The sequence below is a fragment of the Actinophytocola sp. genome, assembly GCF_035762905.1.
GTDB lineage: Bacteria > Actinomycetota > Actinomycetes > Mycobacteriales > Pseudonocardiaceae > DASYTH01.
Map to the genome: position 1 here is coordinate 1 of NZ_DASUCC010000063.1, position 57671 is coordinate 57671.

Consider the following 57671-nt stretch of genomic DNA (forward strand, 5'->3'; position numbering starts at 1 on the left):
GGGCCCGTCCATGTGCCGAACTGGAAGTTCATGTGCCCGAGATGGCAACTCGCCGACCGTGATGACCGCGATCCTCGGCGAGTCCCCGTGTCCGGTCCGCTGAGCCGCCGACTCCAGCCCGCCAAGCCGCCGACTCCAGCCCAGTGAGATGCGGGTTCGGCGCCACTGCCGGGCTCCAGGCGGGCCGCGCCTGCGGCGCCGGGCCGCGCCGCAGGCGCGGCCCGGCGCGCTGGCCGGGCGGGCCCGAACCGGCAGTTCATGTGCCCACACTGGCAACTCGGTTGGTGGGACTGGGAACTCAGGTCCTTGGGGTGGCAACTCGGGTAAGGGGGCCGTGGCTGAGCAGGTCGAGGCTGGTCACGGCGTTGGCCACCACCTGGGGACGGCGCCGGGGCAGTGGCGTGACCGCGGGGCCGATGCGGAGCCGGGAGGTGGCCTGGGCAACGGCGCCGAGGGTCACCCACGGGTCACCGGACGGCATTCCGAAGGCGAAGCCGAGGTGGTCCCAGACGAACAGGCCGTCCCAGCCGGCCTGCTCGGCGACCTGGGCCAGGTCGGCCACCCGGCCAGGGTCGGCGTAGTCACCCAACGTGCATACGCTCAGTCCGTATCGCATGGGCCGAGCCTGCCACCGGGGTACGACATTGCTCAGCGGCGGAGTATTTCAGAAACGCTTTTTAGCAATTTTACACAAATGCATCGCATGTGTTCCCCGATGCCAATAACACTGGGGATCCGTAGCCGCCGTTGACAAGTTTTCGATGCGCTGTATCGGTTTTGACCCAGCGGCCTTGCCCACCCATACCAGCCTGGATAACTTACTGGTCGGTAGCCATCATGTGGCCCCGATTCACCTGCCGTTCCACGCGGTTTTGTATCACCGTTGATACGTACGGAAGGATGATTGTGAGTCATCGAAAAATATCCAGGAGGCTGGTCGCGGGACTCACCGCGGCGGGCACCGCCGGGGCGGTCGTGGCCGGTCTGCTGGTCAGCGCCGGCAACAGCTCCGCCGAGCCGCGCGAGCTGACCTTGCGGTTCAACTGCTCCTTCCCGCTGATCGGAAACCAGGATGTGACCGTGACCATCTCCGCGGACATCCCGGCCACCATTCCGGTGAACACGCCCAGCGATCCATTCGCCATCAACGCCGTCGCCAATGCCGGGGTGAACGCCACCGCGGGACTGGTGCTGGTCGGCGCGACGACGATCGAGGGGTTCTCCGACGCCGGATCCCGGATCACCGCTCCCGGCATCGACCTGCCGCTGACGGTGCCGGCGCAGATTCCCGTCCAACCCGTTCCGGCCCAGGGTCAGCCGCTGATCCTGAACGCCACCGGCACCTCTCCCTCGGTGACGTTCCCGCAGGCCGGAACCGCCCGGATCAGCGTGGAAACGCTCGCCCTGCGGGCCCTGCACCCACGCAACGCCCAGGGCGGCGACACGGGTCTCGGCGTGTTCGACGCGCCGTGCACCACGGTCGCGGGCCAGAACACCACACTCGCCGAGATCACGGTCACCGACGGCGGAGGCGGCGGTGACACCGAGGCGCCGACCGCGCCCGGCCAACCGGTGGTCGAGGCCACGACGACGGACAGCGTCTCGCTGAGCTGGCCGGCGTCGACGGACAACGTCGGGGTCACCGCCTACGACGTGTTCAACGGCGACACCCTGGCCACCACCGTCACCGGCACCTCGGCGACGGTGACCGGCCTGACCGCGGCCACCAGCTACACGTTCACGGTCAAGGCCCGGGACGAGGCGGGCAACGTCTCGGCGGCCAGCCCATCGGTCACCGCGCAGACCCAGCCCGGCCAGCCCCCGGTGGACACCACGCCGCCGACGGCCCCTGGCAACCTGACCTCGACCGGCGCCACCCAGAACAGCGTCTCGCTGTCCTGGTCGGCGGCCACCGACAACGTCGGGGTCACCGGGTACGACGTGTTCAACGGCAGCACCCTGGCCACCAGCGTCACCGGCACCTCGGCGACGGTCTCCGGCCTGACCGCGGACACCAGCTACACCTTCACCGTCCAGGCCCGCGACGCGGCCGGCAACACCTCGCCGGCCAGCAACGCGGTGACCGTCCGCACCCAGGCCGGCGGCGGTGGCGGCGACCTTCCGGTCAACTTCGCCCTGACCGGCTCGTCGACCATCAGGGCGGCCAACGGCACGATCCAGGTCAGCGGCTCGGTCGCGGCTCTGCTCAACCTGGCGACCGGCAACTTCTCGGCGGACCTGCAACTCAACCCGACCACCGGGCGGTTCACCGTCCTCGGGTTCCTGCCGGCCACCGCGAAGATCCAGTTCGTCCAGGCCGAGCGCACCACCGGCACGTTCGCCGCCGGCGTGCTGTCGGCCACCGCCCGCACCACGATCAAGCTGCCGCAGGTGAAGATCTTCGGCTTCCCGATCGCGGGCGGACCGACCTGCCAGACCCGGACTCCGGCCGAGATCCCGTTGCGCTCCGGGCCGAACTTCGACCCGATCGCCGGCGGCTCGGTGTCCGGTACGTACACGATTCCGGCCCTGCAGGGCTGCGGTGTGCTGAACGATCTGGTCAGCATGCTCACCACCGGCCCGGGGAACACGATTCAGGCGACCCTGGCGCCACCCGCCGCGTCCCGCGCCCGGCGGTAACCGCTCCACACAAAAGAACCCGGCCCCGCCGCTGTTCGCGGCGGGGCCGGTTACGTGCCGGCCAGGCGCTGCCGGCACTTTTCCGGCGGCATCGCGGGGAGGGCGACTCACCCGCGGCATCACCGGTGACCTACCGTCTGCCATCCACGACAGAAGGTTACAAACGGTGGTACCCAAGGGTTTTGCCTAGGTGGCAACCTCACCCGGACGGGTTATTGGACCGGCAACCCGGCCCGGTACGCCATGCCGCGCAGCTCCCGGCCGACGGCATCCCGGCGGGACCGGGCCAGCAGCTCGGCGATCACCGAGCGCATCATCGGGTGCCGGTGGATCCGGGCCGGGGCAATGCGTTCGGCCCGGCGCAGCATCACCACCGCCTCGGTGTGCCGGCGCGGCAACCGGGCCAGCGCCACGCCGTACTCGCGCCAGTAGTGCGACCGCCGGGTGGGCGAGGGGATCGCGTCCGGATCGATGGTGCCGGCGATCCGCGCCGCCTCGGCGTACTCGCCGCTCTCCAGAGCCACCGACATCCGCCAGATGCCGACGTTGCTCGGCCCGAACCCGAACCACATCGCATTGCCGTTGCCGGTCCGCTCGGCCAGGTCGGCGGCCTCGGCCAGCGCCGCGGCCCGCTCGGCCGGGCGCCCACTGGCCGCGGCGACCAGCGACGAGGTGAGCGCCAGCATCCCGGTGACCTGCATGGCCTCGTCGCTGCCGGTGCCGACGACGGGAACGGCCAGGGTCGTCGCCGCGAGGTCGAACGCGCCGGCGGCCAGCAGGGCGAACGCGGTGCCGAACGCGGCCACCGCGTGGGTCATCTGGTCGTCCTCGAGCCGCTCGGCCGCCTGCCGGGCCAGCATCGCGGCCTGCCAGCCGAGATCGCACGACGCACCCACGTCGGTCAGCCAGGCCTCGGTGCCCTGCACGTGCAGCAGCGCGATCAGGCGCAGCACCTCCCGCTCCTCGCGGCCGGCGGCCACGGTGGTGTGCAGGTCTCGGATCAGGGCCGGCAACAGCTCGCCGACCTCGGTGTGCCGGCAGTCGCGCTGCGCGTCGAGCACGTCGGCGACCCGCGCGCCGAGCACGGCGGCCGGTTGGACCGTTCCGTTGGGCTCGTTCATGGCGGCCGACATCAGGGCCATCCGGACCGCGATCAGCGACCGGTCCTCGTCCGCCGGGCCGGGCGTGACCGCGCCGACCCCGGTGATCTCCATCGGGGCGACCTCGAGCGCGTCGGCCAGCGCCACGATCAGCGACCGGCGGTCCAGCGCCCGCTCACCGTTCTCCAGCCGGGACAGGTAGGAGGGGGAGATCCCGGCGAGCCCGGCGATCACGGTCAACGATTTGCCACGCGCGTGTCGGATTTGCCGCAGCTTGCGACCAATCTCGGTGTACGCACCAGTCACGCTGCCCCGCAATCGACCGGATGAGGTACCTCGTAAGGGTACCCAGTATTACCGCGAGTGGGCGCTTCTCCTTCGCTGGAGCCACAGGAACCCGATCCCTAGCCCGATCAGCGCGATCGCCACCGACATCGGCGCCAGCACCGACGCGCCGGTATCGGCCAGCTTCCCGGTGTCGCCGGACGACACGTTGGCGTTGTTCGCCGGGACCACCGCGGTCGTCGTGCTGGTGGTCGTCTCGGCCGGCGTGGTCGTCGTCGTGCTGGTGTCGTCCGAGGTCGTGGTCTCGTCCGAGGTCGTGGTCTCGTCCGACGTGGTCGTCTCGTCGGACGTGGTCGTGGTCGGCGACGTGGTCGTGGTGGTCTCGTCGGACGTGGTCGTGGTCGGCGAGGTCGTGGTGGTGGTCGTGGTCTCGTCGGTCGTGGTCGTCGTTGTCGTCGTGCTCGTGTCGTCGGACGTGGTCGTGGTCTCGTCGGTCGTCGTGGTCGTCTCGTCCGTCGTGGTGGTCGTCGTGGTCTCGTCGGTCGTCGTGGTCGTCGTGGTGGTCTCGTCGGTCGTCGTGGTGGTCGTGGTCTCGTCCGTGGTGGTGGTGGTCGTAGTCGTGGTGGTCGTGGTCGTCTCGGCCGGCGTCACCGTGATCTCGGCCAGCAGCGTGTTCTGGTCCGGAAGCTGCGTGCACGGCGCGTCGAACACGCCGAGACCGGTGTCGCCGCCCTGGGCGTTGCGCGGGTGCAGTGCGCGCAGGGCCAGCGCGCCCACGTTGATCCGCGCCGTGCCTGGTTCCGGGAAGGTCACCGACGGCGCGGTGCCGTTCGCGTTCAGGATCAGCGGGTTGTTGAGCGGCGGCACCGGCTGGGTCGGGATCGTCGTGGGCACGGTGAGCGGCAGGTCGATGCCCGGCGCGGTGATCCGGGTGGACGAGTCGGCGAACCCCTCGATGGTCGTCGCACCCACCAGCACCAGTCCGGCCGTGGCGTTGACCCCCGAGTCGGCCCGGGCGTTGATCACGAACGACTCGCTCGGCGTGTCCTCCTCGATCGTGCTCGGAATGTCCGCGCTGATCGTCGCGGTCACCCGCTGCTGGCCGATCAGCGGGAAGGTGCAGTCGTACTGCAGGGTCAGCTCACGCGGCTCGGCCGAGCCGCTTCCGCCGGCCAGCAGCAGGCCGGCCGCGACCATGCACACGGTCACCGCGGCGGCCAGCCCGGCCGCGAATTGCCTCGCCCTCATCTGACCTCTTCCGCGCCGGAGAAACACGCCAGATGCCGGAAATTACTAGCTATTCTCCGCCAGTCACAACCTGCCGGAGCACAACGCATAATCCCCGTCAATACGTTGTCACCGGCCCACAGGACGGGTCGCGAAAGTTGTCACCCGGCCACGATCAGAATGCGGGTTTTTGACATGCCGATCCGGCCGATTCTAGGGTCGGTCATGCCGATCCAGCCGAACGGCAACGCCGCCGCCGCCGAGCTCGGAGTGGCCCAGCGCATCTGGGCGAAGATCCCCCGGGGCTTCGTCGAGGCGTTGCGCCCGGTGACCGCGCTGATGGTCCGGGACGCCGTGCGGGAGATTCAGCGGGTCGTGCCCGCCTACCGGCAGCCGCTGGAGGGCAAGTTCCGCGAGGTGCTGATCGGCACCGTCGAGATGGCCATCACCAAATGCCTGGACACGGTCGGCAACCCGGAGGTCGACCAGTCGGACTGGAAGCCGGTGTTCCGCTACGCCGGGCGGGTGGAGTTCCTCGAGGGCCGCACGATGGACGCGCTGCAAACCGCGGTGCGGGTCGGGGCCCGGGTGTTCTGGCGGCACGTGTGCGTGATCGGCCGGCGGATCGGCGTGCCCACCGACGTCCTGTTCGCCATCGCCGACGCCAGCTTCGCCTGGGTGGACGAGATCAGCACGGTGGCGATCGAGGGCTACACCGAGGCGCAGGCGCACGCCACCGGCGCGCTCGAGCGGCGCCGCCGTCAACTGCTCAAGCTGCTGCTGTCCGAGCAGCCGGTCCCCCGCCAGAGCATCGTGGACCTGGCCGCGGCCACCGACTGGACGGTGCCGGACCAGGTCGCCGTCGTCGCCCTGGAGTACCGCGACGACCAACACCAGCGGCCGGCCATCTCGCTCGGCCGGCAGGTGCTCGTCGACCTGGAGAGCGGCTCACCCTGCCTGGTCCTGCCCGATCCGGACGAGCAGGTGGGCGTCCTGGCCGGGGAGCTGTGCGGGCAGCGGGCCGCGGTCGGCCCGGTGGTTCCGCTGGCCCAGGCGCGGCGCTCGCTGGACTGCGCCCGGCGCACCGTCGCCCTCGTGCAGCGCGAGGTGCTGCCGTCCGCGCCGGTCACCTGGTGTCGCGACCACCTGGCCACCCTGGCACTGCTGTCCGACGAGTTCCTGATCGCGCAACTGATCGATCGGGCCATGGCCCCGTTCGCCGGGCTCACCGTCAAGCAGCGGGAACGCTCGGCCAGCACGCTGCTCGCCTGGCTGGAGACCCGTGGCGGGGTCAACGAGATCGCCGGTCGGCTCGGCATCCACCCGCAGACCGTGCGGTACCGGATGCACCAGATCGAGGAACTGCTCGGCGACCGGCTGTCCGATCCGGACGAGCTGTTCACCATGGAGATCGCGCTGCGGGCCCGCCGGCTGCTCGACCGGGACGGCGCGGACCCGGTGCCCGGCGCCGAAACCGACCCCGCCGTTGCGCCATCCAGCCCAACGGCTATCCGGCATAACCGAAAAGGTTCGGCCGCGGCGGAACTTTCCGCCCTTCCGTGGTAGTCCAACGTGCCACCTCGACCGAGGGCACCCCGACCATGGAAGGAACGTTCATGCCCGTCCCCAGCCCGGTCCGCAACGCCACCTACGCCGTGTGGGCGATTCTCGCCCTCGCGGTACTGCGGGTGGTGCTCACCATCGCGTTCAAGGACGATCTCGTCGACGCCTACATCGCGGAGCACACTCTGGACTGGCTGCCGCGCGACTCCGCCGCCGAGATGGCGCCGCAGTTCGTCGGCGTCTCGATCGTCTCACTGGCACTCACCGCGCTGCTGGCGTTCGCCGCGATCAACCTTCCGAAGGGGAAGAACTGGGCGCGGATCGTCGCGGTCGTGTTCGCCGCCCTGGTGATCGTCGGTGTCGGCCTCGCCTTCCTGGCCCCGTCGCTGGTGATCCTGCAGATCATCAACGTCGTGATGGCGCTGGCCTCGGCGGCGGTGATCGTGCTGCTGTTCACCGCCGACGCCAACCGGTTCTTCGCCGCCCGGACCGGCAGCACCGCCGGCAACCCGGTGTAGCGCCGCAACCACGCGGGGAGACGGTCATGGCCGGGACGACGGACAGCGGGTTCGCGGTGTACTTCGCGGACCGGGTCGCCGGGTTGCGCCGGGCCGCCTACCTGCTGACCGGAAACTGGCATGACGCCGAGGACGTGGTGCAGGCCGCGTTCGTCCGGCTCTACGGGGTGTGGCACCGGGTGCGGCGGGACACGGCCGACGCCTACCTGCGCAAGGTGATGATCAACGTCTTCCTGTCGAGCAAGCGCGGCCAGCCGGCGCGCGAGCACCCGGTGCCCGACCTCCCCGACCTGCCCGCCGCGCAACCCGTCGCCGACGACCGGCTGGTGCTGCGGCATGCGCTGGCCGCGCTCACCCCGCACCAACGGGCCGTCGTGGTGCTGCGCTACTGGGACGGCCTGAGCGTTGCCGAGACCGCGGCCGCGCTCGGCATCTCCCAAGGCACCGTGAAGAGCCAACTGCACCGCGCCGTGCACGCGCTGCGGCCGTACCTGAGCGAAGACCGTGGAGTGCGCTGACATGCCCGACGACATCGGGAATCTCGACCTGACCATGCGCCGCGCGCTCACGCGCTGCCTGCCGGAGCACGAACCGGCGATCGGGGTCGATCTCGAGGAGGTGCTGCGGCGCGGCCGCCGCCGGTTCCACACCCGGCGGATCGTGCCGGTGGCCGCGGCGGTGATCACCGTGCTGGCCATCGCGGTGCCGTGGAGCCTGCACCGGCCGGCACCGCCGGAACCGCCGCCGGTCCTCGGCACCGGACCGGCGACGGCCACCAGCACCGAACCGACCGGGCCACGGATCCCGGCCGGACACCGGCGGGACACCGACGCCGACACGCTCACCACGTACGCCGTGCAGAACCGGCTGCCGGCCGGGCGAATCGTCGAGCACTTCGGCACCCGCAGCGACGAGTTCGACGGCGGCGGCCGGTACGGCTACGGCTTCCACATGCTGTGGGCGGAAGGCGGCCGCTACGGGTACCTGATCGGGCTGCACCGCACCCGCGGCGCCTATCCGGCCACCGCGTACGGCTTGCCGGCCGAGCCGTGCGCCGAACCCGGAACCCGGTTGCCGCAGTACAACTGCGCGCCATTCGAGGCGCCGGCCGGCGATCTCGCGACCTCGTTCGAACTCGCCGAGCAGGGCTACCGGATGCGCGGGCTGATCTGGGAGAAGCAGGACCCGGCCGGCGGCGCGCCCATCCGGGTCACCGGGATCTTCTACCTGCCGGCCCCCGGCGCACCGACGCCGTTCCCGGCGCTGGATACCGCGCCCCGGCTGGAGTCCTTCCCGCTCACGGTGGCCGACATCGCCCGGGCCTTCGGCATGGAGATCTAGGTAAGCGCCCAGATGCCGGTGACGTCCTGGGTGGTTCCGATGCCGACCCGCACCGCGCGCACCGGTGTGCGCGGCGGCAGGGCGACCAGCGCGCAGAACGCCAGCGTCCCGGTCAGCGCTCCGGCCGGAGCCAGCGGTGTGCACTCGTGCCGTTGCGCCCGGAACGGCGACCGCACCACCGCACCTCGATCGTCCACAACGGACACTTCGACGACCGGCAGCCGGTCGCCGGCCACCGGCTCGGCGAGTCGCGCGGCCACCCGCACCAGCACGGCCCGGGTGCCGGGCAGGCCGACCACCGCCTCGTTGGAGTACTCCACGTCGAAGTAGGCGGAGATGTCCTCCAGCACGTCCACGACCGCCACGTCCGCGACGAAGTTGTTGGCCCGCACCGGGATTGGGGTTCCGGCCGGCAGCGCGCCGGACAGTTCGGCGGGGGCCCGGCCGGCGGTGGCGGCGCCGGTGACCGGGACCCGGGCACCGTTCGGGATGGACTCCTTGACGTAGAGGTTGGTCGGGCTGCGATGGGACAGGGTGGCCGCGGCCACCTCGACGATCGGGGTCGCCGCCGGCACGGCGTAAAGCAGGCAGGCCGGCACCTCGGTGCCGGCTGGCCACCGCGGTCGGGTCGAACGGGCCTGGGCAGCCCTCGGGCAGGTTCGGCGCGCCGGTCACCGGGCTGATCATCAGGCCCCGGTCGTCGACCAGGAACACCGGTGTGCGCACGAAGTTCGGCACCGCCTGGCTGAGCCGCTCGGTGGTCCGCACGAGCACCAGCCGGTATCCGGCCGGCGCCTGGTTGCCGGCCTCGGTGAGCCTGCGGTGGCCGGCATCGGTGTCGTCGAAGGAGTCCAGCCGCCAGTCGGTGTTCGGCCGGTCCGGCAGATGCCGGATCACCGCGTACTGTCCCGTTCGCACCTCGGGCAGCGCCGCGGTGGGCCGGCCGGAATTCTCGATCCGCTTGCCCGGCTGGGGTTCCGGCAGGGTCAGCCGAGGAACCGCACCGGGCTGGGCGACCGGCGCCCCGGTCAGCGAGCGGTCGAACACGCCGGTGCCGAGCAGCGTCGCGAACACCGACAGCAGCACGACGAGCACCGCCGCGGCGAGCACGGTCGCCGTGCGCCGGGATCGGGTCGCGGCCGGCTCGGCCGGCTCGGCCGGCGCGCTGGCCGGGCCGCGCGGTCCCGACGGTTCCCGGGCCTGCGGTGCGGCGCGGGATGTCCCGGCGATGTCCGTCTCGCCCACCGGCTCCACCACGGTGTGCGCGCCGAGCGCGACGACCAGCTCGGGCGTCTCGTCGAGCAGCACCGGAACCGGCAGCCGGGCCCGCAACAGCCGGGCCAGCAACGGAATCCGGCTCGAACCGCCGACCAGATGCACCGCGGTCAGGTCGGTGCCGGACAGCCCGGCGGAGCGGACCGCGCCGGCCAGCAACTCGACCGCCCGGTCCAGCTCCGGCCCGATCGTCGCCTCCAACTCGGCCCTGGTCAGCAACGCCTCCGGCAGCCCGCCGGGCAGCGCGACCTCAACCTGTTGCTGCTGCGACAGTTCCTCCTTGGCCCGCCGCACGTCCTCGCGCAGCCGGGACACCTCGGGCAGCTCGGCCAGCGCCACCGGCCGGGTGCGCTCGGCCTCGTCGAGCAGGTCGCCGAGCACCGGCCGGGCCCGGCGCAGGTGCTCGATCATCCGCTGGTCCAGATCCTCACCACCGAGGTCGGGCAGCCCCGCGCAGTCGACCACGGTCAGTCCGGTCGGCTCCCGGCGTACCACCGCGGCGTCGCAGGTGCCGGCGCCGAAGTCCAGCACGGCCAGCGTTGCGCCGACCGGCATGTCGTGCCGGCCGGCGAAGAAGGCCGCCGCGCCGACCGGCTCCGGCACCGTGGACAGCCGGGGCACCAGACCCTGCGCCGCGCTCATCAGCGCGCCGAGCCGGGTGGAACCCCAGTCCGCCGGGTGGGTCAGCACCAGGTGCTGCACCGGCGCGCCGGCGGTCCGGATCGCCTCGGCCAGCGCGGTGACCAGCACCGCGCGCACCAGCGTCGTCGTCGGCACCACGGAATCGCCGAGCAGCACCTCGGGTTCGCCGATTCGCGCCTTGGGATTGCGCTCCAGCCGGGCCGGTTCCCGGCTGGCCTTGCGCAGCGCGTCCGCACCGACCACCGGGTGGCCGTCGCGCGCCCAGAACACGGCGGAGGGAAACCACGGCGCACCGGCCGGCCGGACCAGCCGGGCCGGGAGGTCCGGACCGGACACCACCACGACCGTATGGGAGGTACCGAAGTCCACCACCGCGGTAACCTGCCGCACCGCACCCTCCGCCGTCAGCCCATTCCGTTGGACATACTGTGCGACGGCACGGCCAGGCCGGGCGTTCCGGGCGGATCGGAGTTGTAGCGGATGGACATGAGCGTGGCGCGGAACGCCGCCTCGGGGCCGGCGACCGCCGAGAGCAGGTTGCGCGCCGCGGGCGAGAGCTCGGTTCCCCGGTAGCTGCGCACGAACAGGCCCATGCCGAGGGCGCGTTCCAGCCGGTGGATGCGCCGGCTCAGCGCCGGTTGGCTGATCAGCAGGATGCGGGCGGCGCGGTTGAGGCTGCCGGTCGCGCACACCACCCGCAGCAGGTGCAGGTCGGCCAGGCCGAGCCGGCGCGGGTCCCCGGAGGCCGTGCAGCCGGCGTCGACCGAGCGCAACCCGGCGAGCAGCTCCGGGTCGAAGTCCGGCGCCCGCGCCGGATCCGGTGCCACGATCGGGAAGTCCGGGCCGTTGCGGTATCCCGGGTTGCGCACCGCCGCCGCGCTGACGTAGCAGGTGCGCAGCCGGTGCACCAGGATGCGGGCCAGCCGCTCGTCGATCAGGGTCGGGTCGGAGCTCAACATCAGGCGCCGGCGCGGCGGGTTGCGCAGCGGCCGCACCACGATCCCGGACCGGTTGTTCGCCGACGGCACGGTCAACGGTGAGACCAGCGCGACGCCGACCGCGTGGCTGATCATGCTCCGCCCGGTGGCGCCGGAGTCCGCGGTGTAGCCCAGGTGCGGGGCGAACCCCTCGGCCGTGCACACCGCGTGGATCAGCTGCCGGGCCTGCTCGGTGGGTCCGCTGATCCACCGGTCCGCGGCCAGGGCGCGCAACGACACGGCGGACCGGCCGGCGCTGGGATGGCTGGCCGGCAGCGCCACCCAGAGCGGCTCGTCAAGGACGGTGAGCGCGGCGGCCGGCCGGGTCGGGACCAGCGGCCGGCCGGGCACCTGCCAGGCGTAGACCGCGTCGGCCTCGTGCCGGTCGTAGAGCTCGACCGCGACCGCCGGCTCGCGGTTGGTCACCTCGAGCAGCATGCCGGGGACGTGCGCGGCCAGTTCGTCGGCGAACTCGTCCCAGTTGCGGCCGAACCCGGCCAGCCGCAGCCGCGGGATGCCGGTCGGCCGGCCGGCCACCATGTCCGACACCCGCGCAGCCGCCGCCGCGACCGCACCGACCAGCGAGGCGCCCGCGGCCAGCACGGTGCGCCCGGCCGCCGTCACCCGGACCCGCTCGGCATCTCCGCGCACCAGCGCCGCGTCCAGCCTGCGCTCCAGCTTGCCCAACCGCCGAACGGCCACCGACGGCGACAACCCGGCCGCCCGCGCCGCACCCGGGATACTCGCGGTTTCGGCCACCCCTTTGAGCACAAGAAGATCCAGTTCATCGAGCGGCAACTGCCCGGGATCCGCCGTGAGTTTTCCTGACACAGCCCGCCCCTCGTGGTTTCGGGGCGACCGTACGAGAGCAGGCTCCGCCGCGCCTACAGCCGCTCTACAGCCGGCCTCCATTGGACAGAACGTGGACAGCGCTCCGATCTTCGTCACGATCGGTCCGGCCGGCGCACCTATGAGTTGGGGACAGGCGCACTTGGGTCCGGGGCGACACGGAATGCCGAAGGGACGGGAAACAGGACGTGAAGCGTGACCCGACCGGCTTGGCCCGGCAACGGCGCGCGGTCGAGCTTCGTGCCAGGCACTACACGGAACTGGCCGCGTACGCCGGGTTGGGGTGCACGCCGGCCGAAGCCCGCCAGGTCGCGAACGACAGCCTGGCTGAGCTGGCGATCTACGAGTCCGGCCCGGCGACCGAGCCGATCGGCAACGATCGCGCCTGGCTGTACCGGACCGCCCAGTACAAGGCATGGGAGCTGTTCCGCGACCGGTTCCACCGGCATGTGCCGCTCGACGACATGGCCGAGGCGCGGCTCATCGACCCCATGTCGGGCCGGCCAGGCAGACCGAACCGACCGAGATCCTCGATGCGATCCGGATGCTGCCCCAACGCCTGCGCGATCCGCTGCTGTTCCGCATGGCCGGCTTCTCGCACAAGGAGATCGCCTGTTTCCGCGCCTGTTCGGTCGATACCGCCAGACAGCGGATCTGCCGGGCCCGCAGGGTTCTGTCCACCTGGCTCGGGACCGAACCGGCCGCGAGCCTGTCCGCAACTACCCGCCGGAGGGCAAGATGACCGCGCCCTGGAACGGTCCGCCGGACGACCACGACCCGCTCGACCGCCTGCTGCGCGATCTGCATGATCACCTCAGGGAACGGTTCGCGCCCGACGTGCACGACGCGGACAGGTTGACCGCCTTTCTCACGCGGGTCGACGAGTTGGCCCGGGCGGCTCCGCCCGGCATGCGGTCGCTGCCGGTTCCCCCCGCTCCCCCGCCGGGCAGATCCACGATCGATGCCGCACGCATCATCGCCAAACCGCCGAGTACCCGGTGATTCCGGTGACCGCACAACACGATCTGGCGGTGCACCGGACCATCGCGGTCATCGACATGGCGGGGTTCGGCGACCGGATCCGTACCAACCGGCACCAGGTCGCGGCCCGCGCGGGCATGTACCGGGCCCTCGGCCACGCCTTCGACCAGGCCCGGATCCCCTGGGCCGGGTGCTATCACGAGGATCGCGGCGACGGGGCGTTCGTGCTCGCCCCGGCCGACATCCCCAAGGCCCTGTTCGTCGAGCGGCTTCCCGGTGCCCTGGCGACGGCCCTGCGCCGGCACAACCACACCCATCCGGTCGAGGAACAGGTCCGGCTCCGGATGGCGATCCACGCCGGCGAGCTCTACCACGACGACTACGGGGTCACCGGCCGGGCGCTCACCCTGGCCTTCCGCCTGGTGAGCTCCCCACACCTCAAGCAGGCCCTGGCCACTTCCCCCGGCTCCCTTGCCCTGATCACCTCCTCCTGGTTCTTCGACGAGGTCGTCCGCAACAGCCACCCGACCACCGCCGCCTACCGCCCGGTACCGATCACGGTCAAGGAATCCACCACCGTCGGGTGGATCTCCCTGCCGGACGAGGCGGAGTACACCCGCACCGCGATATGACGGCGCCGGCTCCGCGATCCGCTCGAGCCGCGCGTCCGGCCGGCGTCCTGGATGATCCGCCTCGTGACCGCGCACACCTGGCTGAACAGCAGCGACCAGCTCATCCCCGGTACCGACCGCTACCGGTCCGACCGGGAATTCGTGTGGTGGGACTACACCCCCAGCCACGGGCAGCTCCTGCTGCGGCGCCGGGGCGCCGCAGGCGCCGGGCATCGCCTGGGAGTCGCTTGCGACGACCGTCAGGTTCCAGGGAACCCAGCTACCGGGGTATGGCACAAATGTGGCGCTGCGCATGCAGCGCCGCATGAATGTGCCATCGCGCGGCCGTAGCACGGTGCCGGACCGGGAGTCGATCACCGTCGCGACAACGCGCCACCCGCGCCCGCTGGGTGCCGCGCTGCGGTGCCCGGCGCCTGCGGCCGCCGGGCATCGCCGGTCACGTCCGAGGAACGTCGTATTCACCGGCCAAGGGGCATGAACATTACGTTCTGCGGTCCCCACGGGGTGCCGCGCAATGTGGCATTGCGCGAGTGGATCCGCATGATGTGACATCTCGCGGAACGCAGCGGAGTCGTGCCCGGCTGCGCCGAACGCAGCGGAGTCGTGCCCGGCTGCGCCGGACGCCTGCGGCGCCCGGCGCCCGGCGCCGCAGGCGTCGAGCGTCTGCGGCCGGTTCATTCCGAGTAAGATCCCGATCACCGCCCAAAAGCGCATGCAGGTGACATCCTGCGGAACCCGGCCCCGAGGTGCCGCGCAACGTGCATCGCGCGGGTGGAACCGCATCAGGTGCCCCATCTCGCCGAACGCAGCGGAGTCCTGCCCCCGCTTCGCCGGGCGCCTGCGGCGCCCGGCGCCGCAGGCGCCGAGCATCACCGGCGGTCATTCCGAACAACGCCACATCACCGACCCGAAGCACATGAACCTGACCTGCACCGAACCCGGCCCGGGAGTGCCACCCAACCTGGCATCGCGCGGGTAGAACCGCATCAGGTGCCCCATCTCGCCGAACGCAGCGGAGTCCTGCCCCGCTTCGCCGGGCGCCTGCGGCGCCCGGCGCCGCAGGCGCCGAGCATCACCGGCGGTTCATTCCGAACAACGCCACATCACCGACCCGAAGCACATGAACCAGACCTGCACCGAACCCGGCCCGGGAGTGCCAGCCACCCAACCTGGCATCGCGCGGGTGGAACCGCATCAGGTGCCCCATCTCGCCGAACGCAGCGGGGTCGTGCCCCCGCTTCGCCGGGCGCCTGCGGCGCCCAGCGCCCGGCGCCGCAGGCGCCGGGCATCGCCGGTGGTTCGTTTCGGCGGCCGGGGCCGCGCGATGTCAACCTTGTGCGGGTGCGTCGGGAGGTGCGGGCGGGGTGGTGGTGAGGATGGCTGGTGAAGGGTGGTGTGGGTGTGGTGGATGGGATGGGGTTGGTGGCTGAGGAGCGGGCGGTTGTGGGGGCGGTGCGGGCCTTCGTGGATCGGGAGGTGCGGCCGGTTGTGCGGGAGCTTGAGCATGGGGACGTGTATCCGGAGCGGCTGATCGAGGTGATGAAGGGGCTGGGGGTGTTCGGGTTGGTGATTCCGGAGAAGTGGGGTGGGACTCCGGTGTCTGCCTCCTGTTTCGTTGCGGTGACCGAGGAACTGGCGCGCGGCTGGATGAGTTTGGCGGGGGCGATGGGGGGCCACTCGGTGGTGGCGCGGCTGATTTTGGAGTTCGGGACGGATGAGCAGCGGCGGCGGTGGCTGCCCCGGATGGCGACCGGGGAAGTTCGGGCGTCCATGGCGTTGACCGAGCCGGGGGGTGGCTCCGACCTGCAGGCGATCCGGACCGTGGCGCGGCGGGACGGCGACGGGTACGTCGTCGACGGCGCGAAGGTGTGGATCACCAACGCGCGGCGGTCGCGGTTGATCGCGTTGCTGTGCAAGACCGATCCGGCGGCGTCGCCACGGCACGCCGGGATCAGCATCCTGCTCGTGGAGCACGGGCCGGGGCTGACGGTGTCCCGGGACCTGCCGAAGCTCGGGTACAAGGGCGTCGAGAGCTGCGAGTTGGTGTTCGACGGGTTTCGGGCGCCGGAGTCGGCACTGCTCGGTGCGGTCGAGGGCCAGGGCTTCGCCCAGATGATGACCGGGCTGGAGACCGGTCGGATCCAGGTTGCGGCGCGGGCTCTCGGCGTCGGTCGGGCGGCCTTCGAGGACGCGCTGCGGTACGCCCAGGAGCGGGAGACCTTCGGCAAGCCGATCTGGCGGCACCAGTCGATCGGCAACTACCTCGCCGACATGGCGACCAAACTGACGGCGGCCAGGCAACTGGTGTTGCACGCGGCGCGGCGGCTGGACAGCGGGGAACGCTGCGACCTGGAGGCGGGGATGGCGAAGCTGTTCGCCTCCGAGGTGGCCATGGAGATCGCCCTGAACGCGGTGCGAATCCATGGCGGCTATGGATACTCCACCGAGTTCGACGTCGAGCGATACTTCCGGGACGCCCCGCTGATGATCGTCGGCGAGGGGACCAACGAAATTCAGCGCAACGTGATTACCGCGCAGCTCATCGCGCGAGGCGGTATCGACTGAACCAGTTCGCACCTCCAATCGATTCGGTCCAGTGCTGGATGGAACGTCCGCCCCCAAGGGGGTCGAACCCCAGGTTACGAACGTGTGTTCGATATTACCTCGCGGGATGGGTGGGGTGGCGGCGCTGGCTATCACACGATCGGGTGATCTCAGGAAGTCGAACTGTCCAGGTCAGAACGGCGCTTCCGGTGGAATGGCGCCCGATCGGTCGATCAGCGCCGAAAGACCCCTGGGGGAAATCGGGTCCGAACGGTTGAACCGAACAGTGTTCTGCCGCGTTATGGGGAGTTGGCATCGTCCATCCCCATTCCGCAAGGAGGCAGCACTGATGAGCAGACGTAACCGTCTGTTGGTGATGGCGGCAGCGGTTGGCGCCACGTTCGCAGTCACCGCCACCGGCAGCGTCGCCGCGCCGGGCGACGTGGACTCGTTCGGCGGCAACATCTTCCGGGAGCAGCTGAGCGGATATAACGAGACGCTGCTCGCCGTATCCACTCCCGCCAACGGCACCTTCCGGGTGCTTATCAACGAGCGGGCCGGGGAGATCCGCTGGGCGCTCACCTACGCCGAAAACCCGACCCCGGTCACCCAGGCGCACGTCCACTTCGGCAGCGCCGCGCAATCCGGCGGCATCAGCTTCTTCCTGTGCGCGAACCCGCCGATCGCCCCGCCGGTGCCGACGCAGGCCTGCCCGGCCGCCCCGGCATCGATCACCGGAACGATCACGGCGGCTGACGTGATCGGACCGGCGGCTCAGGGCATCGGGGTCGGCGAGTTCACGGAGATCGTCAACGCCATGCGCGCCGGCTTCACGTATGTCAACGTGCACACCGCCGAGCGCCCGGCCGGCGAGATCCGGGCCCAGCTCGACCACCACCACTGATGATCCCTCGGCATAGCTCGACTCCCTGATCGGGCCGGGACCGGTCCGGACGCCCGGCAGGGTGGGTGAGCTGGTCGGTCCCGGCCACGCCGCTCCTGGACGGCGGGTCATGAGACCGGCCGACCCCAGGAAGGGCGCGAAATGACCGATTTCGAACGCTATGTCGTCGAAGAGCACGTCGAGGACTTCAACGACGGGTTGATCTCCCGCCGCGAACTGCTGCGCCGGGTCACGCTGATCACCGGCAGCGCGGCCGCCACCGTGACCCTGCTCAGCGCCATGGGTTGCGGCGCCGAGCCGGCCAACCCGCCGGCCCCCGGCCCCGCCTCCCGGGAGACCACCAGCAACCAGAGCTACGCGCTCCCGCCGGACCAGCCGACCACCGACGGCGTCACGGTCGCCGAGAACGACCCCCGGATCTCGGTGTCCCCCCTGGAAGTCCGGGGCGTCGACGGCGCGACCCTGATCTCCTACCACGCCAAGCCGGCCAGCGGCACGCCCGCCGGTGGCATCCTGGTGATCCACGAGAACCGCGGGCTGACCCCGCACATCAGGGACGTCGTGCGCCGGGTGGCCACCGCCGGGTTCACCGGCCTTTCCGTCGATCTGCTGTCCCGCGACGGCGGCGCCGACAAGCTCACCGACTCGGCGGCGTACTCGGCCGCGCTGGCCAAACGCCCGGTCCCGGACATGGTCTCCGACGTCCAGCAGGCGCTCACCGCACTGTCCGGAACCGGGGTCGGCGACGCCCTTGGCGTCACCGGGTTCTGCTTCGGCGGCGGGATGACGTTCAACACGCTGGCCGCCGGCATCCCGATCAAGGCCGCGGTTCCGTTCTACGGCCCCGCCCCGCAGAACATGACCGGGCTGGCGGCCACCAAGGCCGCGGTGAACGTGATCTACGCGGCGAACGACGCCCGGATCACCGGCAGCCGGGATATGGTCGAGGCCGCGCTGAAGCAGTCCGCGGCGCCGTACCAGATCAACGTGCACCCGGGCGTCGACCACGCCTTCCACAACGACACCGGCCAGCGCTACAACGCCGCCGAGGCCGAACGGGCGTGGATCTCGGCGATCGACTGGTTCCGGCAGTACGTCAGGAGCTGACCGTCGCCGCCCAGTGGGCGAGGTTCTCGCGCTTGATCGCCGCCGCCATCAGGTCCGGGAACAGGTCCGGGGTGCAGGCGAACGCGGGCACCCCGAGATCGTGCAGGGCCGCGGCGTTGTCGTGGTCGTAGGCCGGGGTTCCGCTGTCGGACAAGGCGAGCAGGCACACCACCTGCACCCCGGCGTCGACCAGCGCGTGCACCCGGCGCAGCAGCTCGTCCCGGGCTCCGCCCTCGAACAGGTCGGTGATCAGGATGAGCAACGTGTGGGTGGGCCGGGTGATCAGTCCCTGGCAGTAGGCGATCGCCCGGTTGATGTCCGTGCCCCCGCCGAGCTGGGTGCCGAACAGCACCTCGACCGGATCGTCGAGCAACTCGGTCAGGTCCGCCACCGCGGTGTCGAACGCCACCATCGAGGTGCGCAGCGCGCGCATCGAGGCCAGCACCGCGGCGAACAGTCCCGCGTACACCACGGACTCCGCCATCGAGCCGGACTGGTCGACGCACAGGATCACGTCCCGGTGCACCACCTGCGCCCGGCGGCCGTAACCGACCAGCTTCTCCGGGATCAGCGTGCCAAGGGTGGGCGAGTAGTGCCGGAGGTTTGCCCGCACCGTGCGGTCCCAGTCGATGTCGCCGTGCCGTGGCCGGTGCACCCGGGTGGCCCGGTCCAGTGCGCCGCGGACGGCCGACCGGGTCCGCTCGGCGAGCCGGCTTTCCAGTCCCGTAACCACCTTCCGGACGATCTCGCGGGCGGTCTCCTTGGTGTGCTCGGGAATCACGTCGTTCAGCGACATCAGGGTGCCGACCAGATGCACGTCCGGCTCGACCGCGGCGAGCAGCTCCGGTTCGAGCAGCAGCCGGGTGATTCCCAGTCGCTCCACCGCATCGCGCTGCATCACCTGCACGACGGTGCCCGGGAAGTAACGCCGGATGTCGCCGAGCCAACGGGCCACCCGGGGAGCCGAGCCGCCGAGCCCGCCGGTGCGCCGCCGGTCGGACTCCTCCTCGTCGGCGTCCGGAGCGTCGTAGAGCGCGGCGAGCGCCGCGTCCACCGACCGGTCCGCGCCGGTCAGCCCGACGCCGGTGCCGTCCTCGCCGCCACCGAGCACCAGTCGCCACCGGCGCAGCCGCTCCTCGTCATCCACCCGCGCCCACCCCCAACAGCCGCGCGATCACCGGCAGAGCCGCCTCGGCCCGCTCCCGGTCGACCTCCTCGGCGTGTTCCACGATATGTCCACTGTGGATCGTCAGTGCCTTGGCGCGCTCGCCGATGGCCCGCCGCTCGGGACCGGCGAACGCGCCGAACGTCCGCCGCAGCAGGGGAAGCACCTCGGTGAACGTGCCGTCCGGGATACCGGTCAGCCACTGGTCGATCACCCGCAGCAGCCGGTCGTCGTGCACCAGCAGCAGCGCGCCGCCGGCGAAGAACCCCTCGATGTAGGCCGCGCCCCTTGCCGGCTCCACGCCGGGAGTGAGCGCGCGGGACAGCCGGGCGGCGACCTCCGGCACCGGCATCCGCGAGGCGTCACCGAGAATCCGGGTCACCCGGCCGGACAGCAGCGGGGCGAGATCGTCCCGGGCCACCAGGCCGGACAGCGCGGCCAGCCACCGCTCCGAAGCGTCCTGGCCGAGCAGCGTGCTCACCTCGTGCACGTCGTCGATGAGCTGGCACATCTCCGCGGCCGCGTCGTCGTCCAGCCCGCGCACGGCCGGCGGCAGCCCGGACCGGATCCGGGCCAGCATCCGCTCGGCCACCGCGCGCAGCGACGCGGTGTCGGTGCCGCGCACGTCGCCGTACCGTGCGGCCCGGGCCAGCGCCGGCAGCGCGGCCATCAGCGACGCCACATCCGCGTCCCGGGCGGATCGGGTGTCCAAAGCGGACAGTGCCTCGGGCAGCGCGTCGAGCAGGCCGGCCAGCAGGCAGTCCTCCACCGCCGCGGTGGTCTCGGTGAGCACCGTGGCATCCAGCGCGCGGCGCCGGACCACCGCGGTCGCTGCGGCCGCGACCGTGGTGCCGTGCGCGCTGGCCGCCACCAGGTCCACCTCGAACTCCGGATGCCAGCGCACCATCCAGCTCTCCCGGAACGTGCCGGTGTTGCGGCGTGCGGAAACCGTCGGCCGGCCCCAGTGCACGTCCAGGGTGCGCAGCCGGTGCAGCAGCTGCGACCGCTCCGCGCCGATGGCGTTGCGCAGATCCAGGTCCACCTCCCGCTCGTCCGGCTCGCGGCGCAACCGGAGCCGGCGGGCCTGGGCGGCCAGATCGGCGGCCACCGGCGCCTGCGGCGTGCGCTCCGGCACCGAGCCGAGCCGCTCCCCCACCACCAGGCGCCGGGTGACCAGATCGAGCAGCACGTCGTTGCCGCCACACAGCACCGACCAGGTCGCCTCGGTGACCTCGGCGAGCCCGACCAGCGGCCGGTCCCGCAGCGCCGCGAGGGTCTCGGCCAGCCGCACCGACTCGATGACGTGCGCGCTGGACACCGGGAGATCCTCGGCCCGCAGCACCCGGGCCACCTCGGTCAACCAGCGAACGGTGATCCGGTCGGTGCTGCTGAACAGATGGTGGTACCAGCCAGGCGAGGTGACCCCGGCGCCGTAACCGCTCGCCGTGGCCAGCCGGCCGTGCGTCCACGGCACCCAGGTGCAGGCCACCTTCCGCTTCGGCAGCCCCTTGAGCACCCGCTGGTCGTGCGCGGCCGGCGGCAGTGGATCGGTGAGCGCCGGAACGTGCCATGCCCCGCACACCACCGCGATCCGTTCGAACCCATCGCGCCGCGCCTTGCGCAGTGCCGTGCGCATGTACGCCTCGCGCTGCCGTTCCCGGGTCACGTCGGCCGGAAACTCCTCGCGCAGCACCGACATCGCCTCGGCGATCGCATCGAACGGCGGCGCACCGTCGCGCCGGTGCTCGATCACGTCGTCCCACCAGCGCTCCGGATCGTCGTAGCCGCCGGCCTCGGCCAGCTTCGCCAGCGGATCCATGGCGAGACCGGACCGCTCGTCGCCGGCCGTGGCGAACTGGATCGCCGCCGGCAGGTCGCAGAACCGCACCGGCACCTCGGCGCGCAACGCGTAGCTGATCGCCTGCCACTCCGGGCTGAACACCGCGAACGGCCAGAACGCCGCCCTGGTCGCGTCGTCCGCCGCGTAGGCAAGCAACGCCACCGGCGGGTCCATCTCCTTGTCCGCGACCAGTTCCACCAGCGGGTCGGCCTCCGGCGGACCCTCGATGAGCACCAGATCGGGTTCGATCCGGGGCAGCTCCTCGGCCACGGCTCTTGCCGAGCCGGGACCGTGGTGCCGGATGCCGAGCACCCGGGTCACATGATCTCCCGGCAGGCCCGGTAGAAGTCGGCCCAACCGTCCCGTTCCCGAACCACGGTCTCCAGATACTCGGTCCACACCACCCGGTCCGTCGCCGGATCCTTCACCACGGAACCGAGAATGCCGCCGGCCACGTCGTGCGGCCGCAGCACGCCGTCACCGAAATGCGCGGCCAGGGCGAGGCCGCCGGTCACCACGCTGATCGCCTCGGCGGTGGACAGCGTGCCGGACGGCGACTTCAGCGCAGTGCGGCCGTCCTCGGTTCGCCCGCTCCGCAGCTCCCGGAAGACCGAGACCACCCGGCGGATCTCGGCCAACCCGGCCTCCGGCTCGGGCAGCTCCAGCGCCGCGCCCAGCTGGCCGACCCGCTGCGCGACGATCGCGACCTCCTCGTCGGCCGAGTCGGGCAGCGGCAGCACGACCGTGTTGAACCGCCTGCGCAGCGCGCTGGACAGCTCGTTGATCCCCTTGTCCCGGTCGTTCGCCGTGGCGATCACATTGAAACCCTTGCGCGCCTGCACTTCGGTGCCCAGCTCGGGGATCGGCAGGGTCTGCTCGGACAGCACGGTGATCAGCGCGTCCTGGACGTCGGCCGGCATCCGGGTCAGCTCCTCGATCCTGGCCAGCTTGCCGTCCCGCATCGCCCGCAGCACCGGGCTGGGCACAAGGGCCTGTTCGGTCGGCCCCTCGGCGATCAGTCGGGCATAGTTCCACCCGTACCGGATCGCCTCCTCAGCGGTGCCGGCCGTGCCCTGCACGAGCAGGGTCGAGTCACCGCTGATCGCGGCCGCGAGGTGCTCGGACACCCAGGTCTTCGCGGTGCCCGGCACGCCGAGCAGCAGCAAGGCCCGGTCGGTGGCCAGGGTGGCCACCGCCACCTCCATCAGGCGCTGCGAGCCAACGTACTTCGGGATGATCACGGTGCCGTCCGGCAGCGTGCCGCCGATCAGGTAACGCACCACCGCCCACGGCGAGAGCCGCCAGGACGGCGGGCGGGTCCGGTCGTCCTGCGCGGCCAGCGCGGTCAGTTCGTCCACAGTGGACTGCTCGGCGTGCGGACGGAGAACGGCCTGAGTCATGACTGTTCCGCCTCTCCGAAATTAACCGTGGTGGTCACGTTGGGTCGGCACCGTCGGTTTGGGTGCGTGCCGGTGGCTGGGTTGCGTTCCGTTCCCCTTAGGTGCGGTTGGCGGCTACTCGGCTCAGCAAGGGGTGTCATGGCAACTCCTTGTGCATCTCCCGGCGGAAGACCAGGGTTTCGACCAGCCGGCGGCGCCACGGCGACGCGCCGTCCTCGAGCGGCTGGGTGGCCAGTGGGTGGTCGAGACATTCGCGGGGCACGGCGCGTCCGGCGACGTCGGCCACGTGCACGGCGGCGCGCTCGTCCCGGTGACCGGCCAGGCGGTCCAGCACCAGGTTGCCGACCTCGACCGGCCAGGGCCGGGGCAGGCCCAGGAACAGGCCGGTGATCAGCCGCTGCCGGGTCAGCCGGGCGATCACCGATGCCCATTGCGACTCCGGCAACACGGCGATCATCGCGGCCACCTGGTCGACGGCGATCGTGGTGTCGTCGTCCAGCAGGGCCGCCACCCAGTCCGCGGCCCGCTCGCGCACCGCCGCCGCGGCCCAGCCCAGGGTGAGCAGCCGGGGATCGCAGCCCTCGACCCGCATCCGGACCAGCTTGTCCGGGCGAACGCCCAATCCGGTCCACACCGACAGCGGGGCGGTCGAGACGAGCTGACCCAGCCACCAGGCGCGCCGGCCGACCCCATCGGGCGGGTTCGCCGCGATCCCGTCGCGTTGCATGGCGGCGTCGCAGCCGTCCGGCAACCGCACCTGCAGGACCCGTCCACGCACCGCGACCAGCGGCCGCAGTCGGGCGGCCATCCGTTGGGACAGCGCGGAATCCGGCAGCTCGGCGAGCAACTCGGCGGCCAGCCGCCGGACGTCCTTGGCCCGATCGTCCAGCGCCCGTTCGAGAAACTGTTCGTCCGATATGGACAGAGCGGTTCGCAGTACGGTGAGGAACTGAACCCGGACCGGCGCCGGCTCGGCCGTCCATACCTCCTCGAGTGCGGCCCGGGCGGCGTCCGGATCGTTGTCCCGCAAGGCGACCAGCCAGACGTGCCGCGCCGCGATCGTGCCGAACCGCCAGACCCTCGGGTCGTCACCGGGTTCGGTCGACTCGGCCAGAAACGACCATTCCGGCCGCAGATCCGCAAGCCATGGGCCGCGCGGACCGGCGGCCGCGGTCACCGGGCCACGCAGCTCCGGCCGGCCCCGGGCCGCGTCGGCGAGCAGCGGCAGCCGCTCGGGCGGAACGCGCAGCCCCCGCGCGGCCACCGCGGCCAGCCATTCCGGCAGCAGGTGCAGGTGTTCTCCGCCCAGCAGCATGGAAAGCCGGTGCCGGGCGGCCGGACCGACCAGCTCCCGGTGGTCGGCCGGAGCGGGGGAAAGCCGGCTCAACTCGCCGTCCAGTGGGCGGCGGCCCGCCTTCCGGTACCCGGCGAGCAGCGCGGCCGCGGCCAGCAGGGTGCGCTCCGGGTCGGCACCGCCCGCCGCGTTGGCCAAGCGCCGCACCGGTTCCGGCAACGCCACGGCGTCCACACCGCGGCGCGTCGTGCCCAGCAGGGCGACGCTGACCAGCGCCTCCCATTCCTTCATAGCCGCACCGGCCGATCATCGTCCCAACAGGACAGTGGGAGCAGGCCGGCGGTGGCCCACTCGGCGCCGACGGTGCGCGGCCGGCCGGCCGACACGGCCAGCAGTGGCCACGGGTCGGCGCCGGGCCGCAGCGGCAACGCATCACCGGCCGGGTCGACCAGGGCCCAGCCGTCCCCGGCGCGGACCGGCGTCACGTCCGCGAGCAGCACCGGCCACCGCTCCAGCCACGGATCGGTGGCCAGCGCGGCGGCGTAACCGGTGAGTGCCCCGGCCACCGTCGTGCCGGGCGGCGTGCTGGCCAGTTCGGTGCCGGACCGCTCGGCCAGTACCGCGCGCAGCGGTTGCGCGCCGGGATAGAACGCCAGGGTCGCCGGGGTCACGATGCCGGTCGGCAGCGAGTTGTCCATCGGCCGGCCGGGCGGGGCGAACGAGAGGACCAGCGCCGGGCGGCCGGTGTTCAGGCCGTGCAGCCAGACCCGGCGGGTGGACAGCCGCTCGTCGATCTGGTCGATGACGCCGAGCACCACCCAGTCGTCGGCCACCCGCTCGCCGGACGCCGCCACCTCCGCGGTGTCGGTGGTGTAGCCGAGCCGGGCGCGCACCGTGTCGGCCAGCGGGCCGGGCAACTCCCCGAGCCGGGCGTGCGCGGTGACCAGCAGGTGCAGCAGGCCGAGTTCCTCGAGCACCCGGCTCGGCCAGTTCCGCCCGCGGCCGGCCGCCTCACCGGCCCGGCGCAGGCCGGCGGCCAGGCCCGGGGCCTGGGCATCGACCATCCGGGCGGCCACCGCGGCGAACGTCGCCCAACCGCCACGCTCCAGCGTGCCGAGCCCGCGCCGCGCCTGGTCGGCCAGCCAGCCGTCCAACTCGGCCACCCCGGCGGCGACCCGGTCCGCCCGGCGCGCCTGCCGGCGCTGCGCAGCGACCTCGTCCCGCTCGGTCTCCCGGGGCGCGGCGGCCTGGGCGTCCCGCTGGTCCAGCCAGGGACTCACCCAGTCCGGCTCCGGACCCTCCCCCACCGTGCCGGCGGACCAGAGCAGCAGCAGCCCGAGGACGTGCTTGCACGGAACCTTGCGACTCGGGCAGGAGCACCGGAACGCCGGCCCGGCCAGGTCCACACCCACCTGGTACGGCGCCTTCCCGCTGCCCTGACACGCACCCCACACGGCGCGCTCGGACGCTCCCAGCCGCGCCCACCGCGCCGGCGACGCCAGCCCACCCGCGGCCCGCGCCGAGGCCGGATCAGGCGCCAACTCCAGCACCTGCTCCGCCGTCCACCGCATGCCAACAGAGCATGCCACCCGACCCCGACACCACCCGGAAGGTCTCCCGTCCGGGTCCCCGGTTCGGTCACGGCGGGCGGAATGCCGGTCCTGCCGCACCTTCAGTTGGGGGCGCGGGAATCGATGTAGGTCTGGATGCCGTCGAGGACGCGTTGGAGGCCGAACTCGATGTCGTCGTGTTGGGAGGGGGAGAAGGCGCCGTCGGCGATGGCGGAGGTGAGGGCGGGGTACCGGGGGGCGTTGTCGGTGATGAGGCGGATCAGCAGGGTGCCGCGGTCCTGGTCCGGGGTGGGTGGGGCGGTGGCGAACGGGACCATGCTGCGGACGTAGCCGTTGACGATGAGCACCGAGCCGAGGAGTTCCTCGCCGGTGAGGCCGGACTCGGCGAGGGCGGCGACGGCGCATTCGAGCCAGGAGATCTGGCGCGGGCCCATCATGCGTTGGAGGGCTTCGGGCAGGAACCAGGGGTGGCGCAGGAAGCAGTCCATGGTGAGCCGGGCCCAGGCGGCCAGGCGGGGGCGCCAGCCGCCCGGGATGGCGGTGAGGTCGGGGGGGTCACCCAGCACCGAGTCGACCATGAGGTCGATCAGTTCGGACTTGCCGGGGACGTAGCGGTACAGCGACATCGTGGTGAAGCCGAACTCGCTGGCCACGCGTTGCATCGAGACCGCGGCCATGCCTTCGGTGTCGGCGAGGTCGATGGCGGCCTGCACGATGCGGTCCACCGACATGCCCGGCTTGGGGCCGCGGGTCGGGCGGTCCGGGTGGCCCCAGAGCACCTCGACGCTGCGGGCCAGGGTTTCCGCGGCCTCGTCCTTCTTCCCCGGCATCTCGGCTCCCATCGCTGACCTCCAGAGGTTAGTGGCGCGCCGCGCGTTGACACCTGGCGACCGATCTGTGTATAAGATACACCATTGTGTGTATGACATAAACAGTAGAGGGGATACACAGATGGAGACCATGGTCCTGGCCGGGCGCCGGGAGTGGATCGGGCTGGCCGCGCTGATGCTGCCGTTGCTGCTGGTCTCGATGGACGTCTCGGTGCTGTTCTTCGCGGTGCCGTTCATCAACGCCGACCTCGAACCCACCAGCACCCAGCAGCTGTGGATCTTCGACATCTACGGCTTCGTGCTCGCCGGGCTGCTGATCACCATGGGCTCGCTCGGCGACCGGATCGGCCGGCGGCGCCTGCTCATGCTCGGCGCCGCGGCGTTCGGGCTGGCCTCGGTGCTCGCCGCCTACGCGGCAAGCGCCGAACTGCTGATCGCCGCTCGCGCCCTGCTCGGCATCGGCGGCGCCACCCTGATGCCGTCCACGATCGCGTTGATCCGCAACATGTTCCACGACGAGAAGCAGCGCGCCATCGCGATCTCGATCTGGACCGCCGGGCTGACCTTCGGCGTCTCGCTCGGCCCGATCCTGTCCGGCGTGCTGCTCGAGCACTACTGGTGGGGCTCGGTGTTCCTGATCAACCTGCCGGCCATGGCGCTGCTCCTGCTCACCGCGCCGGTGCTGATCCCCGAGTTCCGCAACCCCGAACCCGGCCGGTTCGACCTGGTCAGCTCGGCGCTGTCGATGGCCGCCGTGCTCCCGGTGATCTACGCGATCAAGGACATCGCGGCGGACGGGATCGGACCGGCCAACCTCGCCCTCATCGTCGCCGGCTGCCTGGTCGGAGCCGTGTTCCTGCGCCGCCAGCACACCCGGCCCGACCCGATGATCGACCTCACCCTGTTCCGCAGGCGCAAGTTCAGCGGCGCGATGGTCCTGAACGTGGTGTCCGTGTTCGTCCTGATCGGGTTCGCCATCTTCACCACCCAGTACCTGCAGTCGGTGCTCGGCATGCGCCCGCTCGAGGCCGCGCTGTGGAGCCTGGTCGCCGCGATCGGGGTCGGCCTCGCCGCGCCCGTCGTCGCCGGGCTCGGCCACCGCGGGGTGAACCGCGCCCACCTCGTCGGCGCGTCGTTCACCGTCTCCGCCGCCGGCCTGGTCGTGCTCACCACGACCGAGGCCGAGTCGAGTGTCTGGCCGGTGCTCATCGGCGCCGCGCTGATGTCCGGCGGACTGGTTGCCGGCATGTCCCAGATCGCCGAGCTGATCATGGGCGACACCCCGCCGGAGCGCGCCGGCTCGGTGGGTGCCGTACTGGAGACCGCCTCGGAGTTCGGTGGAGCGCTGGGCATCGCGGTGCTCGGCAGCATCGGCACCGCGGTCTACCGCACGGAGGTCGCCGAGCACCTGCCGGCCGGGCTGCCCGCCGGGGCGGCCGCGGTGGCCAGGGAGACCCTTGGCGGTGCGGTGATGCTGGCCGGCGAGTTGCCCGCCGGGACCGGCGGTGCGCTGACCGCGGCCGCCCGGGCGGCGTTCCTGGACGGAATGCACCTCGCCGCCGTCATCGCGGCCGCGATCCTGGTCGTCACCGCCGCCGGCACCGTGGTCGCCGCGCGCAAGTTCGACCGGAAGGTTGACAACACAGTTCGGTAGGGCGGTGTATCATCGAGACGGTTCCGTGCTCCCGGTGACCCCCAGGCCGGTCGAGCGCGGAACCCCTTTTTGTGTGCCCCCCAGCGCGTCGGACAGCGCCACCAGCTCGCGGACATCCGCGTCAAGGCCCTCCCCCCTCGGCACGGCCACCGGAATCGCCCGGGTCGGCGCCGGCACCCCGGCCGCGTGGGCGGCGAGGGCACCCCGCAGCCGACGTGCGAGCGGAAGCTCCCCGAACGGCGCGAGATAGGGGCTGACCCGGACCAGCCCGTCCCGGCACTCGATCACCCGGCGGTAGTAGCGGCGGTGCACACCGGCCAGCCCGAAGGTGTCCCGCCACCGGCTGATCGGCATCCGGTTGAGCGTGTCCTCCGGGAACTCCCGGTGCAGCAAGGTCCACAGTGGACAGAGTCGCCGGTACAGCGCCCGGTGTTGCCACCAGATCCGCAGTGCCGCCAGGCGCATGCCGACCGCCGGATAGGCCATGCCGGCCAGGAAGAGCACCAGACCGCAGAGCACGGCCAGGATCCCGACCATGACGAGGGTTCTCGGCATCGTGCCGCCGGTCCAGCGCACCAGGTTGGCGGCGATGAAGATGGCGAGCGCGACGACGACCCCGGCCAGACCGACCGAGGTCAGCGCCAGACCCCGGCGCAGCCTCGGGTCGGCGCCGACGGCGTAGCGCCGGGTCCACAGCAGCGCGGCGGAGAACGCGTAGAGCAGGTAGCCGTTCACGGTCAGGTAGAGCAGCGCGATCGCGGGCACGCCGACCGGCCCGGCGCCGTCGGCGGACGGCAGTACGGCGGCCGCGTCCCGCAGGCCGGCCGGGATCAGCGCGGCGGCCACCGTCATGAGCACCGCGGCGGCGGCGAGCGGGACGGCCTGCCGAATCGCCTGCCGGCGGGCGACCGGCGCGTCCAGCGCCGAGCACAGGTAGAACGCGATCAGGCAGTACCCGCCGAGGATCTGGACCAGATGCTGAGCCAGCCGGGTCTCGATGGGGTCAAGGCCGATCGCCGCAATCCCGCCGGCAACGGCCCGGCCGAGCGTGAAGGACGCGGCCCAGCACGCGATCATCACCGTGATCGCCCGCAGCGGCAGGTTGTGCGGCGCCCGCGCGAGGCGGCCCAGCATCAGCACCAGGAGCGTGTAGGTCGCGGCGCCGTGCAGCACATGCAACGTGGTCACAACGGCACCTCACAGCCAGCCCATCCGGCCGCCGAGCACGGTGCCCAGCCGGCGCGCGGTCGGGTCCTGGGACACCGGCGGGGCGACCCGGTCGAGTACCGAGGCCCACTGCAGGATGATCGTGGCCACGGTTTCGGCCTCGCGTTCCTGCTCGGTGGCGTAGGAGGTGCGATGCAGGGCCCGGCGCACCGCATCGGGGTCGAGGTCGGGGTAGCGATCGCGTAAGTCGTCCGGGTCGATCGACGGACAGCGCGGCTCGACATCGATGTCGGCGCGGTGCCCGGCCAGGATGTGGCCCAGCTCGTGCAGCACGATGTGGCCCTGATGGGTCTTGGTGGTCTGCTGCTGGTAGACGATGTAGTCGGCGGCGTCGGTGGTGATCCACACCCCGAACGGTCCGGGCACCGGGATCGGATGCGGCACGAGCCGGATCGGCCGGCCCCGGTCCTCTCCCACCCGGCGGCACAGTTCGACGACGTCGAGCGGCGGGCGGATGTCCAGCTGGTTGAGCAGCCGCCGGCACCGCCTGCGCAGGTCGCGTTCCCTCACCGGTCTTCCCTCGAACCGTCGCCGCGTTCCGCCTTCTCCTCGCGGTAGACGACGTTGAGCAGGTCCATCACCAGCCGGCGCCGGCGCGGCGACAGCTCACCGGCGCGCATGGCCATGATCTGGACATCGCTGCTGCCGGCGATCTCGTTCAGCCGCAGCTGCTCCGAGCGGAGTCGTTCGAGCTGCTGGTTGACCCGGTCGGTCACCTCGTCGTCGAAGAAGTAGCTGACCGGTACGCCGAAGAACCCGGCAAGCGCCTGCAGGTGCTTGAAGGTCGGATTGTCCTTTTTGGATTTCCGGAGCTGCCAGATGTAGCTCTGCGAGATCTTGACCTCGCCCCCGGCGGTGATCGCCGCGGCCACCTGCTCGTTGCTGTACTCCAGCCCATTCCTCGGCGTGTACCGGGCAAACAGATGGTTGAGCTTGTCGGCCAGGGTCTGGCCGTTGGTTGTGTTATCAACCATTGCGGCAGCTTAGGACTCCGCTCCGTGGCCGTTCAACTACCGAACCGTCCAAATCAGGTGATACTTGCGGTAACAGGTAATCTCTGCATCATGAGCGAGCACGACGAGGAGGGCTACGCCGGCCCGGCCACGCTGACCGTCGAGAACGCCGAGCTTGCCGTGACCGTGGTGCTGCGCGGGCAGTTCGAGCCGATCGACGGGTTCTACCACTGGTACGGCCGGATCGACCCGAACGACGAGCTGACCGCCGTGCTCGGCGGACGCGCCGCCCGGGCCGTGCTGGACACCGGCGCGGGCACGGCGCGCGGCCTGGTGTCCGAACCGGACCCATGGGGCCGCTACCGGATCACCGGGACCAGCCGCCCGCCGTTCGCCGTGGCCACCTCGCTCGCCGACCTGGACCGGGTCTGATGCCGGACCGCGACTACGACCTGGTTCTGTTCGGTGCCAGCGGGTTCACCGGCGCGCTGACCGCCGAGTATCTGGCCGGGCACGTGCCGGCCGGCTGCCGGTGGGCGCTGGCCGGCCGCAACCGGACCAAGCTGGCGGCGCTGCGCGAGCGGCTGGCCGCGACCAACCCGGCGGTGCGTGATTTGCCCCTGCTGCACGCCGACGTCACCGACCACGCGTCGGTGCGCGCGGTGGCCGCCGCGACCCGGGTGGTGCTCACCACGGTCGGTCCCTACGCGCTCTACGGCGAGCCGCTGGTGGCCGCGTGCGCCGAGCACGGCACCGACTACCTGGACCTGACCGGCGAGCCGGAGTTCGTCGACCGGATGTACCTGCGGCACCACGCGCGGGCGAAGCAGACCGGCGCCCGGCTGGTGCACGCCTGCGGGTTCGACTCGATCCCGCACGACCTCGGCGCGTACTTCACCGTGCAGCAACTGCCGGAGGGCGTGCCGGTCACGGTGGAGGGCCACGTGCGCGGCAGCGGCACGATCTCCGGCGGCACCTTCCACTCCGCACTGGTCGTGGCCAGCCGCGGCCGGGAGACGCTGCGCGCCGCCCGGGACCGGCGGGCCGCCGACCCCGGCCCGGCGGACCGGCGGATCGCCACCCCGACCGGCCGGCCGCACCGGGCCGGCGGCCGCTGGTCGGTGCCGCTCGGCACCATCGACCCGCAGATCATCGGCCGGTCCGCGGCCGCGCTGCCGCGCTACGGTCCGGACTTCACCTACCGGCACTTCGCCTCGGTCAAGCGCCTGACCACGGTCGTCGCGGCCGGCATCGGGATCAGCGCGCTGCTGTTGCTCGCGCAGATCGCACCGGCCCGCGACTGGCTGCTCGGCCGGCGCAAGCCGGGCGAGGGACCCAGTCCGCAGAAGCGGGCCCGATCCTGGTTCACCGTGCGGTTCTCCGGCACCGGCGGCGGCCGGCGGGTGATCACCGAGGTGTCCGGCGGCGACCCCGGCTACACCGAGACCGCCAAGATGCTCGCCGAGTCCGCGCTGTGCCTGGCCTACGACGAGCTGCCGGCCACCGCCGGGCAGGTGACCACGGCACAGGCCATGGGCAACGCGCTGATCGACCGGCTGCGCGCCGCCGGCCTGACCTTCAAAGTTATAGCTTGATCCGCCTCGCTAGTCCGCCTCGCTAGTCCGCCTCGCTAGTCCGCCTCTCCGGGATTAACTGCTGTTGGTGCGTTCCAGCCGGTGGTGCGGTTGGCGGAGTGATGGTGGCTGGGTTGCGTCACGGTGCCCCTGAGGTATCTGTTGGTGGGGCGAGACTTTTTCTCAATGAGTGTCGGGGGCTAGCGGGTGCGGGCTTCGCGCCACATGCGGTAGAGGGTGGGGCCGCCGTCCGGAACGGTGACCGTGCCGATCACCTTGAAGCCGTGGTGCAGGAACAGCGCCAGGTTGCGCCGGTTGCTGGCCTCCAGGTAGGCGGGCATCCCCTGCCGGTGCAGCTCGGAGAGCCGGCTGGCCAGCAGCGCCGAGCCGAGGCCGCGGCCCTGGTGCTCGGGCAGCACGCCGACGAAGTGCAGGTAGTGGTGCGCCCGGTCCACCGGATGCCCGGCCTGCATGGCCGCGTCCAGGGACAGGAACCGCGGCAGGTACGGGCCGGTGGCCGCGGCCAGTTGGGCGTCGTAGTCGGCCGGGCCGGCGTCGGGGACGCCGTACGGCGCCGGGTACCAGATCGCCACCGCGGTGCGGTCGGCCGTGGCGAACACCTCGCCGGCGCCGCGCAACGCGTGCCGGGCCAGGATCCGGAAGAACGCCGGGTAGACCCGGGCCCGCACGTCCGGTTCCGGGATCAGCCACTCCCCCGGCATGTCGGTGTGGAACGCCTTGGCCAGCACCGTGGTCACCGTGTCCAGCTCGACGGAGGTGTTGTGCAGCCGGACGATTCCGGTGTCGGAGCGGACCGGCGCGCTGCGCCCCACCGGCGGCATGTCGACCACCGTCGGCAGCTCGGTGACCATCATGATCGGCGGCGGCTGCGGCCGGGACAGGTCGAGGCCGCGCTCGCTGTCCAGCTCGCTCATGGTCCGCCCGATGATCCGGTTGGCCCCCAACCCGATCGTCCGGTACACCTCCGGCCGGGTCTCCTTGAGATACCAGCCCCAGAGCAGGCCGGCGACCGCGACGATCGCGTACAGCGCCGGCAGCACCCAGCCGCGCGGATCGCCGGCCGGCACCCGGAGCAGCACCGGGAAGTTGGTCAACACCAGGACGAGCACCACGACCAGCGACACCCCGCCGAGCGCAGGCGCGATCTGGCGGCTCCACCGGCTCTCCGCGGCCGGCCGGCGGCGGAAGTAGCCGAGCACCGCGGCCGACGTGCCGATCATCAGCAGCAGCACCCCGAGCGCGCCGAGGCTGGTGCCGACGAAGAACAGCGTGACCACCGGATCGGTCCGGCTCAGCGTGGCGATGGCCAGCACCACGAAGGCGATCGCCGACTGGGTGAGCGAGCCGAGGTAGGGCGAGCCGGTGCGGTAGTGCGTGCCACCGAGCGCCGCCGGCAGCACCCGCTCCCGGCCGAGGCTGAACAGGTACCGGGCCACGGTGTTGTGGAAGCTGAGCAGCGCGGCGAACAGGCCGGTCACGAACAGCACCCGGGCGATGTCGGTGAGGGCCGCGCCGACGTGTCCGGAGCCGAGGTCGAACAGCAGCGCCGGCCCATGCAGCCGGGCCGCGGCCACCACCCCGTCCGGCCCGGTGGCCACGGACAGCGCCCAGGACGAGACCGTGTAGAGCAGGCCGAGCAGGCCGATCGCGAGGAACGTCGCCCTGGCAACGGTGCGCCGGGGATCCTTGGTCTCCTCGGCGAAGGCCGCGCCGCCCTCGAACCCGACGAACCCGGCGGCGGCCACGGCGAGCGCGGCGCCCCAGCCGGCGACCACCAGGTTCCCGGGCAGCACCGGCTCCAGGCTGACCGCGCCGCCGGCCGGGTTGGCGACGAAGACCAGGTCGTAGCCGAGCACCACCAGACACTCCGCGACCACAAGGAAGGCGAGCAGCCGGCCGCTGATGTCCACCCGGAGCACCCCGACCGCCGCGATCACCGCCCACCCGGCCACCGCGCCCAGCCACCACGGCACGGTGGCACCGAACAGGGACCCGACCAGGCCGGACAGCGCCGCCCCGAACAGCCCGTACAGCCCGATCTGCATGGCGTTGTAGGCCAGCAGCGCGACGAAACTGGCCGCCACGCCGGGTATCCGGCCCAACCCCTGAACCAGGTAGGTGTAGAAGGCCCCGGCATTGGTGATGTGCCGGGACATCGCCACGTAGCCGGCGGCGAACACGGCGAAGATCACGGTGGTGACCAGGTACGCGGCCGGCAGGCCGAGCACGCCGGTCACCGCGAAGCCGGTGGTGACCCCGCCGGCGACCGTGGTCAGCGGGGCGGCCGCGGCGACGACGAAGAACACCACGCCCGCCACCCCGAGCCGGTTGGCCGCCAGCACCGCCGACACCTTGCTCGGCGCGCGACCGGTCTGCCCGGTCCGGGGTGCGGTACCGACCACGCGGTCCTCCTTCGGGTTCACCGGCGCCCGACGACCGCGTCGCCGACCGCGGCCTCGGTGTGATCGGCCAGCTCCCGCACCGCGCGCGGAAGCTGGTCGCGCAGCCGGTCGAGCCGGCGGCGCAGGCCGGCACGCTGCTCGCGCCACCAGGCGAGCCGGGGCAACAGGCCGCAGGCGTCGGCCAGCGCCGCGAAGGTCATGGCCGGGATCGTGCTGTCCGGCGCGTGGTCGTGGGTGAGCAGGCTGTGCACGGCCGCCTCCGGGCCGAGCGCGGAGTTGAGATCAACCGCACGGTAGCTGCTCGCCGCCCCGCCCCACCAGTGCCGGCCGGACACCTCGTGCAGGATCCCGTTGAAACACAAGCGGTTGCGCACCTGGGTGACCGAGCTGTGGCTCAGGTAGACCAGCCACACCCGCACCGTGCGCGGCTGCTTGGCGACCTGCAGCTCGGTGACCACGTCCTCCAGGATCGCCTGACCGAGGACGTCCTGCAGCGGCCCGCGGTTGACCGGGACGATCCGGCCCTGCTGCACGTCGATCCGCGCCTCGAGGACCAGCTCGGACAGCAGCGCCCCGGCCAGGCCGAGCGCCATGCCGGACCGGTGCAGCCGGGCCTGCAGGTGCCCGGTGTCATGATCATGAGCGGCAAGGAAGAGCTGGTCCGCTACCCGAACGGGCGGACCGAGTCGAGTCACCAGCGACCGTGCCGGAGCGTGGGAATGGAACAGCACACGTCGTATGGCAACCTCTGGGTAGGGGACCGGAGCGGCTCATTCTGTCACCCGACGTTCACCCTGGGTAGAGGTCTTCTGGCCGCAATCCGTACACCCTTGCGGCGTTGCCCGAGCCGATCGCCCCGGCCAGCCGCTCGGCGTCCACTGTGGACAGTACGTCCTCGGCGATCCACTCGTCGAGCAGCCGGCCGGTGTGCCGCCGCCACAGCGCGGCGGCCAGGTGGTGCAACTCGGGCAGCACCCGGCCGTCCGAGGAGTAGACCACCGCGTCGAACGGCGCCAGCTCGAGAACCTCGGCCAGCACCGCGCCGAACCGGGCCCCGGTGAACGGCACGGTGAGCCCGACGTCGACCAGCACGTGCGGAAAGACGTGTGCGAGGTAGCCGGCGTTGCGGTGGTACGGCCAGCAGTGCAGCAACACCACGGTGATCCCCGAGTCCACTGTGGATTCCAGGAACGGGTGCAGCAGGGCCGGGTCCACCGCGCGCAGCCGCAGGTCGGGATCGCCGAAGCCGGTGTGCACCTGCAGCGGCAGACCCAGCCGGGTCGCCTCGTGCACCAGCCAGGCCAGCAGCACCGGATCGGTCAGCCGGTCTTGTCCGGACCGCAGCCACCGCCCAAGCGCCGCACCGGCTTCGGCGTCCGGCGGCGGCGCGGCCGGCAGGTCCAGCCCGCACCGGTAGCCGGCGATGGTCTTCAGTGCCACTGCCCCGCTCGCCCGCTCGCGCAGCGCCGCGGCGATCACGTCCAGCGTCTCGGCACCCCGCGCCACCGCGGTTTCCGCCACGTGCTCGATCCGGACCACCTCGTGTCCGGCGCCCGGTCCCGACCCGGCCGGTCCGGACAACGGCGGGTCCGGCACGAACCCGGTGTCCACCAGCCAGTCCGACACCCCGGCCGCACGCAACAGCCGTCCGGTCACCTCGCGCCAGCCAAGCTCGGCGCGCCGCCGCAGGTAGGCCGTGCGGCCGGGGTGCGGCGGCAGATCGAGCACCGGAGCGCACCAGCGCAGCACCGCCTTGCCCAGCAACGAGTCGAACGGGTCGCGGTGCGCGGGCAGGGCGGGCGCCTCGGTCAGCCACCCGGCCACCGTGGCGTCGTCCAGATCCTCGGTGACCACGCCATGACAGTGCTGGTCGATCAAGGGCAGACCGTCGGTCAGCACGGCCGGTCGCCGTTCACCAGCGCCACCGGGTGGCCTCGGCCAGCGCGGCGGCGTCCAGGTCGGCGCACGCCGCCGCTTCGGCCCGGCGCACGGTGAGCAGCGCGTCGTGCAGCTCCGGACCCAGCGCGCCGGCCAGCACCGCGGACGAGGCGAGCGCGTCCGCGGCGGCGCCGGCCGTGGTGGGCAGCCGGTGGATCCCGGCGGCGGCCTGGCCGACCGGGTCGAGCAGGGCCGGGTCGCCGGTGACCGGCCGCGGCAGCCGCAACTCGCCGGCCACCCCGGCGAGTCCGGCCGCGATCACCGCGCCGACCAGCAGGTACGGGTTGGCCGTGCCGTCGAAGCACTTCACCTCGGCGTTGGCCGCGGAGGACCCGGTGCCGGGCAGGCCGGTGACCATTCGGATCGCGGTCTCCCGGGTCTCCACCCCCCAGCACTGCCACACCCCGGCCCACCGGGACGGCTGCAACCGCAGGAAGCTCGCCGGGTGTCCGGCGCCGACCGCGACCAGCGCCGGCAGCTCGCGCAGCACGCCGGCCAGGAACGCCTCGCCGGCCGGGCGCAACCCGGCCGGCCCCGACCCACCGGCCATCGCGCTGCCGTCCGCGTCGTGCACGGAAAGGTGCAGGTGCGCGCCCGATCCGGCGCCGTCCGGGTCCACGGTCGGCGCGAACGTGGCCCGCCAGCCGTGCCGCAGGCTGCGGGCCCGGACGGTATGCCGGACCAGCACCGCGTCGTCGGCGGCGCCGACCGGGTCGCGCGCCGCCACCGAGAGCTCGAGCTGGGCCGGCGCGTACTCGGGGTGGAACTGGTCGACCGGAACGCCCTGCGCGTGCAGGTCGGCCACCAGCTCCCGGGCGTAGCCGGCCACCTGCTCCAGCCGGATCTGGCCGTAGGCCGGACCGTCGAAGGCCGGGACGAAGCCGGCCGCGTCGGACCGGCCGAGGATCCACTCGTGCTCCACCGCCATGCGCAGGGTGAGCCCGTGCTCGCCGGCGGCCGCCACCTGCCGGGCGGCGAAGGCCCGTTGGCAGGCCGCGAACCGGGTGCCGTCCTGGGTGAACTTGTCCGCCGGCGCCCAGGCCCAGCCCGGCACCCCGGCCAGTGCGACCGCGCGGTCCAGGTCCGGCACCAGCCGCAGGTCACCGTCCGGGCCGCCGAGGTGGCGGCCGACGGCCATGATGTCGGCCGAGGAGAACGTCTCGAAGCACGGCGACGCACCGACCCCGGCCGCGGCCGCGGCGGCCAACCGGCCCAGCGGAACCGTCTTGACCCGGACGATCCCCGCATTGTCCATAAAGGACAGCTCGACCAGCTCGACACCGGAGCGCTCGAGCTCGTCGATCCGGCCGGCGGCGTTCGGCTCGCCGGCCGGGATCCGGTCCACGGTCGCCATGCCGACCATGGTGCACCATGTTCAGCCGATCGTCGGGATGAACCGCGGCGGGCGGAACGCGTTGGTGGCCCGCTCGAATGCCGCGGCCAGGGCCAGCACGTCGCCGTCGGCCCAGCGGCCGGCGAAGAACGACACGCCGATCGGCAGCGGCCCGGCGAACCCGGCCGGCACCGTCACGTTCGGGTACCCGGCCACCGCGGCCGGGCCGGACGAGCCGAGTGAGAACGTGTCGCCGGTTTCGTAGTTGGTCCGCCAGGCCGGGGCGTTGCTCGGGGCCATGATCGCGTCCAGCCGGTGCGCGGCCATGGTCTCGTCGATGGACCGCTTGGCCGACGTGGTCGCGATCTCGCGGCGTTGCAGGTAAACCGGGTCGTCCGGGCGCGGCGCGGCCTCGCTGGCCTCGAACAGTTCCTGGCCGAACTTGGACAGCTCGATCGGATCGTTGCGGTTGAACTCGATCAGCTCGGCCAGCGTGTCCGGCCCGCCCGGCCGCGCGGCCAGGTAGGCGTTGAGGTCGCGGCGGAACTCGGTGAGCAGGGCCGGGAACTCGTTCTCGTTGATCTCGTCCTGGAACGGCAGGTCCACGTCCACCACGGTGGCGCCCCTTGCGCGCAGGGTGCGCACCGCGTCGTTCACCACCCGGTCGACGTCGGCGTCCACTCCGGACAGTCGCCAGATGCCGATCCGCTTGCCCCGCAGGGCGTCCGGGCGCAGCAGCGCAGCGTAGTCGCGCGGCTGGCCGGCCGGGATGGCACGGGTGGCCGGGTCGGCCGGGTCCCGGCCCTGCAGCACGGACAGGGTGATCGCGGAGTCGACCACGCTGCGGGTCATCGGGCCGGCGGTGTCCTGCTGGGCCGAGATCGGCACCACGCCGGTGCGGCTGACCAGGCCGAGGGTCGGCTTGTGCCCGACGATCCCGTTGGCACTCGACGGGCACACGATCGAGCCGTCGGTCTCGGTGCCGATCGCGACCTGGGCCAGCGTGGCGGCGATCGCGGCACCCGAGCCGGACGACGAGCCGCACGGGTTGCGGTCCAGCACATGGGGGTTGTTGGTCTGGCCGCCGACGCCGGACCAGCCGGAGGTGGACCGGGTGGACCGGAAGTTGGCCCATTCGGACAGGTTGAGCTTGCCGAGCAGCACCGCGCCGGCCCGCTGCAGCCGGTCGACCAGGTGTGCGTCTGCGGCCGGGCGGGACCGGGCAAGCGCGCGTGAGCCGGCCGTGGTCGGCATCTCCCGGGTGTCCACGTTGTCCTTGAGCAGCACCGGAATCCCGTCGAGCGGGCCGAGCGTGCGGCCGGCGCGCCGGCGGGCGTCGCTGGCCGCCGCCTCGGCGATCGCCCTGCGGTTGAGCGCCGTCACCGAGTGGATCTTGCCGTCCACCGCCGCTATCCGGCCGAGATAGGCGACGGTCAGCCCGACCGCGGTCAGCCGTCCGCGGTCCATTCGGTGCTGCAACTCGGGAATCGTGGCCGCGTCCAGGTCGAACCCGAGGCCGAGCGCGGCGGCCGGTTCGCCCGTCGCGGGCGCCGGTCCGGTTACGAGCATGACGAGGGTGAGGAGCACCAGCAGAACGCGCATTGACCCATGCCACTCCCCGTTCCGGTAGCGGTCAATCCTGCCGTTCGGTCTATTCCGCGATCGATGCCATGAATTTCTGGATCCGGCCGTGCGTGTCCGACCGGGACCAGAGCTGCTTGACCAGCGCGTCCTCGGTCGCCGCCGAGCGCTGGAGGTTCTCCCACGCCGGGCGCTGCAGCTGCCGTTTGGCCAGCAGGTAGGCCTCGGCGCCGCGCTCCGCGCGCACCCGCGCCCGGCGCACCGCGGTCTGGTCCAGCGTCTCGGGCTGGGTGAGCTCGTCGACGTAGCCCTTGCGCTGCGCGGTGCGCACGTCCACCAACTCGGCGCCGAGCACCAGGTCCCTGGCCGCCGCCGTGCCGACCGCGAACCGGACGATCTCGATCGCCTCGGTCGGGAACGGCACGCCCACCCGCAGCTCGGACAGGCCCAGCCGGCCGCCGGGCTCGGCCGCGACCCGGTGGTCGCAGGCCGCGGCCAGCACGTACCCGCCGGCGATCGCGTGCCCGTTGACCGCCGCCACGGTCGGCCCGGGGTACTGGAACACCGCCCGGAACGCCGCGGTCAGGCTGGTCAGGAACTCGGCGGCGTAACCGGCCGGCTCGGCCGTGATCCGCCGCAGGTCCACCCCGGCGGAGAAACTCGACCCGGCACCGGTCAACACCAGCGGCGGCGCCTGCCCGGCCAGCTCCCCGAGCACCGCGATCAACTCGTCCAGCAGCTCAAGATCCAGCGCGTTCACCGGAGCCCGGGCCATCCGCAGCAGCACGACGTCGTCGTGCGCCTCCCGCTCGATCGCCATCGCGCACCGCCCAACCACCGCCGGCCTATAGGTTCTGCAAGTTTCCTATAAGCGCCCGGATCCCGGGCAACCCGGCCCCGGACCGGCCCGTCTCTGACAGTGGGAATCGGGAAACGACCCGAAAAGAAATCCAAACCAGGAGCGGGAAACGAGCACTGCCAAATTCGGGTCGCCACCATTTTCGCCGCGGCATCGCCATGCTCGCGCTCAGCGCGTGCGACACGTCTGACCCGGCCGCCGCACCGGCCCCGACCAGCACCGCCACCTCGGTCCCGGCGCGACCCGGTGCCAACACGTCGGTCCCGCCGGCCGTCACGACGGTGACCAAGGTCCGCCCTCCGGTCGCCCGGTCGTCGGCCCACCGGCTACGGCGAGATCAAGCTCGGCATGACCGCCGCCCAGGTCGTGGCGGCGGCCGCGGTTCCCGACGAGGGCGGGTACGCCGAACCGCTCATCTTCACTGGGGGTGCCGCCGGGCTTCGTGGCGAACGCGAAGTCCGGCGGCCCATTAGGGTCGAATCATGGCCGAACCGCATGCCTTACCCGTCGCGGTCGGGCCGCGGGTCACAGCGGACGAGATCGTCTTCGCGCTGCCCGATCCGGGGCACCGGCTGGCCGGCGTGCGGCTGGCGCACGAGCTGAACCTGCCCGGGTTGCCGGTGGAGTTCGGGTTCGACGAGGCGGCCGGCGCGTGGACGCTGACCATCCCCCGGCCGCCGGTGCGGCGCATGGAGTACCGGCTGGAGCTGCGGCATCCGGACGGCGGGACGGAAAACGGCACCGATCCGACCAACCCGGTGCGCACCCCGGGCGCGTTCGGCGACAAGTCCGTGCTGACCATGCCGGGCTACACCGCCCCGGCGTGGCTGGCCGGTGCGCCGCCCTGGCCGGCCGGTGCGCCGCTGGCCATCCGGACCGGGGTCGGGCCGGTCGAGGTCACCGTGCTCTCCCCCGACCGGCCGGCCAGGCACCTGCTTCTCGCGCACGACGGCCCGGAGTTCGACCGGCTCGGCGCGCTCGGCCGGTTCGCCGCGACCATGGTGCGCGACGGCCGGCTCCCCCCGTTCCACCTGGTTCTCGCCGCGCCCGGATCGCGGGACGCGCGGTACTCGGCCAACCCGGCCTACGCCACGGCGCTGGCCACCGTCGTGCTGCCCCGGCTGCACGCCGCGCTCGGCAGTACCGGCCCGGCCGTGCTGATCGGCGCCAGCCTCGGCGCGCTGGCCGCCCTGCACGCCCAGCGCCGCTACCCGAACACGGTCGGCGGGCTGTTCCTCCAGTCCGGCAGCTTCTTCGTACCGGAGCACGACGAATGCGAGCGGAACTACCGGTACTACCCGAGGGTGACCCGGTACGTCGCCACCGTGCGGCACGCCGGACCGGGGCCCGCGGTGCCGGTCACCCTCACCTGCGGAGCGGTGGAGGAGAACGCGAACAACAACCGGCTGATGGCCGACATCCTGCGCCGCCAGGGCTATCCGGCGACGCTGCACGAGGTACCGGACGCGCACAACTACGTGGCCTGGCGGGACGCGCTTGACCCGCACCTGACCGGCCTGCTCGCCCGGGTGTGGGCCGCCGATGCGTGAGGTGCAACTGCCGGACGGGCGGGTCGTGGTGCACGGGCACTGGGGCCGGCCGGTGCTGGTGTTCCCGAGCGAGCAGGGCAGCGCGACCGACGCCGAGTCCAACGGTCTGGTCGGCGCGGTCGGCGATCTGCTGTCCGCCGGCCGGGTCAAGCTGTACTGCGTCGACTCGTTCGACGGGGCCAGCTGGGCGGCCAGCCACCTGCCGCTCGAGGAGCGGGCCAGGGCGCACGAGCGCTACGAGTCCTGGATCGTCGGCACGGTGGCGCCGTTCATCTCCGGCGACTGCGGCGGGGAGACCGAGATCGCCACGGCCGGCTGCTCGATGGGCGCCTACCACGCGCTCAACCTCGCGCTCCGGCACGCCCAGACGTTCGTGCTGGCGCTGTGCTTCTCCGGCAACTACGACACCGCGAGCTGGCGTGGCTGGGGTGCGCGGGGCATGGCCGAGTACTTCAACAACCCGGTGAGCTACGTGCCGAACCTGCACGGCGAGCACCTGGACTGGCTGCGGTCCCGGCTGTCCGTGCTGCTGGTGTGCGGCCAGGGGCAGTGGGAGGACACCACCGGCGCGCTGGAGTCCACCAAGTGGATGGCCGCCCTGTTGCGGGACAAGGGAATCCGCTGCGAGCTGGACCTGTGGGGGCACGACGTGCCGCACGACTGGCCGTCCTGGCGCGCCCAGTGGACCCACCACCTGCCACGTTTCTGTTGACACACAACGACAAGGGAGATCGCCCGTGAGCGGACGCTTGGCCGCGGCGCCGGCTGGACGAAGGAGCAGCGCAGCCACGAGGAACGAGTGGCGAGCAGCGCACGCAGGAAGCCGGCGCCAGCAGCGGCCAAGCGGGAGCGAACAATGAGCACGGTCGAGCACCTGGTCGGGCTGCTGCTCGGCACCGAGGAGGACTGGCCGACGGCGTTCACCGAGATCATGCGCCGGCTCGGACCGGTCACCGACGGCGCCGGGCGCAAGCACGCCTTCGACATCAAGCGGGTCACCATCGAACCGTTCGACCTGCGCGACAAGCCGAAGCACTCGCTGGTGATCGACCGGCTGGCCTACTGGTACTACCACCCGCGCGAGTGGCTGAAGAAGGTCGCGCTGATGGATGACGTTTACCTGCTGAACAGTCCGTTCACGTTCCAGTCGATGGAGAAGCACGCGGCCTACTGCGCGATGCTGCGCCTCGGGCTCAAGGTGCCGGACACCGTGCTGGTGCCGTTCAAGCATCCGGTGGACAACTCCCGGTACGCCTACACCGCGGAGCGCTACAACCGTCCGTTCGACCTGGACGAGATCGCCGAGCGGCTCGGCTACCCGCTGTTCATGAAGCCCTACGACGGCGGCGCCTGGGTCGGGGTGTCCCGGGTGCGGGACAGCGCCGAGCTGCACCGGGCCTACGACGGCTCGGGCGGGCGCCTGATGCACTTACAGTCCTCGGTGGAGGGCTACGACGCCTTCGCCCGGTCGCTGTCGATCGGCGCCGAGACCATGGTGATGCGGTTCCGTCCGGAGCTGCCGATGCACGACCGGTACGCCGTGCAGCACGATTTCCTCGACGCCGCGGCAGGTTCCGAGGTCACCACCATCTCCCGACTGGTCAACGCGTTCTTCCGGTGGGAGTTCAACTCCTGCGAGCTGCTGGTCCGCGGCCAGGACGTGCACCCGATCGACTACGCCAACGCCTGCCCCGACGTGGCCCTCACCTCCCTGCACTACTACTTCCCGTGGGCCATCTCCGCCCTGGTCCGGTGGACCATTTTCTGCTGTGCCACCGGCCGCACCCCGCGCCTCGACCTGGACACCAGCCGCTACTTCGCCATCGCCGACCGCACCGATCTGTCCTATGCGGACAAGCTGTCCCGCTACCGCGACCTCGCCGACGAGTACTTCGAAACCGACCGCTACCGCGACTTCTGCGCCTCCCGATTGTCCCATGTGGACGCCGTGGTCTACGACTGGGTCCGCTCCCCCGACTTCGACCGACTCCTGGTGGACACCGTGCGCGCCACCTACCCGCCCGCCGAGCACGACCGCTTCGTCGCCCACTTCCGCGGCCTGCTGTCCAGCTGGGTGCACGACCAGGAGCGCACCTGACCCCTAGGCTCGCGCTCGGATCCCGGCGGGACCCGTCAGAGCACGGCGAGGGTGCGGGCGGCGGCCGGGCTGAGGCAGCCGGCCAGGGTGAGAGCGTCGTGCAGCTCGGCCTTGAGCAGGGTGAGGACCCGGGCGGCGCCCTCGGCGCCGTCGACGGCGAGACCCCAGAGCAGCGGGCGGCCGACCAGGACTCCGGAGGCGCCCAACGCGAGGGCCCGCAACACATCCGTGCCGCTGCGGATGCCACTGTCCAACAGCACCTCACTGCGCGCGCCGACCGCCTCGACCACGGCCGGCAGGGCGGCGACGCTGGCGGCGGCGCCGTCGAGCTGACGGCCGCCGTGGTTGGAGACGACCACCGCGTCGGCCCCGGCGCTGACCGCGCGCAGCGCGTCGCGTGGATCCAGGATTCCCTTGACCACCACAGGAAGCGTGGTCCGGTCGCGGATCCATTCCACGTCCGGCCAGGTGAGTGCGGCGGGGACGAGGATCTCCTGGGTGTGCAGCGCGGCCGGCAGGTTGGCGGCGACCACGCCGGCCGGTAGCCGGAAATCGTTGCGCAGGTCGCGCAACCGGCGGCCGAGCACCGGAACGTCCACGGTGACCATGAGCGCCTTGCAGCCGGACTCCTCGGCCCGGGTGATCAGACCGTCCACAAGCGAACGCTGGTGCAGCCAGTAGACCTGAAACCACACCGTGCCACCGACTTCGGCCAGCTCCTCGATCGGCACGCTGCTGTAGGTGCTTGCCACGAACGGGATCCCGGTGTCGCGAGCGGCCGCGGCGAGGGCCAGCTCGCCGTCCGGGTGCACCAACCGCTGGTAGGCCATGGGCGCGGTGACCACCGGAAGGCTGGCCTCACTCTTGAGAAGTTGACAACTCGTGTCCACAACGCCGGCACTGGACAGCACCCTTGGCAGCAGCGCCACCGCGTCCAGCGCCGTCCGGTTGGCCGCCAACGTGATCTCCGCCCCGCTGCCACCCGCGATGAAATCCCACACGTCGCCGGGCAGCCGGGCTTCGGCCCGGCTCTCGAAGTCCGCCAGGCACACCGGGTCGTTCACCCGGGCAGCGTACCGGGCGGCACACAGCGCGACCGAACACTTCGGGTAACGCTCAGCGCACAAACCGCACCGTCCGTCGCCGGCGATCCCCACCGGGCTTCCGCCGACCCAACACTGACGGCAGGCCAACGGGGACCGGTTCGGGGAGAGGCGCATTGTCATGACTTACCTTGACGGCAAGGCAGTGGTGGTGACCGGAGCGGGGCGGGGTCTCGGTGAGGCCTTCGCGACCCATCTCGCCGAAGCCGGGGCCGGGATTCTGGTCAACGACGTGGACGCGGCCGCCGCCCGCCGCACCGCCGCGGCCATCCGGGCCGCCGGTCACCCCGCCGTGGCCAGCGCGCACTCGGTCTCCGACCCGGAGCAGGCCCAGGCCATCGTCGACCTGTGCGTGGACACCTACGGCCAGATCGACGGCCTGGTCAACAACGCCGGCCTCAACTACGAGGCGCTGTCCTGGGAGGACGACCCCGGGCGGGCCCGCGAGCTGATCGAGGTCAACGTGCTCGGCACCCTCTACACCGGGCTGGCCGCGATGCGGGCGATGAAGAACCGGGGCGGCGGCTCGATCGTGAACATCTCCTCGGGCGCCTCGCTCGGGCAGCGCACCCTGGCCACCTACTCGGCGAGCAAGGGCGCGGTCGCCTCGCTGACCTACTCCTGGGCGCTGGACCTCGAGGCGGTCGGCATCCGGGTCAACGCGGTCTGCCCGCTCGCCCACACCCGCATGGTGCGCTCGTCGGAACGCGCCCTGCGCAAATGTCCGCCCGATCGGACGCCGGACCGGATCGCCCCGCTGGTGGTGTTCCTGATCGGCGACCGTTCGGTCGGCATCACCGGTCAGATGATCAGGTGCACCGGGCCGCAGCTGCACATCATCGGCCAGCCGTACCTGAAGTCGCCGATCCTGGAACGGGACAACTGGGACTCGGAGACCATCGAGCGCGCCTTCGCCGAGGTGTTCCAGGCGCACCTCGAGCCGTACGGGTTGGAGAAGCGCATGCCGCCCCGGTTGCGGGACTGGCTCACCCCGGCCACCGCGTGAAAGTATTTCTGGTAAATGGGAAGGTGTCCGGACAGTGGTCGGTCCATGCACCTTTCAAGTGCCGGTACTCTGAGCTACGGGGCGATGACCGATTGGCCATCATCCCACGGGTGCAGCGTTCGACCGGCGGCAGTGCGCCGGCTGCCACATGAGCGTTGCCGGCTGCGCCAGCATCGCGGACGCGGTTCGCTACCCAACTGGAACTGGCAGCGGTCGACAGAGGGCGAATGTGAGTAGCAGCGGGGCGCCGAAGATGTCCGCGGTCCTCGCGGTGAGCGAGTTCCGCGCACTCTGGTTCGCCGAGGCCCAGTCCGTGGCCGGCGACCAGCTGGCCAAGGTCGCCCTGATGATCATGGTCTACAGCCGCACCGGCTCGGCGTGGTGGGCGGCCGCGGTCTACGCGCTCACCTTCCTGCCGGCGCTGGCCGGCGGGCTCGGGCTGTCCCAGCTGGCCGACCGGTTCCCGCGCAAACCGCTGATGGTGACCTGCTCGCTGATCCAGGCCGCGCTGGTCGGGCTGATGGCCATCCCGAACGTGCCGATCGAGATCCTCTGCGTGCTGGTCGTGGGGGTGCAGCTGGTCCAGTCGCCTGCGCTGGCCGCGCAGCAGGCGGTCACCAGGGAGGTCTTCACCGACGACGCCCTCTACCTGCGCAGCCAGGACCTGCGCGGGATCACCACCAACACGCTGATGCTGGTCGGGCTGGCCGGCGGCGGGCTGCTGGTGGTCGGCATCGGCACCTCGCTCGCCCTGGCCGCGGACGCGCTGACCTTCCTGATCGCCGCGCTGGTCGTGCAGCGCTGGGTGCACAACCGCCCGGTGGCCGGGAAGAAGGAGGACGGCTGGTTCCACGCCACCCGGTGGGTGTTCAGCCAGCGCAAGATGCGGGTGCTGCTGGCACTGACCTGGCTGGTCGGCCTGGTCGTGGTGCCGGAAGGGCTGGCCGCGCCGCTGGCGCACGAGATGGGCGCCTCCCCCGCCGCGGTCGGCTGGCTGCTCGCCGCCGATCCGCTCGGGTTCGTGATCGGCGCGTTCGTGCTGTCGCACTACGTCGGCCCGCAGCACAGGATCAGGATCGTCGGCGTGCTCGCGACCCTCTCGGTCGGGATGCTGGTCGGTTTCCTCCTGCACCCGAACCTGGCGTTCGCGCTGACCCTGCTCGCGCTCGCCGGGGCGACCGGCGCCTACTCGATCACGGTCGGCGCCGCGTTCAACACCTGGGCGCCCAACGGGTTGCGCGGCGGGGCGTTCGGGATCGCCCGCACCGGGATGCGGGTCGCTCAGGGACTGGGGGTCGCGTTGGGCGGGGCCGTGGCGGAGCTCACCGGGTCGGCGATGAACACGGTCGGGCTGGCCGGCGTTGTCGGCCTGCTGATCGCCGTGCCAGCCACCATCGCCTGGCGAAGCGTCCAGCGCGGACTACGTTCCGAACTCGGTTACCCGACAACCGTCACACAACGCAGTGCGGAGACGACAAACTAGGCGGGTGCCTTGTCGAACCCGGACCGGCGGCGGTCAGCAGGATCACATCGGGGTTGGGGAGCCATCGGTTGAGTGCTCATAATTCGCGGTCACGCATCGGATTCACCTCCCGCGGGGGGACGGGGGCATGGGCGGCGGTGGAATGTTAGCGGGTGGGCCGGGTCATCGGTTTTCGCCTCGTTCGAGGCACACTTGGGTGTGACACGATTGGAGGACAAACACCCATGACGTTCACCGCTCACGATGGGGCCGGACGAGCCTCGCCTGACGGGGTGAACGAACAGGCAGGGCCAACCGGAGGCCAGGTACCACCACTGTCACACCTAAGTGTGAACGATCAGGGCGAAACCCGACAGTCCAAACGTCAGATCGCCGCCCACCCGCGACACTGGGCGTTCTGGGGCCAGCGCACCCGGCTGAAGGTGTACCTGCTGATCACCGAGGTGATCGCGGTCGGCGCGATGATCTGGTTCGGGCTCACCACACCCGCTCCGACCAGCGACGACTGGTTCCGGTTCACGGTGCTGGCGGTCTGCGCCACGGTCCACATTCAACTGTCCAGAAGGCAGGAGGAGCGGCGGCGCAGCACCCGGAAGCCGACCGTACACATTGACCTGACCGGCATCTGGTCCTTCCCGGCCGTGGTCGTTTTGCCCATCCATCTGGCGTTGCTGCTGATCGTGCTCAGCCGGACACAGCGATGGTTCGTCGCCCGCCGGCCGCTGTACCGGTTCACCTTCTCCGCGGCCAGCATGCTGCTCGGCGCGATGGTGACCTACGCGGTGCTGATGGTGTTCGAACCGCACACCTGGACCGATCTGGACGTACCCGGGTCGTTCACCCAGTTCGGCATCCTGCTGATCGCCGGCGTCGTGTACTTCGTGTCCCAGGCGCTGGTCATCGGTGCCGGCGCCATCGCGCTGAGCACCACCACCCCGACCATCCGCACGGTGCTGGGCACCAAGGAGGACAACGAGCTAGAGGCGCTGACCATCGGCCTGGGCATGATGTCGGCGATCCTGCTGGTGAACCTCCCGGCTGCGCTCGCCGTCATGGTGCTGCTCAGCGTGGTCGGCAACCGGATCGCCGAGGTCCGCCAGCTCCAGGTGGACGTGCGTACCGATCCCAAGACCGGGCTGCTGAACATGCGTGGTTGGCACGAGGCCGCGCAGCGCGCGCTGGAGCGGGCCGGCCGGGCGGACGCCCCGGCCGCGGTGCTCATGGTCGACCTCGACCACTTCAAGTCGATCAACGACACCTGGGGCCACCCGGCCGGTGACGACGTGCTGGAACGGGTGGCCGAGGCGCTGCGCACCGAGACCCGGCCGAGCGACGTGATCGGGCGGTTCGGCGGCGAGGAGTTCGTGCTGCTGCTGCCCGAGGCGGACTCGGGGGAGGCGGTGACCGCGGGCGAGCGGATCCGGCGCCGGATCGCCGAGCTCCAGGTCTCGACCACGGACAAGCGCGGCGGCCCGGTGGACATCTCCGAGCGCACCACCTCGGTCGGCATCGCCGTCTACCCCGACCACGGCCGGGCGCTCGACGAGCTGGTGCAGCTGGCCGACGCGGCCGTGTACGAAGCCAAGGAGAACGGCCGGGACCAGGTCAGGGTCGCGGCCCGCTGAGCAGCTCGCGCACCTCGTCGGCCTCCGGCGTGCCGATGTCGCTGAAGATGTCCATCGCGGCGACCCAGGTCGACCGGGCTCCGGTCAGGTCGCCCGCGGCCTCGGCGATCAACCCGCGCACCCGCAGCGCCCTGGCTTCGATCAGCCGCTGCCGGCGCTCCCGCACGACCTTGACCGCCCGGTCGGCGTGCGCCGCGGCCTGCCCGAGGTTGCCGAGCGCCAGGTAGCAGTGCGCCAGCTCGGTCACCGCCCGGCCCTCGAGCAGCCGCATGCCCGAGTCGTGCATCACCGCGATGGCGGCGCGGCACTGGGCCACCGCCTCGGAGATCCGGCCGCGCACCCGCAGCGCCGCGGACAGTCCGATGAGGACGGACGTCTCGCCGTAGCCGAACCCGATCCGGCGGGCAACCTGCAACGCCTCCATGTAGTAGCGGACCGCCGCCTCGTGGTGGCCACGGCGCAGGTAGACCGTTGCCAGCACCTCAAGCCCGCCGACCTCGGGGCGCCGCTCCCCCAGCTGCCGGCCGAGCAACACGCAGCGGTGCGCCTGCACGCTGGCCTCCTGGTAGCGGCCCGCGTCGCAGTTGGTCTCGGCCAGGCACACCAGCACGCTCGCCTCGCCGAGCCGGTGCCCGATCCGCCGGAAGATCAGCAGCGAGTCGTGGTGGTACCGGGCGGCGTCGCCGAGCTGGCCGAGCGCCCAGTGCGCGGTGCCGATCCCGCTGTAGGCGGTGGCCTCCAGCGTGCCCTTGTCCCGGGCCTCGATGTTGGCCAGCGCCTGGGTGTGGTGGGTCAGCGCGCGATCCGGCCGGCCGCGGGACAGCCAGGAGGCGCCGATGTAGGTGAGGTCGGTGGCCTCGCCGTACCGGTTGCCGATCCGGCGGTTGATCGTCAGCGACTGCTCGTAGTAGAGCGAGGCGGTGGCCGGCTTGCCCAGCTGCGAGTGCACCCGGCCGAGGTTGTGCAGCGAGCTGGCCTCCCCGGCGGCGTTGCCGGTGCGCCGATTGAGGGTGAGCGCCGTGCAGTGGTAGTCGATCGCCTTGGGGTAGTCGCTGAGGTTGTAGTGGATCAGTCCGAGGATGTCGTTGACCGACGCCTTGGCCCGGTCGTCGCCGGCCCGCTCGGCGGCGGCCAGCGCGGCCTGACAGACCACCACCCCCTCGGAGCCGTGACCGCGGGCCACGAAGTACCCGCGCAACGCGTCGGCGATCAGCCAGGAGTAGCGCTGCAGCGCCGGCTTGGCCCCCCGCGCGGCGGCGATCAGGTTCGCCAGCTCGCCGTCCAGCCACTCGATCGCGTCGGCCCCGGTGGCCGGCGGGTTGATCAGGTGGCCGGGCGAGGGCAGCGGCATTCGCAGGACGTGCGGGTACAGCAGCCGGCCGGCGGCGTCGGTGGTGTGCAGGTAATGGTCGAGCAGCCGGCCGATGGCGGCGTTGATCCGCTCGGCGCCGTCCTCGTCGTGGGCCCGGTCGGCGGCGTACTCGCGGAGCAGGTCGTGGAACTGGTAGCGCCCGGCCGCGTGCTCGGTGACCAGATGCGCACCGGCCAGCTGGCCGAGCAGCCGCCGGGTCGCGACCACGCCGCCCGCGGTGAGCGCCGTCGCGGCGTCCGCGGTGAAGTCCGGGCCGCTGTGCACGCCGAGCACCCGGAACAGCTGGCGGGCCTCGGGGTCGAGCATCTCGTAGGACAGGTCGAAGGCGGCCCGCACCGCGCCCTGCTCGTCGCCCTCCACCACCAGCTCGGCCAGCCGGCCGCGCTTGCGCAGCTCGTCGGTGTAGTCGGTGATCGTGGTGTGCGGCAGCGAGGCCAGGTTGGCAGCCACGATGCGCAGCGCCAGCGGCAGGTAGGCGCACGCCTCGGCCAGGTCGGCGACGGCGCCCGGCTCGGCGTCCGGGCGGGCGTCGCCGATCATGCGGGCGAGCAGTTGCTGGGCGTCCTCGGGCTCCAGCACGTCCAGGGTGATCCGGTGCGCGCCCTCGGTCGCGGTCAGCCCGGCCAGCCGGTCCCGGCTGGTGACCAGCACCAGGCAGCCCGGGGTGCCGGGCAGCAGCGGCCGGACCTGGTCGGCGCCGGAGGCGTTGTCCAGCAGGATCAGCGCCCGCCGGTCGGCCAGGTGGGTGCGGTACAGCCCGACCGCCTCCTCCTCGTCGACCGGCACCCGCTCGCTGGGCAGGCCGAGGGCGTGCAGGAACCGGGTCAGCGCCTCCAGCGGCCGCACCGGCGAGTCCGAGGCGTAGCCGCGCAGGTTGACGTAGAGCTGGCCGTCCGGGAACCGGTCGCGCACCCGGTGCGCCCAGTGCACGGCCAGCGCGGTCTTGCCCACTCCGGCGGTGCCGGTGATCGCGGTGATGGTCACCGCGTTGCCGCCCTCGCTCTCCCGCCGCCGCAGCACCTCGTCCAGCCGGTCGATGTGCTCGTCGCGGCCGGTGAACCCGCCGGTGTCGGCCGGCAGCTGGGCCGGCGTCGGGTGGGCCCGCTGGGCGTGGCCGGGCCCCGGCCGGGCCGCCACCGCCGGCACGTCGCTCCGGATGATCCGCAGGTAGGCCGCGCCGATCTCGGGGCCCGGCTCGATCCCGAGGTCCTCGGCAAGGCGGGTACGGATGTCGGCGAACAGGCGCAGCGCCGCGGCCTGCTGCCCGGACCCGGCCAAGCCCAGCATCAGCCGGGCGTGCAGGCCCTCGTGCAGCGGTTCGGTGTGTACCAGCGGCCGCAGCTGCTCGACCACCGGCTCGTGCCGGCCGAGGTCGAGCGCGGTGTCGGCGTGGGCCAGCGCCGCGGCCAGCCGCCGGCCGGTGACCGCGGTGGCGGCCGGGTGGTGCCGGACCTCCTCGGGCAGGTCGGCGACCGCGGGGCCGCGCCACAGCCCGAGCGCCTCCTCGTAGAGGGCCAGCGTGGCCTCGGGGTCGGCGAAGTGCTGCCGGGCCTCCGCGGCGCGCGCGGTCAGCTCGTCGAACCGGAGCAGGTCGAGCTGGTCGGTCTCGACCGCGAGCCGGTAGCCGCCGCGGGCCGAGGTGATCAGCCCGGTGCCGGGCCGGGACAGGCCGGCCACCTTGCGTAGCCGGGACACGTAGGTGTGCACGAGGTTGTGACAGCTGTCCGGGGGGTGGGCGCCCCAGAGCATGTCGATGATCTCCTCGCGGTGCACCACCCGGTTGGGTTGCAACGCGAGCAGTGCGAGCAGGCAGCGCTGCTTGAGCGGGCCCATCTCCACCGGCTGGGTGCCCCGGCGCAGCTCGAGCCGGCCGAGCACGCCGATGCACAGGAGGTCGGCGCCCCGGTCGCCGGCCGGCCACTGCCCGTCCAGGACCAGGCCGACCGCCTCGGCGAGGCGGCGTAAGGATTCCCGGCGTGGCCGGGTCACCCGGCCCTGTTCGATGTACCGTACGGCGCGGACGCTCACCCCGGCCCGGCCGGCGAGTTCGGCCTGGGTAAGCCCGGCACGAATGCGCCCGGCGCGCAGGGCTTCACCGAACGTCGCGGAATTTGCGTCCACCGGCGACCCCCTCCGCATGCAACTTGCCGCTCATAGTGGCGGCGAAGTTGCCGGTTAGTCACCACATGTCACCCGAACGGATCAATTAGAGCAGTTCAAAGCCGCAGCTGAATCACGTTCCGTGCCCAATTTGGGTCCAGACCCGCTCCAGTCAGGGTGTCAGACCAGGCGACTACTGTCAGTCCTCATGAGGGGATGCGCGCGACACCCTGGGGGTGCGCCGCGAGCATCAACTCCTGGGGGAACCGGTCTTGCCAGGCCCGACGCGGGCCAGCCTTCCGCGCCGGGCCGGTGACAACCAGGGGGCGTCACCGGCCCGGCAGCACCACCGATCGGCCGTACACTTGATGTTGTGGGTAATCCCGCCGCGGCCCAGCGGCTGCGCCTGGCGCTCGACATGTACGAGGCCGGCGAGCGCATGCAACCCCAGCGCCTGAAGCGCACCCACCCTCAGGCCAGCGGCGCCGAGATCGACGCCGAGCTGCAAACCTGGCGCCGCCACCGCCCCGGCGCCACCCACGGCGACTGCCCCGGCCACCCCTCTCCCCGGTTCGAGTGAACCTCGTCGAGGCCACCCTCCGGCGCATCGCCGGCGATCTCAACCGGCAACACCAACCATGGGCTCTCGTGGGCGGCTTCGCGGTATCGGCCGGGCCGAGCCGCGGTTCACCCGCGACGTGGACGTCGCCGCCACCGTCACCGACGACTCGGCTGCCGAACAGCTCATCCACTCGGTGGAACATGACGACGCGGAGCGGCTGGCCACCGCCCGGCTCGGCGTGTCCCCGACTGACCACGGCGGCCAGGTGATCGTCGATGTACTGTTCGCCAGTTCCGGCATCGAGCCGGAGATCGTGCGGGCCGCCGAGCCGATCGAGATCCTGCCGGGTCTGACCGTGCCGTGGCGCAGACCGGCCACCTGATTGCCACAAAGCTGCTCGCGCGGGACGACGAGACCCGGCCGCAGGACCTGGCCGACCTTCGGGCGCTGCTGGCCGGGTGCACGGCGCGGGGTCTAGCGCTGGCCCGGGGTGGCGTCAAGCTGATCAGCCAGCGGGGGGTTCGACCGGGGCCGGGACCTGCTGGATGCACTCGACCGGTTGGTTGAGCCAGGGCCTTAATCGGCGGTCCTTCGTGGAATGCGGCGGGTAGCCTCTGCGCCGTGGGGTGGCGGGATCTTGGCGGGGGCGGCTCGGGCGGGGCGGGCGGGTGGCCTCGGCTGGGGTGGCTGACCCTGATCGTGCTGCTGGCGATGGGGTTCGCGGTGGTGGCGTCGCGGCCCGGAGCGCCGCAGGTGCGGCCGGCGACCGGCGACGCGGCCCGCGCCGAACGGGCGATCGACATCCTGCTCGACCCCGGGTCCGGCCGCGACCCGATGGCCGACCTGCCGGCCGACTTCACCGCGGTCACCGGGCACGTGCCGGCCCGGATGGGCGCGCCGGACGGCACCGTGCGCGCGGTCTACCCGGAGGGCGGCTGCTCCTCCCCGTGGGGCGACGACGACACCCGCTGGGACTACGGCGTCGGCTGCCGGGCCCACGACCTCGGCTACGACCTGCTCCGCTACGCCGATGCCAAGGGCCAGCCACTCAGCCCGGAGCTGCGCGAGCGGCTGGACAACCGGCTCTCCGACGACATGCACGGCATGTGTGACATCAACCCGCGCGGCACGCCCCGGCTCTGCCACCTGGTCGCCTCGCTCTACACCATCGGCCTGATCGTCAACTCCTGGCACCAGCGCTGGGGACCGCCGCGCCGCGAGCCGGTCGGCCCGTGGAGCATCGGCCTGGTGGTGATCGCCCTGCTGATCGCCGCCCGCACCCCGGCGCTGAGCGGCCGGGCCCGCCCCTGGCCCACGCCGGCCCCAAGACCGCCGCGGTCCGAGACCGAGGCGGCCAGGGCCGGCTACCTCGGCTTCCTGCAGGTCGCCAGCCTGGCCGGGATCGTGCTGGCCGAGTCGGTGCTGGCGCTGGCCGCCTGGGGATCGGCCCAGGACACCTGGACCGTGCCGCTGACCTGGCTGCTCCAACTGGTTCCGGTGTTCTTCCTGGCCGGCGGCTACGCCAACGCGCTGGCCTGGCGGGCCGCCCGGACCGGCGGCGGGTTCGGCGACTACCTGGTCGGCCGGATCGGCTGGCTGTCCGGACCGGTGCTCGCCTTCGTCACCGCCTGGCTGGTCGTGCCGCTGTCGCTTGAGCTGTTCGCGGCGCCCCGGGAGGCCACCGCCGCGTTCGGCCGGGTGGTGCTGCAGCCGCTCTGGCTGCTCGGGCTGTACCTGCTGGTCGTGGCGGCGACACCGGTGACGCACGCGCTGCACCGCAGGCTGCCCCGGCTCACCCCGGCGGTGCTGCTGGCCGTCGTGGTGACCATCGGCCTGGCCGGACACGGCTCGGTCGCCGCACACGCCGGCGGGATCGTCCTCGCGCTGCTGTTCGCCCAGCTCGGCTTCCACTACGCGGACGGCACGCCGTGGCGGATCCCCAGGCCGGTGTTGGTGACCGGCGCGCTGACCGCGAGCACCGGCCTGGTCGTGCTGACCGCGGCCGGTGCCGTTCCCGGGCGGCTGATCGCCGAGCCCACCCGGTACGCCTCGTTCGTCCCGACGCTGCTCGGCGTGCTGCTGATCGGCCTGGTCCAGGTGTGCCTGGTCGCGCTGCCCCGGGAGCGCGGCGTGCTGGCCGTGGCCGCCCGGGTGCCGGCCCGGTCCCGGGCGATGCTGCGGGACACCCCGATGACCGCCTACCTGGTCTACCTGTGCGCGATGGTGCTGCTGGCCGGGCTGATCGCGGCCGCCCGATCGGCCAGCCTGATCGCGGGCGGCGCGGACTGGCTGACCCGGCCGCGCACGCTGCTGGCGCTGGCCATGGTGGCGGTGCCGGCGATGCTCGCGTTCCTGCTGTTCGAACGGCGGCGCCCGGCGCTCGCCGACGACCCGCTCGCGGACCTGGAGCCGGATCCGGCCGGCCCGGCGGGCCCGCTGGACGGGCTCGCCGCCGCGCTCGGCGTGGCCTACGGCGCGCTGGGCCTGCTTGGCTTCGCCGCCACCGGGATCACCGCCTCGGCCGACCCGCCCGAGGTGCTCGGGCTCCCGCTCGACCCGATCGCCAACCTGATCCACCTGCTGCTCGGCTGGTACCTGCTGCACTGCGTGCGGATCCAGACGATCACCCGGCCCGGGCCGTGGCTGCTCACCGCGATAGCCTGCGTGCCGCCGATGATCACGACGATGAGCGGCCTCGGCTTCGCCGTGCACGGAGCGACCATGCTGCTCGCACTCGGGGTCGCGGCCGGGCGGTTCCCACCGGTCCAGGCCCTGCGCACCAGGTCACGGCCGGTACCGGAGGGCACCCGATAGGGCGAGCCGTCCGCGCGGCGGTTCGGCCGCGGGCCGCGGGCTGTGTCACGCTGAACACAACCGAACCGGGGGCCGGCACGTCACACTGGTAGGGGACCGCGAGTTCGAACGGGAGGAGAGCGGGTGAGTTATCGGCCACCGAGGTCGTCTGGCCGTCACCCCCACGACCGCTACGACGCGGAGCCCAGAACGGACCGGATCGCCGACGCCCGCTGGGTGCCGCCGCCGACCCGGGAACCGCGTCCCCGCCCGCGACCGCGGCCGGCCCGCCGGCCGCCGCGCAGCTACACCGGCGCCAAGACCGCGGTGGCCGCCCTGTCCACGCTGGTGCTGGCCGGCACCGGCTACTACTGGTCCACGCTCAACCAGTGGGAGCAGGGCCTGACCCGGCAGGACGTCATCGACACGCGGCCGACCGAGCGGCCGGCCGACGGCGCCATCGACATCCTCATGGTCGGCATGGACAGCCGCACCGACGCGCAGGGCAATCCCCTGTCCAAGGATCTGCTGCGCGAGCTGAACGCCGGCAAGGTGGACGGCACACTGAACACCGACACCCTGATCCTGATCAGGATCCCGAACGACGGTGGGAAGGCGATCGGGGTCTCGATGCCCCGGGACTCCTACGTGAACATCCCGGACTACGGCAAGCACAAGATCAACTCTGCCTATGCGCGGGCGAAGAACACCGCGATGGAGCGGCTGCGCCGGGAGGGTCAGCGCGACCAGCCCACCCTCGAGGTGCAGTCCAACCTGGAAGGTGCCAAGAGCCTGATCGGCACGGTGGAACAGCTGACCGGGGCGACCGTCGACCACTACGCCGAGATCAACCTGCTCGGCTTCTACGACATCACCAACGCGATCGGCGGGATCGAGGTCTGTCTGAACAAGGCGGTCAACGACTCCCTGTCCGGCGCCCGGATGCCGGCCGGCCGGCAGACCCTGTCCGGCGCACCGGCGCTGGCCTTCGTCCGGCAGCGGCACGGGTTGCCCAACGGCGACCTGGACCGGATCGTGCGCCAGCAGGTGTTCATGTCCGGGATGGCGAAGAAGGTGTTCTCCGGCGACATGCTCACGCCCGGCTCCGAGACGCTGGACAAGCTGCGCGCGGCCGTACAGAAGTCGGTGGTGCTGGACCAGGACTGGAACGTCATCGAGTTCGCCCAGCAGATGATGGGCTTCACCGGCGGCAACCTGGAGTTCAAGACCATTCCGGTGGGCAGCATCGCGCTGCGCACCGGGGACGGCGACGCGGTCGAGGTGGACCCGCGCCAGGTGCGGACGTTCGTCGACGGGCTGCTGCACGGCGGTGAGCAGCCGGCCAGCGGCGCCCCGGTTCCCCAGGCCCCGTCGGACGCCGACATCACCGTGGACGTGCGCAATGCCTCCGGCCGCACGGGCCTGGCCGGCGAGGTGGCCAGATCGCTGACCGCGCAGGGCTTCGGGGCCGGCCAGACCGGCAACGCCACCACCCGGGCCAACTCCGTCGTGCGGTTCGCCGTCGGCGAGCAGGACAACGGCGACCGGGTGGCGTCGGTGCTCGGCGGCCTGCCGGTGGAGGCCGACCGGAACATCTCTCCCGGGCACGTGACCGTCCTGATCGGCCGGGACTTCCAGCCGAACACCGGCAACCAGCTCTCCGGCGACCGGTCGCTGGCCGCCGATCCGGCCAACCCGGCGGCGGCGCAGCCGGCCGCGGGCCCGTCCGCCGAGGGTTGCGTGAACTGATCC

General features: G+C 72.1%; 46 protein-coding genes and 1 pseudogene. 24 read left to right on the plus strand and 23 right to left on the minus strand.

Translation table 11 applies throughout. The features are described 5' to 3' along the window. Nucleotides 1–298 precede the first annotated feature (298 nt). A complete protein-coding gene (locus VFV67_RS12220; RefSeq protein WP_326469694.1) occupies nucleotides 299–616 on the minus strand; it encodes an LLM class flavin-dependent oxidoreductase in 318 nt (105 codons plus the stop codon). Nucleotides 617–906: 290 nt separating this feature from the next. Between VFV67_RS12220 and VFV67_RS12225 the strand changes: the two genes are divergently transcribed. Continuing rightward, the gene (locus VFV67_RS12225; protein WP_326469696.1) at nucleotides 907–2640 is read left to right on the plus strand and encodes a fibronectin type III domain-containing protein; all 1734 of its coding nucleotides are present in this window, start codon (nucleotides 907–909) and stop codon (nucleotides 2638–2640) included. Nucleotides 2641–2852: 212 nt separating this feature from the next. Here the strand turns inward: VFV67_RS12225 and VFV67_RS12230 are convergent, their stop codons facing one another. Further along, complete coding sequence (locus VFV67_RS12230; protein WP_326469698.1) at nucleotides 2853–4046, minus strand: helix-turn-helix transcriptional regulator; 1194 nt, start codon at nucleotides 4044–4046, stop codon at nucleotides 2853–2855. Between the two features lie 48 nt (nucleotides 4047–4094). Next, a complete protein-coding gene (locus VFV67_RS12235) occupies nucleotides 4095–5273 on the minus strand; it encodes a DUF6801 domain-containing protein (RefSeq protein WP_326469699.1) in 1179 nt (392 codons plus the stop codon). A 204-nt stretch (nucleotides 5274–5477) separates the two neighbouring features. Here VFV67_RS12235 and VFV67_RS12240 point away from each other — a divergent pair, with 204 nt between their 5' ends. From VFV67_RS12240 to VFV67_RS12255, 4 genes are read left to right on the plus strand one after another with little or no spacing between them, the layout of a single operon-like run. Further along, nucleotides 5478–6818 carry a helix-turn-helix domain-containing protein gene (locus VFV67_RS12240; RefSeq protein ID WP_326469701.1) on the plus strand — a complete coding sequence of 447 codons (1341 nt, stop codon included), beginning with the start codon at nucleotides 5478–5480 and terminating at the stop codon, nucleotides 6816–6818. A gap of 50 nt (nucleotides 6819–6868) precedes the next feature. Beyond that, a complete protein-coding gene (locus VFV67_RS12245; RefSeq protein ID WP_326469703.1) occupies nucleotides 6869–7333 on the plus strand; it encodes a hypothetical protein in 465 nt (154 codons plus the stop codon). Nucleotides 7334–7359: 26 nt separating this feature from the next. After that, nucleotides 7360–7851: a SigE family RNA polymerase sigma factor gene (locus tag VFV67_RS12250; protein WP_326469705.1), complete on the plus strand. Its 492-nt coding sequence runs from the start codon at nucleotides 7360–7362 to the stop codon at nucleotides 7849–7851. 1 nt (nucleotide 7852) lies between these two features. Beyond that, nucleotides 7853–8674: a hypothetical protein gene (locus tag VFV67_RS12255; protein ID WP_326469706.1), complete on the plus strand. Its 822-nt coding sequence runs from the start codon at nucleotides 7853–7855 to the stop codon at nucleotides 8672–8674. On the opposite strand, the gene VFV67_RS12260 is transcribed toward VFV67_RS12255, so the two are convergent. The 3 genes and pseudogenes from VFV67_RS12260 to VFV67_RS12270 all read right to left on the minus strand — a co-directional run bounded on the left by VFV67_RS12260 (nucleotide 8671) and on the right by VFV67_RS12270 (nucleotide 12399). Further along, the gene (locus tag VFV67_RS12260) at nucleotides 8671–9249 is read right to left on the minus strand and encodes a hypothetical protein (RefSeq protein WP_326469707.1); all 579 of its coding nucleotides are present in this window, start codon (nucleotides 9247–9249) and stop codon (nucleotides 8671–8673) included. The two genes, VFV67_RS12255 and VFV67_RS12260, sit on opposite strands and share 4 nt — an antisense overlap. 748 nt (nucleotides 9250–9997) lie before the next feature. After that, a pseudogene (locus VFV67_RS36770) lies at nucleotides 9998–10981 on the minus strand (Hsp70 family protein); the annotation flags it as partial. A gap of 14 nt (nucleotides 10982–10995) precedes the next feature. After that, nucleotides 10996–12399, minus strand: coding sequence for a LysR family transcriptional regulator (locus VFV67_RS12270; RefSeq protein ID WP_326469711.1), 1404 nt, complete (start codon nucleotides 12397–12399; stop codon nucleotides 10996–10998). 433 nt (nucleotides 12400–12832) lie between these two features. On the opposite strand from VFV67_RS12270, the gene VFV67_RS36775 reads away from it, so the two are divergent. From VFV67_RS36775 to VFV67_RS12295, 6 genes are all read left to right on the plus strand, one after another. Then, entirely contained in the window at nucleotides 12833–13159 is a 327-nt protein-coding gene (locus VFV67_RS36775; protein WP_414636235.1) for a sigma factor-like helix-turn-helix DNA-binding protein, read from the plus strand. Continuing rightward, nucleotides 13156–13419, plus strand: a complete 264-nt coding sequence (locus VFV67_RS12275; RefSeq protein ID WP_326469712.1) for a hypothetical protein — start codon at nucleotides 13156–13158, stop codon at nucleotides 13417–13419. The genes VFV67_RS36775 and VFV67_RS12275 overlap by 4 nt, the downstream gene beginning before the upstream one ends. Before the next feature lie 5 nt (nucleotides 13420–13424). Continuing rightward, on the plus strand, nucleotides 13425–14030 hold the full coding sequence (locus VFV67_RS12280; RefSeq protein WP_326469714.1) for a hypothetical protein: 606 nt from the start codon (nucleotides 13425–13427) through the stop codon (nucleotides 14028–14030). A gap of 1413 nt (nucleotides 14031–15443) precedes the next feature. After that, complete coding sequence (locus VFV67_RS12285; protein WP_326469715.1) at nucleotides 15444–16595, plus strand: acyl-CoA dehydrogenase family protein; 1152 nt, start codon at nucleotides 15444–15446, stop codon at nucleotides 16593–16595. A gap of 328 nt (nucleotides 16596–16923) precedes the next feature. Then, nucleotides 16924–17478: a CHRD domain-containing protein gene (locus VFV67_RS12290; RefSeq protein ID WP_326469716.1), complete on the plus strand. Its 555-nt coding sequence runs from the start codon at nucleotides 16924–16926 to the stop codon at nucleotides 17476–17478. A 141-nt stretch (nucleotides 17479–17619) separates the two neighbouring features. Further along, nucleotides 17620–18585, plus strand: coding sequence for a dienelactone hydrolase family protein (locus tag VFV67_RS12295; RefSeq protein ID WP_326469717.1), 966 nt, complete (start codon nucleotides 17620–17622; stop codon nucleotides 18583–18585). On the opposite strand, the gene VFV67_RS12300 is transcribed toward VFV67_RS12295, so the two are convergent. From VFV67_RS12300 to VFV67_RS12325, 6 genes are all read right to left on the minus strand, one after another. Then, nucleotides 18575–19732: a VWA domain-containing protein gene (locus VFV67_RS12300; RefSeq protein WP_326469718.1), complete on the minus strand. Its 1158-nt coding sequence runs from the start codon at nucleotides 19730–19732 to the stop codon at nucleotides 18575–18577. The two genes, VFV67_RS12295 and VFV67_RS12300, sit on opposite strands and share 11 nt — an antisense overlap. Further along, nucleotides 19725–21911, minus strand: a complete 2187-nt coding sequence (locus VFV67_RS12305; protein WP_326469720.1) for a DUF5682 family protein — start codon at nucleotides 21909–21911, stop codon at nucleotides 19725–19727. The genes VFV67_RS12300 and VFV67_RS12305 overlap by 8 nt, the downstream gene beginning before the upstream one ends. Continuing rightward, entirely contained in the window at nucleotides 21908–22990 is a 1083-nt protein-coding gene (locus VFV67_RS12310) for an ATP-binding protein (RefSeq protein WP_326469722.1), read from the minus strand. The genes VFV67_RS12305 and VFV67_RS12310 overlap by 4 nt, the downstream gene beginning before the upstream one ends. A 136-nt stretch (nucleotides 22991–23126) precedes the next feature. Further along, nucleotides 23127–24575: a DUF5691 domain-containing protein gene (locus VFV67_RS12315; protein WP_326469723.1), complete on the minus strand. Its 1449-nt coding sequence runs from the start codon at nucleotides 24573–24575 to the stop codon at nucleotides 23127–23129. Further along, nucleotides 24572–25855 carry an SWIM zinc finger family protein gene (locus VFV67_RS12320; protein ID WP_326469725.1) on the minus strand — a complete coding sequence of 428 codons (1284 nt, stop codon included), beginning with the start codon at nucleotides 25853–25855 and terminating at the stop codon, nucleotides 24572–24574. Before VFV67_RS12320 ends, VFV67_RS12315 begins: the two co-directional genes overlap by 4 nt. Nucleotides 25856–25956: 101 nt before the next feature. Beyond that, nucleotides 25957–26697 (minus strand): TetR/AcrR family transcriptional regulator, encoded by a 741-nt coding sequence (locus tag VFV67_RS12325; RefSeq protein WP_326469727.1) that lies wholly within the window; start codon nucleotides 26695–26697, stop codon nucleotides 25957–25959. A 109-nt stretch (nucleotides 26698–26806) separates the two neighbouring features. Between VFV67_RS12325 and VFV67_RS12330 the strand changes: the two genes are divergently transcribed. Beyond that, nucleotides 26807–28339 (plus strand): MFS transporter, encoded by a 1533-nt coding sequence (locus VFV67_RS12330; protein WP_326469729.1) that lies wholly within the window; start codon nucleotides 26807–26809, stop codon nucleotides 28337–28339. 9 nt (nucleotides 28340–28348) lie between these two features. Here VFV67_RS12330 and VFV67_RS12335 read toward each other — a convergent pair whose 3' ends face one another. From VFV67_RS12335 to VFV67_RS12345, 3 genes are read right to left on the minus strand one after another with little or no spacing between them, the layout of a single operon-like run. Beyond that, nucleotides 28349–29527, minus strand: coding sequence for an MAB_1171c family putative transporter (locus tag VFV67_RS12335; protein ID WP_326469730.1), 1179 nt, complete (start codon nucleotides 29525–29527; stop codon nucleotides 28349–28351). A 9-nt stretch (nucleotides 29528–29536) separates the two neighbouring features. Further along, nucleotides 29537–30076 carry a hypothetical protein gene (locus VFV67_RS12340; protein ID WP_326469731.1) on the minus strand — a complete coding sequence of 180 codons (540 nt, stop codon included), beginning with the start codon at nucleotides 30074–30076 and terminating at the stop codon, nucleotides 29537–29539. Continuing rightward, nucleotides 30073–30540 carry a helix-turn-helix domain-containing protein gene (locus VFV67_RS12345; protein WP_326469732.1) on the minus strand — a complete coding sequence of 156 codons (468 nt, stop codon included), beginning with the start codon at nucleotides 30538–30540 and terminating at the stop codon, nucleotides 30073–30075. The genes VFV67_RS12340 and VFV67_RS12345 overlap by 4 nt, the downstream gene beginning before the upstream one ends. Before the next feature lie 90 nt (nucleotides 30541–30630). Between VFV67_RS12345 and VFV67_RS12350 the strand changes: the two genes are divergently transcribed. Next, nucleotides 30631–30951: a DUF4873 domain-containing protein gene (locus tag VFV67_RS12350; protein WP_326469734.1), complete on the plus strand. Its 321-nt coding sequence runs from the start codon at nucleotides 30631–30633 to the stop codon at nucleotides 30949–30951. Beyond that, complete coding sequence (locus VFV67_RS12355) at nucleotides 30951–32114, plus strand: saccharopine dehydrogenase family protein (RefSeq protein ID WP_326469736.1); 1164 nt, start codon at nucleotides 30951–30953, stop codon at nucleotides 32112–32114. Before VFV67_RS12350 ends, VFV67_RS12355 begins: the two co-directional genes overlap by 1 nt. A 179-nt stretch (nucleotides 32115–32293) precedes the next feature. Here VFV67_RS12355 and VFV67_RS12360 read toward each other — a convergent pair whose 3' ends face one another. From VFV67_RS12360 to VFV67_RS12385, 6 genes are all read right to left on the minus strand, one after another. After that, nucleotides 32294–34516, minus strand: coding sequence for an amino acid permease (locus VFV67_RS12360; RefSeq protein ID WP_326469739.1), 2223 nt, complete (start codon nucleotides 34514–34516; stop codon nucleotides 32294–32296). Between the two features lie 17 nt (nucleotides 34517–34533). Beyond that, nucleotides 34534–35211, minus strand: coding sequence for a GOLPH3/VPS74 family protein (locus tag VFV67_RS12365; protein ID WP_326469741.1), 678 nt, complete (start codon nucleotides 35209–35211; stop codon nucleotides 34534–34536). Nucleotides 35212–35305: 94 nt separating this feature from the next. Continuing rightward, nucleotides 35306–36415, minus strand: coding sequence for an amidohydrolase family protein (locus VFV67_RS12370; RefSeq protein WP_326469742.1), 1110 nt, complete (start codon nucleotides 36413–36415; stop codon nucleotides 35306–35308). A gap of 13 nt (nucleotides 36416–36428) precedes the next feature. Beyond that, nucleotides 36429–37808, minus strand: coding sequence for a glutamine synthetase family protein (locus tag VFV67_RS12375; protein ID WP_326469743.1), 1380 nt, complete (start codon nucleotides 37806–37808; stop codon nucleotides 36429–36431). Nucleotides 37809–37829: 21 nt separating this feature from the next. Then, nucleotides 37830–39389 carry an amidase gene (locus VFV67_RS12380; protein ID WP_326469745.1) on the minus strand — a complete coding sequence of 520 codons (1560 nt, stop codon included), beginning with the start codon at nucleotides 39387–39389 and terminating at the stop codon, nucleotides 37830–37832. A gap of 49 nt (nucleotides 39390–39438) precedes the next feature. Then, nucleotides 39439–40188 carry an enoyl-CoA hydratase/isomerase family protein gene (locus tag VFV67_RS12385; RefSeq protein ID WP_326469746.1) on the minus strand — a complete coding sequence of 250 codons (750 nt, stop codon included), beginning with the start codon at nucleotides 40186–40188 and terminating at the stop codon, nucleotides 39439–39441. Nucleotides 40189–40709: 521 nt separating this feature from the next. Here VFV67_RS12385 and VFV67_RS12390 point away from each other — a divergent pair. From VFV67_RS12390 to VFV67_RS12400, 3 genes are all read left to right on the plus strand, one after another. Beyond that, entirely contained in the window at nucleotides 40710–41777 is a 1068-nt protein-coding gene (locus VFV67_RS12390) for an alpha/beta hydrolase (RefSeq protein ID WP_326469747.1), read from the plus strand. Further along, nucleotides 41770–42489: an esterase family protein gene (locus VFV67_RS12395; protein ID WP_326469749.1), complete on the plus strand. Its 720-nt coding sequence runs from the start codon at nucleotides 41770–41772 to the stop codon at nucleotides 42487–42489. Before VFV67_RS12390 ends, VFV67_RS12395 begins: the two co-directional genes overlap by 8 nt. A 144-nt stretch (nucleotides 42490–42633) precedes the next feature. Then, on the plus strand, nucleotides 42634–43875 hold the full coding sequence (locus tag VFV67_RS12400) for a hypothetical protein (RefSeq protein ID WP_326469751.1): 1242 nt from the start codon (nucleotides 42634–42636) through the stop codon (nucleotides 43873–43875). Between the two features lie 35 nt (nucleotides 43876–43910). Here VFV67_RS12400 and VFV67_RS12405 read toward each other — a convergent pair whose 3' ends face one another. Beyond that, nucleotides 43911–44939 carry an alpha-hydroxy acid oxidase gene (locus VFV67_RS12405; protein ID WP_326469753.1) on the minus strand — a complete coding sequence of 343 codons (1029 nt, stop codon included), beginning with the start codon at nucleotides 44937–44939 and terminating at the stop codon, nucleotides 43911–43913. A gap of 160 nt (nucleotides 44940–45099) precedes the next feature. Here VFV67_RS12405 and VFV67_RS12410 point away from each other — a divergent pair, with 160 nt between their 5' ends. From VFV67_RS12410 to VFV67_RS12420, 3 genes are all read left to right on the plus strand, one after another. Beyond that, a complete protein-coding gene (locus VFV67_RS12410) occupies nucleotides 45100–45984 on the plus strand; it encodes an SDR family oxidoreductase (protein ID WP_326469755.1) in 885 nt (294 codons plus the stop codon). A gap of 253 nt (nucleotides 45985–46237) precedes the next feature. Beyond that, entirely contained in the window at nucleotides 46238–47467 is a 1230-nt protein-coding gene (locus VFV67_RS12415) for an MFS transporter (RefSeq protein ID WP_326469757.1), read from the plus strand. A gap of 329 nt (nucleotides 47468–47796) precedes the next feature. After that, complete coding sequence (locus tag VFV67_RS12420) at nucleotides 47797–49092, plus strand: GGDEF domain-containing protein (RefSeq protein WP_326469759.1); 1296 nt, start codon at nucleotides 47797–47799, stop codon at nucleotides 49090–49092. Here the strand turns inward: VFV67_RS12420 and VFV67_RS12425 are convergent. Continuing rightward, complete coding sequence (locus VFV67_RS12425) at nucleotides 49073–52585, minus strand: BTAD domain-containing putative transcriptional regulator (protein WP_326469760.1); 3513 nt, start codon at nucleotides 52583–52585, stop codon at nucleotides 49073–49075. The genes VFV67_RS12420 and VFV67_RS12425 overlap by 20 nt on opposite strands. Nucleotides 52586–52937: 352 nt before the next feature. On the opposite strand from VFV67_RS12425, the gene VFV67_RS12430 reads away from it, so the two are divergent. The 4 genes from VFV67_RS12430 (at nucleotide 52938) to VFV67_RS12445 (ending at nucleotide 57668) form a co-directional block, all read left to right on the plus strand. After that, the gene (locus tag VFV67_RS12430) at nucleotides 52938–53144 is read left to right on the plus strand and encodes a hypothetical protein (protein WP_326469762.1); all 207 of its coding nucleotides are present in this window, start codon (nucleotides 52938–52940) and stop codon (nucleotides 53142–53144) included. Nucleotides 53145–53202: 58 nt separating this feature from the next. Beyond that, nucleotides 53203–53508, plus strand: coding sequence for a hypothetical protein (locus VFV67_RS12435; RefSeq protein ID WP_326469764.1), 306 nt, complete (start codon nucleotides 53203–53205; stop codon nucleotides 53506–53508). Nucleotides 53509–53747: 239 nt separating this feature from the next. Further along, complete coding sequence (locus tag VFV67_RS12440; RefSeq protein WP_326469766.1) at nucleotides 53748–55940, plus strand: phospholipase; 2193 nt, start codon at nucleotides 53748–53750, stop codon at nucleotides 55938–55940. A gap of 123 nt (nucleotides 55941–56063) precedes the next feature. After that, nucleotides 56064–57668: an LCP family protein gene (locus VFV67_RS12445; protein WP_326469768.1), complete on the plus strand. Its 1605-nt coding sequence runs from the start codon at nucleotides 56064–56066 to the stop codon at nucleotides 57666–57668. The last annotated feature ends 3 nt before the right edge of the window (nucleotides 57669–57671 follow it).

What these genes read in the sequence shown, in the direction of transcription:
- VFV67_RS12295 (WP_326469717.1), top strand. Translation starts at nt 17,620, where the DNA reads ATGACCGATTTCGAACGCTATGTCGTCGAAGAGCACGTCGAGGACTTC.
- VFV67_RS12325 (WP_326469727.1), bottom strand. Translation starts at nt 26,697, where the DNA reads ATGGGAGCCGAGATGCCGGGGAAGAAGGACGAGGCCGCGGAAACCCTG.
- VFV67_RS12400 (WP_326469751.1), top strand. Translation starts at nt 42,634, where the DNA reads ATGAGCACGGTCGAGCACCTGGTCGGGCTGCTGCTCGGCACCGAGGAG.
- VFV67_RS12315 (WP_326469723.1), bottom strand. Translation starts at nt 24,575, where the DNA reads ATGAAGGAATGGGAGGCGCTGGTCAGCGTCGCCCTGCTGGGCACGACG.
- VFV67_RS12330 (WP_326469729.1), top strand. Translation starts at nt 26,807, where the DNA reads ATGGAGACCATGGTCCTGGCCGGGCGCCGGGAGTGGATCGGGCTGGCC.
- VFV67_RS12375 (WP_326469743.1), bottom strand. Translation starts at nt 37,808, where the DNA reads ATGGCGACCGTGGACCGGATCCCGGCCGGCGAGCCGAACGCCGCCGGC.
- VFV67_RS12410 (WP_326469755.1), top strand. Translation starts at nt 45,100, where the DNA reads ATGACTTACCTTGACGGCAAGGCAGTGGTGGTGACCGGAGCGGGGCGG.
- VFV67_RS12320 (WP_326469725.1), bottom strand. Translation starts at nt 25,855, where the DNA reads ATGCGGTGGACGGCGGAGCAGGTGCTGGAGTTGGCGCCTGATCCGGCC.
- VFV67_RS12415 (WP_326469757.1), top strand. Translation starts at nt 46,238, where the DNA reads ATGTCCGCGGTCCTCGCGGTGAGCGAGTTCCGCGCACTCTGGTTCGCC.
- VFV67_RS12235 (WP_326469699.1), bottom strand. Translation starts at nt 5,273, where the DNA reads ATGAGGGCGAGGCAATTCGCGGCCGGGCTGGCCGCCGCGGTGACCGTG.
- VFV67_RS12285 (WP_326469715.1), top strand. Translation starts at nt 15,444, where the DNA reads ATGGGGTTGGTGGCTGAGGAGCGGGCGGTTGTGGGGGCGGTGCGGGCC.
- VFV67_RS12395 (WP_326469749.1), top strand. Translation starts at nt 41,770, where the DNA reads ATGCGTGAGGTGCAACTGCCGGACGGGCGGGTCGTGGTGCACGGGCAC.
- VFV67_RS12245 (WP_326469703.1), top strand. Translation starts at nt 6,869, where the DNA reads ATGCCCGTCCCCAGCCCGGTCCGCAACGCCACCTACGCCGTGTGGGCG.
- VFV67_RS12220 (WP_326469694.1), bottom strand. Translation starts at nt 616, where the DNA reads ATGCGATACGGACTGAGCGTATGCACGTTGGGTGACTACGCCGACCCT.
- VFV67_RS12435 (WP_326469764.1), top strand. Translation starts at nt 53,203, where the DNA reads ATGGGCTCTCGTGGGCGGCTTCGCGGTATCGGCCGGGCCGAGCCGCGG.
- VFV67_RS12275 (WP_326469712.1), top strand. Translation starts at nt 13,156, where the DNA reads ATGACCGCGCCCTGGAACGGTCCGCCGGACGACCACGACCCGCTCGAC.
- VFV67_RS12240 (WP_326469701.1), top strand. Translation starts at nt 5,478, where the DNA reads ATGCCGATCCAGCCGAACGGCAACGCCGCCGCCGCCGAGCTCGGAGTG.
- VFV67_RS12290 (WP_326469716.1), top strand. Translation starts at nt 16,924, where the DNA reads ATGAGCAGACGTAACCGTCTGTTGGTGATGGCGGCAGCGGTTGGCGCC.
- VFV67_RS12385 (WP_326469746.1), bottom strand. Translation starts at nt 40,188, where the DNA reads ATGGCGATCGAGCGGGAGGCGCACGACGACGTCGTGCTGCTGCGGATG.
- VFV67_RS12310 (WP_326469722.1), bottom strand. Translation starts at nt 22,990, where the DNA reads ATGACTCAGGCCGTTCTCCGTCCGCACGCCGAGCAGTCCACTGTGGAC.
- VFV67_RS12355 (WP_326469736.1), top strand. Translation starts at nt 30,951, where the DNA reads ATGCCGGACCGCGACTACGACCTGGTTCTGTTCGGTGCCAGCGGGTTC.
- VFV67_RS36775 (WP_414636235.1), top strand. Translation starts at nt 12,833, where the DNA reads ATGGGAGCTGTTCCGCGACCGGTTCCACCGGCATGTGCCGCTCGACGA.
- VFV67_RS12250 (WP_326469705.1), top strand. Translation starts at nt 7,360, where the DNA reads ATGGCCGGGACGACGGACAGCGGGTTCGCGGTGTACTTCGCGGACCGG.
- VFV67_RS12345 (WP_326469732.1), bottom strand. Translation starts at nt 30,540, where the DNA reads ATGGTTGATAACACAACCAACGGCCAGACCCTGGCCGACAAGCTCAAC.
- VFV67_RS12255 (WP_326469706.1), top strand. Translation starts at nt 7,853, where the DNA reads ATGCCCGACGACATCGGGAATCTCGACCTGACCATGCGCCGCGCGCTC.
- VFV67_RS12390 (WP_326469747.1), top strand. Translation starts at nt 40,710, where the DNA reads ATGGCCGAACCGCATGCCTTACCCGTCGCGGTCGGGCCGCGGGTCACA.
- VFV67_RS12350 (WP_326469734.1), top strand. Translation starts at nt 30,631, where the DNA reads ATGAGCGAGCACGACGAGGAGGGCTACGCCGGCCCGGCCACGCTGACC.
- VFV67_RS12380 (WP_326469745.1), bottom strand. Translation starts at nt 39,389, where the DNA reads ATGCGCGTTCTGCTGGTGCTCCTCACCCTCGTCATGCTCGTAACCGGA.